General features: G+C 48.5%; 25 protein-coding genes and 1 pseudogene. 3 read left to right on the top strand and 23 right to left on the bottom strand.

Going from position 1 to position 40,816, the window contains the following annotated elements; translation table 11 throughout:
- Positions 1–245 precede the first annotated feature (245 nt).
- The 15 genes from BZG25_RS09130 to tssB all read right to left on the bottom strand — a co-directional run bounded on the left by BZG25_RS09130 (position 246) and on the right by tssB (position 20,750).
- A complete protein-coding gene (locus BZG25_RS09130; RefSeq protein ID WP_077638922.1) occupies positions 246–1,532 on the bottom strand; it encodes a type VI secretion system ImpA family N-terminal domain-containing protein in 1,287 nt (428 codons plus the stop codon).
- A gap of 51 nt (positions 1,533–1,583) precedes the next feature.
- The gene (gene tssM / locus BZG25_RS09125) at positions 1,584–5,084 is read right to left on the bottom strand and encodes a type VI secretion system membrane subunit TssM (RefSeq protein WP_198535216.1); all 3,501 of its coding nucleotides are present in this window, start codon (positions 5,082–5,084) and stop codon (positions 1,584–1,586) included.
- A gap of 61 nt (positions 5,085–5,145) precedes the next feature.
- A complete protein-coding gene (gene tssA, locus BZG25_RS09120) occupies positions 5,146–6,561 on the bottom strand; it encodes a type VI secretion system protein TssA (protein WP_077638920.1) in 1,416 nt (471 codons plus the stop codon).
- A 2-nt stretch (positions 6,562–6,563) separates the two neighbouring features.
- Positions 6,564–7,238: a type VI secretion system-associated protein VasI gene (gene vasI / locus BZG25_RS09115; protein WP_241828152.1), complete on the bottom strand. Its 675-nt coding sequence runs from the start codon at positions 7,236–7,238 to the stop codon at positions 6,564–6,566.
- Complete coding sequence (locus tag BZG25_RS09110; protein WP_077607263.1) at positions 7,235–8,806, bottom strand: sigma-54-dependent Fis family transcriptional regulator; 1,572 nt, start codon at positions 8,804–8,806, stop codon at positions 7,235–7,237. The genes vasI and BZG25_RS09110 overlap by 4 nt, the downstream gene beginning before the upstream one ends.
- Positions 8,807–8,808: 2 nt before the next feature.
- Positions 8,809–11,448: a type VI secretion system ATPase TssH gene (gene tssH / locus BZG25_RS09105; RefSeq protein ID WP_077638919.1), complete on the bottom strand. Its 2,640-nt coding sequence runs from the start codon at positions 11,446–11,448 to the stop codon at positions 8,809–8,811.
- Between the two features lie 38 nt (positions 11,449–11,486).
- Positions 11,487–12,254 (bottom strand): type IVB secretion system protein IcmH/DotU, encoded by a 768-nt coding sequence (gene icmH, locus BZG25_RS09100; RefSeq protein ID WP_077579349.1) that lies wholly within the window; start codon positions 12,252–12,254, stop codon positions 11,487–11,489.
- Between the two features lie 2 nt (positions 12,255–12,256).
- Positions 12,257–13,591, bottom strand: a complete 1,335-nt coding sequence (tssK, locus tag BZG25_RS09095; protein WP_077607262.1) for a type VI secretion system baseplate subunit TssK — start codon at positions 13,589–13,591, stop codon at positions 12,257–12,259.
- 5 nt (positions 13,592–13,596) lie between these two features.
- Positions 13,597–14,073: a type VI secretion system lipoprotein TssJ gene (gene tssJ, locus BZG25_RS09090; RefSeq protein WP_077638918.1), complete on the bottom strand. Its 477-nt coding sequence runs from the start codon at positions 14,071–14,073 to the stop codon at positions 13,597–13,599.
- 2 nt (positions 14,074–14,075) lie between these two features.
- Positions 14,076–15,542, bottom strand: coding sequence for a type VI secretion system-associated FHA domain protein TagH (gene tagH / locus BZG25_RS09085; RefSeq protein WP_077638917.1), 1,467 nt, complete (start codon positions 15,540–15,542; stop codon positions 14,076–14,078).
- A gap of 2 nt (positions 15,543–15,544) precedes the next feature.
- On the bottom strand, positions 15,545–16,546 hold the full coding sequence (tssG, locus tag BZG25_RS09080) for a type VI secretion system baseplate subunit TssG (protein WP_077579345.1): 1,002 nt from the start codon (positions 16,544–16,546) through the stop codon (positions 15,545–15,547).
- Positions 16,510–18,279 carry a type VI secretion system baseplate subunit TssF gene (gene tssF / locus BZG25_RS09075; RefSeq protein ID WP_074214291.1) on the bottom strand — a complete coding sequence of 590 codons (1,770 nt, stop codon included), beginning with the start codon at positions 18,277–18,279 and terminating at the stop codon, positions 16,510–16,512. The genes tssG and tssF overlap by 37 nt, the downstream gene beginning before the upstream one ends.
- A gap of 5 nt (positions 18,280–18,284) precedes the next feature.
- A complete protein-coding gene (tssE, locus tag BZG25_RS09070) occupies positions 18,285–18,722 on the bottom strand; it encodes a type VI secretion system baseplate subunit TssE (protein ID WP_077579343.1) in 438 nt (145 codons plus the stop codon).
- A 2-nt stretch (positions 18,723–18,724) separates the two neighbouring features.
- Positions 18,725–20,197, bottom strand: coding sequence for a type VI secretion system contractile sheath large subunit (gene tssC, locus BZG25_RS09065; protein WP_077457793.1), 1,473 nt, complete (start codon positions 20,195–20,197; stop codon positions 18,725–18,727).
- Between the two features lie 43 nt (positions 20,198–20,240).
- The gene (tssB, locus tag BZG25_RS09060) at positions 20,241–20,750 is read right to left on the bottom strand and encodes a type VI secretion system contractile sheath small subunit (protein WP_077638916.1); all 510 of its coding nucleotides are present in this window, start codon (positions 20,748–20,750) and stop codon (positions 20,241–20,243) included.
- Between the two features lie 804 nt (positions 20,751–21,554).
- Between tssB and BZG25_RS09055 the strand changes: the two genes are divergently transcribed.
- Complete coding sequence (locus BZG25_RS09055; protein WP_077638915.1) at positions 21,555–23,642, top strand: methyl-accepting chemotaxis protein; 2,088 nt, start codon at positions 21,555–21,557, stop codon at positions 23,640–23,642.
- 103 nt (positions 23,643–23,745) lie between these two features.
- Here BZG25_RS09055 and BZG25_RS09050 read toward each other — a convergent pair whose 3' ends face one another.
- Both BZG25_RS09050 and lamB read right to left on the bottom strand, forming a co-directional pair.
- Positions 23,746–24,573, bottom strand: a complete 828-nt coding sequence (locus BZG25_RS09050; RefSeq protein ID WP_077638914.1) for a MalM family protein — start codon at positions 24,571–24,573, stop codon at positions 23,746–23,748.
- Positions 24,574–24,637: 64 nt separating this feature from the next.
- A complete protein-coding gene (lamB, locus tag BZG25_RS09045; RefSeq protein WP_046075897.1) occupies positions 24,638–25,813 on the bottom strand; it encodes a maltoporin LamB in 1,176 nt (391 codons plus the stop codon).
- Positions 25,814–26,225: 412 nt separating this feature from the next.
- Here lamB and BZG25_RS09040 point away from each other — a divergent pair, with 412 nt between their 5' ends.
- Positions 26,226–28,190, top strand: coding sequence for a glycogen-debranching protein (locus tag BZG25_RS09040; protein WP_077638913.1), 1,965 nt, complete (start codon positions 26,226–26,228; stop codon positions 28,188–28,190).
- A gap of 83 nt (positions 28,191–28,273) precedes the next feature.
- On the opposite strand, the gene malG is transcribed toward BZG25_RS09040, so the two are convergent.
- From malG to malE, 3 genes are all read right to left on the bottom strand, one after another.
- Positions 28,274–29,164, bottom strand: coding sequence for a maltose ABC transporter permease MalG (gene malG, locus BZG25_RS09035; protein WP_046075898.1), 891 nt, complete (start codon positions 29,162–29,164; stop codon positions 28,274–28,276).
- A gap of 11 nt (positions 29,165–29,175) precedes the next feature.
- On the bottom strand, positions 29,176–30,723 hold the full coding sequence (gene malF, locus BZG25_RS09030) for a maltose ABC transporter permease MalF (protein ID WP_371326853.1): 1,548 nt from the start codon (positions 30,721–30,723) through the stop codon (positions 29,176–29,178).
- Between the two features lie 90 nt (positions 30,724–30,813).
- A complete protein-coding gene (gene malE / locus BZG25_RS09025; protein WP_077579336.1) occupies positions 30,814–31,995 on the bottom strand; it encodes a maltose/maltodextrin ABC transporter substrate-binding protein MalE in 1,182 nt (393 codons plus the stop codon).
- A 498-nt stretch (positions 31,996–32,493) separates the two neighbouring features.
- Here malE and malK point away from each other — a divergent pair, with 498 nt between their 5' ends.
- On the top strand, positions 32,494–33,633 hold the full coding sequence (gene malK, locus BZG25_RS09020; RefSeq protein ID WP_046075901.1) for a maltose/maltodextrin ABC transporter ATP-binding protein MalK: 1,140 nt from the start codon (positions 32,494–32,496) through the stop codon (positions 33,631–33,633).
- A gap of 129 nt (positions 33,634–33,762) precedes the next feature.
- Here the strand turns inward: malK and glgB are convergent.
- The 3 genes and pseudogenes from glgB to BZG25_RS09005 all read right to left on the bottom strand — a co-directional run.
- Positions 33,763–35,616 (bottom strand): annotated as a pseudogene (gene glgB / locus BZG25_RS09015) (1,4-alpha-glucan branching protein GlgB); the annotation flags it as partial.
- 156 nt (positions 35,617–35,772) lie between these two features.
- Entirely contained in the window at positions 35,773–37,959 is a 2,187-nt protein-coding gene (gene malQ / locus BZG25_RS09010) for a 4-alpha-glucanotransferase (protein WP_077638910.1), read from the bottom strand.
- A gap of 116 nt (positions 37,960–38,075) precedes the next feature.
- Positions 38,076–40,526, bottom strand: a complete 2,451-nt coding sequence (locus BZG25_RS09005) for a glycogen/starch/alpha-glucan phosphorylase (RefSeq protein ID WP_077638909.1) — start codon at positions 40,524–40,526, stop codon at positions 38,076–38,078.
- Positions 40,527–40,816: the final 290 nt, after the last annotated feature.

Below are 40,816 nucleotides of genomic sequence, written 5' to 3'. Positions count from 1 at the left end.
CCGGCAGTAATCAAACCCTGAGTTTCACCTTCAATCGAGATATAACATGGCGTTGGCATAATCGCTCCTTTGTATGTCATGGAAGACACATCGCCACCGCGGCGGTGTGCCTGTTCGCTATCTTATAGTGCGAAATGCATGCCAAGTTTTTTATCGCTATAAATCAGCATCTTAGAATACGGCTGACCAATTTTTTGCACGTGCCAAGCAACTTCTTGCCAAGCCAAGCAAAAAGTTGCTTAGCATTACTGACGCCTTTGCACCGCTTTACTCTGGTTTTCTTTAATCACCTCTTGCAGCTGAGACACTTTCCAGCTCAAGTGATTCAGGCGTTCAGTAAGCACCGACAGCTCTTGGTTCGCTTTGTCTATCTCACCCTGTTCTACCAAAGTTGTGACATAATCCGCGCGACCATAGATAGGAGACAGTCCGATAGCAAAACTCTCCAGTGAACGTGTCTGCTTCTGTAATGCCCACCAGCGATTTTGCTCTGCCAGCAACGCAATGTTCGCCATCTTTGTTCGAACTGCGCGAAACTTATCGATGTATTTTGCTGTGCTTTCCAACGCTTTAGCACGCTCAGCTTGGTAAGTTGCTACTAATGAGGTCGTTTTCTCGTTATCACCGTACAAGGTGGTTAACGCATTGAGGTGTTGTTTGGCAGAGGTTTTCGCCGCTTCAACCGATTGCGCCATCTCCTGCTCGACCGCGCCCGTGTATAAAGAAATAAATTGTGGCTCCCACCGCGATAGGGTTGACGGCGAATGCTGCTCGGAGAACACACTCAGCGCTTGCGTATTGTTAAGGGAAGGCTGTGGCGTCTCCACTTTATACGGGGTTTGAAAATAGGGAATATGTGGGTAGATCTGCCAGGCGGTCACCACTAGGCCGGCACCTGCAATTCCTGCCAATAAACTGCGCAGTCGGCTTTTTTTAACCGTGATCGTCGGGTTAAGGCTCTCATTTTTCTGCTGTTGCTTTATCGCGCTATGAAAACGCGTTTCTATACGGTCAATATGCTCAAACAATACATAGGCCAACCCTTCATAATCGACCGTGTAACTGGGTTGCTGCTGGGCCAAAACATGGTAAAGGGCATCACAAAGCCGTTCGCAACGATACAAATCGCGCAATGCTTGTTGATCTGGCTTTATCTGATTAAGCTCGCCCAATACGCGAGCATTTACCCACTCCAGCGCCTCTTTACGCGCCCGGGCACGTTTTTCAGAGACTGCTTCTTCGTTATTCAAACAAGCAAGAATCAGCTCCAGCCCATTTGCAAATCCTGCCAAACCGCCAACCTTTAACGCCGCGACGGCATAATAACCACTGAGCAGTAAATCAATGCCTTGCTCACTGGCGAGTGCTTGACAGTTATCTTTTACAAATTGCCAGTCGGTCCCCCCAGATAGTGGCGAGTGGCGTTTGTTGATTTGGTCTCTAATTGCTTGATAACGCTCGTCATCACGCAATGGTTGAACATCTTGGATAACACGAAACGGCTGGTTATCAATAGAGAGAATAAAAGACATGGCTTAGCATTCCTGATAAAGCAGGGGCGAGTGCACTCGCCCCATGATCAGTTAGTAGAGGTTGCGGGAGAGCTTGAACGACTTGAACAAGCGTTGCGTAAACGGGTTAGTGGCCGCTTGGGCATTCACTCGATAGATCATCCCACCCCCGTCAACATTGAACTGATAGTCAACGGACGTAGTACTTGCAGAGACAACAGCCCCTCTATCCAGTAAGCGGAACAGCGCCCATGGTCCTCGAATGACCACACTACGCGGCGACAAGTTGGTTTTTGTCGGAACCAGCGTCAGTTTTGATGTTGCTGAGTCGCGTAATGTATTTGGCCAGATTAGCTCAATGCTGTCTCTTGGTCCGTGACTATAGGTAACATACTGCCCATCAACATTCAGGACACTTCGACGTTTGTTACTGCTCAAACGTAACGGCTCAACCGAGAAGCTCACGTCCAAAACCCCTTTACGATTAAAGAAGGCTTCACGGATTTTTTGCGCTTGGCGGATCTGAGCCAACAAATCACGACGGATCAGGGAGCCATCCACGCCTTTGTCTCCCACTGAAATGTTTTCATCAATAAACATTTTCAGTTGCGTGTTGTAGAAGTTATCAAGCGTACCACCCGGCGCGAAGAAGCGCTCAAAGTCCGTCAACGAGGCATCTTTACTCGCCTTAGGATTAAACGGATAGCGATTGGCTAACTTTTGCTGGTATGGACGATAAACATCTTGATACCAACGAACTTCCAAGTGCTTGATCGCAGCTTGTTTGACGACATGCCAGCTCTCGTCTGCCAACTTATCCACCATGCCATCAAGTGGCTCAGGCAAGCCTGTGGCGATACGCTTAAGCGTATAAATGGGGTCTGTATTAACCAGTTTCACGCGAGCTTTGGTGGCATCGAGCGCAGCAGTGCCAACATCCGGTGCATCTTGAATCGATTTCAAGTAACTCTTCAGCTCTTGAACCGACGCGAGAACTTCACTCAAGTAAGCAGGTTTATCATTCACCGCTTTTAACAAGCTATTTAAGTCAGCAAACGGCGCTTGAATTTGTGAAGCCACCTTGTATTTGGGGTTTTCTGCAATGGCATCTTGCGCTTCTTCATCTAGCCCCAAACCAGACGCTAGCTGTGTGTTGGTCTCCAACGTGCGTAACAAACGTTGTAGCGGCCCCACGTGGCCGGTGAAGTTATCCAGTACCGACACTGCATCGTTGATATCACTGAAGAATTTGACATCAATTTCATTAAGAGCCATCCGCCAGCTGTTGGTATAGTCAGCAACATAAAGATCGCGAATTTTATTACGCAATGCCTTCTTATCGGCTTTGCTGAACTCTGCCGTCTCGGCTTCACCCAGTACCCAACTATCAATCAGAGCCAAATCAGAGACAGATTGCAGCTTGGGCACAAAGTAATCTTCGAAGCCTTTTTTAGTGAGCATTTGCGGAATGTACAGGTTGTCACTGTCCACTTCCCTTTCTTCAAACACCACATCAAATACCGGCCCAACAGCATTACGTAAGTTCATTGGCGCGCCCAATACCGTCTCGGCATCCAGCTTCAAGTTACGATACACACGCTGATCGGTCGGCATGGTGCGAAGATCTGCTTGAGCACGGGCAATGGTCATGTCGTAAGGGCGCATCACACGCTCTGCTACCTCATCACCTTGACGGCGCGCTGCGGTCAGGTCTGTGTGTCGCATGGCGTAATCCAGGTGACCCAATAAACGCTCTTGAATGACCTTTTGCCCTGCGAACTCACGCTGCCACTGCTGGCTGAAATAGTCCATTACGTAATCGTGATAGCGACCACTTTTATCAACCATCATGCGATAGACTCGCAAAGCCACCAACTGCTCTTGATCCGTCGTAGCCTGATTCAAATCAACCACGGTATCTGCCATTAATAACGGCAAGAAACGGCTCTTCAGCAAGTTGAGGTAAGTTTGCTCGACTTTAGGGCCAATCACATGTCCCTGATAAAGACCAAAATCAGAAATGTATTTGGGCTTTTCACGGAAAAAGCCAAATTCTAACGTGGCTTGGCGGATCTGATTAAGCGGCTTCAATACCTCACGCTGGGATGCGCCATCGGCATTACTAGGAAACTGTGTTTTATATTGATCAACCTTGGTCAATACCGCATCAGCATGCGCGACGTTGGCCAAGTAAGAACGGTGCCAGGTCCCCACCAGTAGCACAGTGGCAATCGAGCACGCCAATACCGACATCCCCATCAGGCGGCGCTTATGCTTGGCGACACGGAAGTTATCCGATGCGAGCCCCGCCTCCGGGTAGATGATGTTGCTGAACAGTTTTTGGGTAAAATACACCGTCGAATTTTTCGACTTCTGCGCGTGATTGACCGCATGTGACAATCCATAACGACGAGAAGCAGCGTCATCAAACGCGTTGGTCGGCACGCCCTGTTGATACACAGACGTAAAGTATGCGCCCCTAACTAAAGCAGAGGTCGAGAACTGATCACTGGCTAAGGCTTCATTAAAGAAGGTCGCTAGAATGTCTTTCAGCCCTGCCACTTGGCGTGAAAAGCTGTAAATTGCTTTACGATCTTCAAAATCCAGCGGGGCAGCTAATGCGTGAGGAACAATGGCATTAATCCGCTCAATGAAGGCAGAGTAGTCTTCATCAAATTCTTTAAGCCAAGAATCAAGATCATCAACCGAGTTTAGCGAAAAGGTAAAGCCAAGCACTTCGTCGCGTTGCTGCTTTGAATAGTGCTTAAAAAAGGGTTCAAACCCATAGAGCAAATCAAGCTTGGTTAGCGCAATGTAAACAGGCAAGCGCGTCGAGAGGGTCTCCATTAACTCACGCAACCGAGCGCGCAGTAAATTGGCGTATGCTTTACGTTCTGACGCTGTCGCCGTCGCGAGATGCGAAGCATCAAGAGTCAATACAATACCATTTAGCGGACGGCGACTGCGGGTCTGCTCTAACCATTTAACGAAGTGAGACCAAAGACGACGCTCCAGCTCACCATCATTGTTTTCATCTTTGTTGCCTTGTGTGAGCAATTCACCGTCAGGGTCGATAAGGACAGACTCATCCCCTATCCACCAATCAAAGGAAAAAGGGTTTTCGCTTTTTTTCCCGGATGCGCGCATCACCGACGAAAAGACAAAGTTTTGTCCAGAACGATTAATCAGGCTGGTCTTACCCGCATTTTCAAGCCCGAGCACCAAATACCAAGGTAACGCATAAAGGTGATTACGCTTGTTCAGGTTTTGCTTCATGTTGGCAACAACCTGGTTTAGTTCTTTCTCTTGGCGCTCTTCGTAGACTTGAATCGGATCTTCTCGAAGTCGTTCGGTGTGCGCTTGCTCCGCTTGAATACTTTGCAACTTACGCCATTGCCACACCCCCCAAATTGCCAGTGCGCCTAGGGTAATAAAACCACTACATATTGCACGCGCTGTCACCGAGGCCAGTGGCTTTTGTTCACCAATGGTTAACCAAGGGCCAGCCCACCAAATGGCGACATTAACGAGTATAAAAATCGCTGCCAATAAAATAGGAAACGCTGCGACCATGCCAGGCTTGAGCTTTTTCGCTATTTTAAAAATGTTTTTCCACATGAATTTTCGCCCTTAATCACTCTGACGTTGTATTGCGTTCAAGTTGTTCAACCAAGCTGGGTTCCCAGTCGGTGACGCTCATGGTTTTGATTTCTTGGTGTAGCGTTTGATACTGCTCCTGAGCCATGCTGTTCAGTTGGTTCGCTTGCAGCAAATCCGCCGAGATCATCCGCCAATAAAAATGGTCGCGAGGCTCTCTGGCCGCTTGTAATCCATCATTGAGCATGGATAACGCCACGGCTATCCCACCTTCTTTGGCGAGCGATAGCGCTTCCTTTTTCTTCTCTTGCCAGTCACCGCCAACCGCTTTGCCAGCCGCTTGACCGCCAGTTCCACTGGCAAGCCAATCTTTAACTGCATCCGATACAAACGGCTCTCCCCCTTTGAACTGTAAGTCTTTCAGTCCGGGAAGACGCTCGAGAAATTGACTGACCTCCGATTGAATCGCCTCACACCAGTTAGCGTGGCCGAGCTTCTGCGCAATGGTGTAGCTCATCAGGTGACCTTCAAACCAATAAGGTGCCATGGTGAGGCTTTGTTCAACCTGACGCCACAGCGCGAGATCAGGGTGACGCATCTTATCTTGATAATCTTTGACTCGGTCTTGCTGCATACCACGGAGTTGCGTTTCTCCCCCGGTTTTATGATCGGGTAAGGCGGTAATGCTGTACCAGACCGCATAGCGTCGAAGTCGTATCGCCAACGGCACACCGTCTTCTTGCTCAGCCAAAAATGAAGCAATTTTAAGTAACGTTTGCTTGGTTGCCTTATCACTGGAGTGATCAACATCTAAGCCAGCGCTACTGGTGGATGTGGTGGTGGCCGTGCGCGATGAGGACGTTGGTGTTTCTTTAGCTGCCTGGTTCGCGCGCTGACGCTCTTCCGCTTTGCGCAATTCGGCGCGAATACTGTTGACGACGCTGCTTACGACATCATTCGCGAGCGCTTTTCCTTCAATCGCCTTTTCCCATTCTTCCACCGCTTGGTTAAGCGCCTCTCTGTCTTGTGCATCAAACTGACCAAAGTCGGTTTTGTCTACCGCGATAGAAAAACGTTGTGCCATTTGGCTAAAGAACTTACGACGCGGTAGATTGCCGCGTTTGCCAGGGGCAGGGAAGCTGTCTTCCCAATACTGGGTCATGAAGCTGGCCATCACCTCAAACGCGAGAATAAAACGCGCTGGCGAGGCTTGGTTATGCAGGCACTGAAGCAAGTAGGTCAACAACTTAATGTCTTTACTCTTTTCCGCTAACAGTTTTACGACGCTGTGCTCTACCTCATCCCATTGCACATCGGCATGGGACAGCGAGCCAACCTTCATCATTTGATCTTCAACAAAATCAAACAATGGATCGTCTACTAACCGCTCGCCCACGGCGCTGTTCTCGGAGATTGGTTGCGAAATACAGCGTTTATAGTCTTTCAATTCCATGTTTACCAACCACAACGAGAACGAAGCGCACCCAGCGTCTCAGGTAACGGCTGGGTATCAAAAGTTAAACCATCAACGTATTGGGAGTTTGAACGAATGGTTAAGCGATCTTCTCTGGCCAATGCCTTCATTAACCGAATCGCAGGCAACCCCCGCGACGATGAAAGCACGACCCCTAAATCACCGTTACGCCAGTATTGCGTCTGGCCATTTGGGAAAGTCAACTTCATTCGCCCATCCTCAATCGGCTCGGGAAGCATCAGTTCAACACGACTTAAATTATCGATACAGCTAAGCATTAACAGCGGCTGTTCACTGCCTCGGAAACCAGTCGAAAGATTACTTGCCCGCAATGTAATCCACGCGCTGCTGCCTCGGCCCTCGCCCTTCTCGGTCAACGACCAAGACTGGGGAGCGCTTTCTTGTGCGGCTGTCATCGCACGTCGCCATTGCAACGGCTTTTGAGATTGATTGTCTGTTGGTTCGGCCGGCGCCACTTGGGTATTAAATACACGATCAAAGCATGCAAGACGATCGAGTCGTGACGTCACCGCGCGGCATTGTTTAGCTTGCTCAACTTGTTGTTGAGCAGAAATAGGGGCACCTATCACCGTGGACGAGGCCATCACTGACACCAACATGACCCCGGCTAGTAGACAATAGTTTTGCTTATTCATGGGGCTTTTATCCCTAGTTTTCGGCACTTATAAGTTAGGGTTCGATGAGGAATACCCAAACTCTCGGCAGCTTTACTCTTATCGCCATCGAACATGGATAGCCGATCCGAAATAATACATTGTTCAAAATCCAGCAAGGCTTGTTTGAGATCAGCGATAGACGCCGCATCAATGTTTAATACGCTGCTTACATTCGACATCCCATTCTCAAACGCAGCGGACGATATACTCTCGCGTGCTGGAGCAGGGGCTCCCCCCACTCGTCCACTAAACGCCGCTCTATCGATGGATTCACCATCCGGTGTTTGCGCACAGGCGTATTCAACAAGGTGCTTTAGCTCTCTGACATTCCCAGGAAAAGAGTAATGCAGCAGCATATCAAGTGTTTGAGGCTGCAACTCTCCAATGCTCGTGCCATGTTGTTGATTAAATCGCGTAATAAAATGGTGACTCAGTTGGCGCACGTCCTCTTTACGTTTCGCCAATGCAGGCACATGAATGGGGTATTGAAGCAATCGATAGTAAAGATCTTGGCGAAATGTTCCCGCCTTAACTTTGTCGAGTAATTGCACATGCGTCGCTGAGACCAGACGAAAATCTGATTGACGTTCTTGATGCCCACCGACTGGACGAAATGCGCCCAGTTCGAGTACGCGAAGCAACTTAGCTTGTAAACTTAAAGGCATATCGCCGATTTCATCCAGAAATAGCGTGCCGCCGTTCGCTTGTGCAATTAATCCCTCTTTGTCACCCACGGCCCCAGAAAAAGCGCCTTTTTCATAACCAAACAGCTCACTCTCAAGCAGGTGCTCTGGAATGGCTGCGCAGTTTATAGGCACAAAAGGCTGATGCTGACGAGGAGACAAATCATGGACTGCTCGCGCAACTAACTCTTTACCGCTGCCCGTTTCACCTTGCACCAATACCGAAAGTTGCGATGACGCGGCATTAGCAATCTGTTCACGCAGGCGAACCATCAATCCGCTATCACCGATTAGCGTCGAGGCCAGACTGGCCGCTCGCTCTTGTTGACGCGTTTGTTTTTCGATATCCGTCAGCGATGCTTTTAAGGCGCGACGATTGCTCTCTTCTCCTTCCATGTCACTGAGCAATGACCACTGGTGTTGGAAAACATCGACTACCTGTAAAAAGGCCTCATCATGCCAAAGCGCAGACAATGCTTGGCTGTCACCAACCAAGCAAAGTAACAGCTTTACATTTTTGTCATGGCGGATCAGCGGCCGGATGGATACAGCTTCAAAAAAGCCAAGCTCACCAATCGCCTGACGGAAAGCACGATTAGATTGCCAAAAAACAATCTCTTCCGCCTCAAGGTGCTTTGGTGCCGCATTTTGTAAAACGTGAGCAAATGGGGTATCAAAATCTGTAACAGACCAAGATTCCCCGCTGGCATGGCAGACGAGTTGTCTGCCATCGCAACTAGGAACCAGCAACATTCCTTTGCGCAGCTTGAGCTCCTTGACCAACACTTGGATAAAGCGATCCTGTAAATCAGCTGTTCGCCTTTCCCGAGCAAGGTCAGTAACATAAGCTAGCCAGTTACGCATTCTTACTCTACCTCGCCTTTGAATTCGCCTTCTTCGGCAAATAAGCGCACGTGCGTGATCTCTGCTTTGTCTGCCAGCTTGTTCAATAGCTCAAGAGACACAGGCGGCAACAACTGCCCTTCGATAATCGCCTCAAGCATACGGGCGCCATTCTCACTACGCGTGGCCCGTTTTAAGATCTCTTCAATCAGGCTATCGTCAACGTCCACCGTCGCGCCATAGCGTTGCGAAAAGGTGTTTTCCAAGTGCGTGAGCTTCCCACGAACAATTTCTGCCAATACGTCTCGCTCAAGCGGCACATAAGGCACCACTTCCATCCGCGCGAGCAACGCTGGTTTGAAGAATGCAGCAAGCTCTGGATACAAAGCATCATCGATCGTATCCGGTTGATGCGCATGGTCGACGATAGTTTGATAGCCTAGGTTCGACGTTAGGAAGAACACGGTGTTTTGGCAGTCGATCATGCGGCCTTCGCCATCGGCCAGCTCACCTTTATCAAACGCTTGATAGAAGATGTTCAGCACTTCTGGGTGAGCTTTTTCCACTTCATCCAGCAAGACCACTGAATACGGCATTTTGCGAATGGCCTCTGTCAAGACACCACCTTCACCGTATCCGACATACCCTGGGGGCGAACCAATCAGTCTAGAGACGGTGTGTTTTTCTTGGTACTCGGACATATTGATGGTGGTTAAGAATTGTTTACCGCCATACAGCTGTTGAGCCAATTGAACCACTGTCTCTGTCTTGCCCACACCGCTTGGGCCCACGAGTAGAAATGCGCCTTTGGGGCGTCCAGATCGTCTCAAATCAGCACGTGCGGTTAGCAAATGACGATGTACACGCTCTATCGCGATATCTTGCCCTTTAATCGCCTGACCCAGCAGCGTTGTCAGGTTTGTGATTTTGTAGAGCTCATCGCTGTTCATTTGATCGATAGGCACACCCGTCCAATCCGAGATAACTTCTGCCACCTGTTCGGCGTCGACGTGAGGGTGCATCAAGCGCTGATCATGCGGAATAGCGTTCAATGCATCGTATTTGTCTGCCAATGTCTTTGCTAACGCGTCACGGTCTTGCTCTTGTGACACTTCATCACCTTGCCCTTCATTGAGCTCAGCTGACAGTGGCGGGGTTAACAATGTCGCGCGTAGATCAATGATTTCCTCAACCAATAAACGCTGCTCGTCCCAGCGTGCTTGCAGTGCATGCTTCTCGGCTTCGTCCGCTTGCTCTTGAGTTTCTAATTCGTCTAAGCGAACCTGATCGACAGGTTGACCAATAAATTGTGCGCGCTTCAACATCTCGATTTCTTGTTGACGCTGATGGCAAAGTGTCTCCAATAGCGCTAGACGCTTAGGAGGCGTCGTCAAGTTAATCGCGATACGCGCACAAGCGGTGTCGAGCACGTCAATCGCTTTATCAGGTAGCTGACGTCCAGACAAATACCGTGCAGACAGCTCGGCAGCCGCTTTGAGCGCATCATCAGCAATCAACACACCGTGCGCTTTTTCGTACACACTGCCAAGCCCTCGCATGATATCAACGGCCTGATCAACAGATGGCTCCTCAAGCTTCACCAATTGAAAACGGCGAGTCAGCGCTGGATCTTTTTCGAAATATTTTTTGTATTCTTTCCAAGTCGTTGCGGCAATGGTACTTAACTCACCACGCGCTAAGGCTGGCTTGAGCAAGTTGGCGGCATCACTACCACCCTCTTGGTTGCCGGATCCAATAAGTGTATGCGCTTCATCGATAAACAAAATGATAGGGTTGGGAGCACTTTTTATCCCATCAATAACGCCCTTCAAGCGCTTCTCAAATTCGCCCTTAACCGATGCACCGGCTTGCAGCAAACCTAAATCCAGACAGAAAAGCTCAACGTTTTGCAAACGGTCAGGCACATTGCCAGCGGCAATACGAAGAGCCAGTCCTTCAACCATTGCGCTTTTACCTACCCCGGCGTCACCAACCACGATCGGGTTGTTTTTACGGCGGCGACAAAGAATATCAACCATCAGGTTGAGCTCTTCTTCTCGACAAAGCACAGGATCAAGTTCGCCATTTTTAGCTTGCGCGGTAATATTTGAGCAATACTTGTAAAGCGGTGACTCGCTTCCTTCCATCGATGGCGCTTTTGATCCTTTTTTATTGCCACTTTCCACAGCGGTTTCAGCAGAATCCGCGACAATGGCGTCAAAGTGCGTTTTTAGGCTCTCACGATTAATGCTCGCTAATAACTTGGATGCCGAACGCGACAAATAGCGATCGACACGATTCAACACCGCAAAAAAGACGCTTCCCGACCGCAATTCTGATTGGTTTAGTTCTGTGGTTGATAGCAACCACGCTTCTTGAAGGACTTCAACCAATAGCGGCGAAAATGCAGGGTAAGTGTCAAGTGTGGTATCACGCTCATAATTACCCGCCAGCGCTTGCTTTAACTGGTCAGTATCAATATTGGCTTGCTTGGCAATAAGGCGAACGTCAGACAGGGGGTTGTCGAGCAATACTTCAATAAAATGCTCAACCAACACTTCAGGATGATGACGCTCAATACACAGAGAAGCCGCTTGTTCTAGCGCCAGCTTACTTTGCTCATTCAGCTTCGAGATAAGCGTAGATAATTCAATTCGAATCACGGGGACACCTAGTTCTAATCAATGTAATGTTATTCGGCTTACAACAACTGATTCAGTTGGTTGAGCACGTTTTCAGATTTCTCGTGGAGAAAGTATGAGTAACCGGCAAAAATACCGGCCCAAAGGACGATAAACCCCACAAATACAGACCAAAGCGGCATTTGTCGGCTCAGCGTATAACGAGTGCTCACAACATGATCACTCGCCTCACCTAATTGCTTCGGCTGCCTTTCATCACCTAGCAATTGATCGTGCAGTCTTTTAATCACTTTCTCGCGTTGAGCACTTCCACCGTCAATGACGCGGTACTTACCCTCAAAGCCCAAACACAAGCAGTGATAAATAAAAACCAACAGTGGTCGGTACCTATCTGGTTCACTTTCCAAGCGACCTAAAATGGTAAATACTTTCTCACCCCCCCATGTTTCATTGTGAAAACGTGAAAGCATCGAGTGTTCAGCCCAACAAGTGGAAGCACCCCATGCCGTTCCCATCACAGCTTCGTCGAGGAATGTGCACAAGATATAGCGATATGCCATCAATACGGCATGCTCATACCCTTGTTCGGAAAGCTCGATTTCAATCGCTTTTATTTCTTCAATGGTCTGGTGGTAGATTTGTTCAATATTCTCACAGCTTGAAAGTGAACGAACACGCAGAGCAAGGCCAAACAGAGGCGTTGCAGCATCCACTAGCGCATTGGGGTTATGCCCACGTAGCTGAAACCAGTAATCTTGGTCGTGATTAATTTTCTCAACGTCATCAAAAAGAAGATCGTTAAATACACTTTCGTCAGTCGCAGCCATAATCAATCTCTTATTGCCCAGAATTGAATGTCAAGGTCTTCAAACGCCGCCGCGACGTGGAATGCAAAGCCACTGGAGTTTGCCAGCATCGACCAAGCCGCACTTTCTTTGTCCAACTGGTAATAGGTGTAACCCGCGTGATATGGCAGTTGGCGTGGTGCAACAGGCAGCGGGATCAGTGGGATACCAGGGAGTTGTAAAGAGATCAGCTCACGGATTTTCTCAACAGAAGACACCTTGGTTTGCTGAGTAAATAAGCGTCGTAGCTCGTCGAGTGGCATCCGCGCTTTCACCGCCACAATGAACTCCGCAGATTCCATAAGTTGCGGATCTTGAATCGGCGCAACCATAAGCCCGTAATTGCGTTTGTCCAGCTGAATGGAGACTGCACGCGGCTCCAACACCACGCTGAGACTTTGACGCAAGAAGCGAATAACCGGCCAGAACGCGTCACCCGGCATATCATGGTTATAAGCAGGCATGGCAGGCGCTAATCGGCTTTCATCGGTAAAGGTTGCCAATTCTCCACAAATTGACGATAAACACTCATACAGGCGTTCAGGGTGCAAGCTGCCTAACGATGCAAGGTGTTTCATTTGCGGATAAAGGCGGTTTAACGAGTGCAATAACATAAAGTCTGATACATCCGCGACACCGCCTTGAGAAGGGGAGCTAATACGTTGAGCGATGTTTTTGGCGCGTTCCTGCATCAATCCGGCCATTTCGTTGATAAAGCGGTGCAGTGTTGCATTGCCCGCCACATTGAAATGACAAGGAATAAAGTCTTGATCCAGAACCACACTGCCGTCGGGACGCTTTTCAGAAATACGCGCGATAGGGATCGCCGCATAAGCACTGCGATCTTCTTTCTCCAGCATCAACTGTAAGTGCACTGGTGACACATCTAACGTGGTCGTATCGCCCTGAATACTTTGCACATCACGCACATCAATACGACGGCTTTCATAGCGACCTGAACCCTTTTCTTCTGGCCAATTCACTTCCATTATCGATTCACTGCGCAACGGAATCGCGAGGTAAACCAGTTGGTTAGAAAGCGAGCCATCTTCGATTTCAAGTGCATCAGGCATCACATCTTCTTGTGGAATGCGAAAGGTTGTGCCGTCTGGCATCACACCCACGGCGCGTTCTATCGCAATACGGCCAAACGCTAAATACTCTGGATTCAGTGATAGCTCAGAAATACCATATAAGTACTTGCTTACCGAAGTCAGTCGCTCCTCCAATAAGTACTCACTGTACCGCTGATGCTGCTGAAAATGCTGTGGCTTAATAAAGAGCCCTTCGCTCCATATCACCCGATTACGTGCAAACATTAACTTTATTCAACCTTTTCTAACTTCACGTCATAATCTTGGAATAACATGAGCAAGTGATATTCCCGGCCTTTATTCAATACCTTGACGGCTTTTTTCCATTCACCCAGGTTCGGCTCTGAAAAATGCGCCATCACACCGATATAATTAGTATCTTCATCAATCTCGAACGCGTTAACGAATTTAAACTGGCCCGGTGTGAGCACATAGTCGTAGTTATTTATAAAGTTACTACTGAGCGCATCCTCATAATCAGCGCGGAGCTGATCGAACCCAGCCGACATGAACATGGAGTCATCTTCCAATTCGAACACTTGTACCTCGATCGATGCCGGGTCCCCCGCAATATTCGGGTTTACACCTTCGTCACTGACAAGGCTAAATGTAACGGTGGTTGGCTGCTCTTCAGGTTTATATTCATCTGAAGAACTGCATGCGGTTAATAACAAGAACGCACACACAATGCTGAGCTTCTTAAACATAATTAGCCCTCCAGCTGTTTTTCACGAATACGCTTGTCGTATACTTGCTCGAAAATTTCCCAAAACAGCTTGGAGAAACCTTGCTGACGGTTAGACGTTAACTCTTTGTAGTAATTGCAATACATTTCCCACGCCCACGCAGACTCACCTTCCTCATGTGCATCGGTATTACGTCGGCAGTGTTGAAAGCGGCGTAATAGCACGTCCGGTGAAAAAGCGTTCAAGATTTGATCTAGTGCTTCCGCAATCGCATCTTGAGTCGCTTCATTATGATCTCTGACGTTTTTCAGGCTTTCAGCAATCGCTGCCGGTGCAGACAGATGAACGAGGCTTTTATCCGCGTCATACATGGTGCGAACCGTTTCCTCGTATGAAAGCCCTAAGCGTAACGGGTTATCTTCAATCGGTTGCAAGTTGCGGTTCATGGTACCAAAACGCCCTTCTGCCGCTTGCTCGTGCAGTGCAAGTAGTCCTTTTAAGCACGCTTGCAAAGACTGCCCCATCTCCTGAGAGAGGAAGTGCATACGTTGAACGTCTTGTTCATTGGTGACACGCACTCCCAGCCCTTCCAACATGGGCCCGGTCAATAAATGCTGACCATGCCCACCTTCTTCTCTCGAAGAGGGTGCATCACTATTCAAACTTTTCGCCACTTCTTGTTCGAGAAGTCCTAATTCTTTTTCATCCATTGGCTTCGTCTCACTGTCTGTCAATTTCGATGGAGTCTGTGGTGCCGTTTCAACTCGAGGCGCACTCTGTACTGTCTCGTCTGAGTGATAACGACTATCGCGTTGCTTTTTTTGGCCGAACCCAAAAATACGTTTTAACCTCACCGAGGCCGACATCACATCTTCGCTATCCGCTTGCGGTGTAAAAGAAGGTCGTTTTTCGACTAGGTTTTTTTTCGAGACGAGGCTATCTGTCTCTGTGTCTTGCGCTGATGGACCATCATCCAGCAACCAATTTGCTCCCTGAGAGGATGACTTCGCTTCTAGCTCCACGAGGGGATCAATAGGCGCAGAGGCATCTTCTAGCTCGGGTTCTACATCAACGGGTTCATTGGCGTGAGCCAGTAAATCGGTATGATTGCTGTCAAAAAGCGTATCAATATGGCCCGTATCAACGTCACCCTCTTCGCCCGTCAGCACACGCACTTGGTAAGGGCCAATTTGCATTTCATCTTTGTGTGCCAATCGTGCAAGCTGCCCTTTTCCTAACGGCATCTCTGTTCCGTTAACAAACGTTTGTCCACACTCATCACGGACACAAAAAGCGCCATCAACCACCAAGATTTCACAATGCACGTCATAAACACGCGCCATTCGATCTTTCAATCGCCAGCTCGCCATTGCAGACGATCCAATGGTGCCACCCGTCTCAACAAAGCGAATCTGTGCCGACAACCCAGACTCTAGGGTTTGCGCGTTCGCGACCACGAGTGTTATGCCGTTTTGATGTTGAGAGACCATGTTTATTGCCTTACCTGAATGAGTACACGCTTGTCTTGCAAGTCTTTCCCAAGGAAAGACGTCCATCCCAGCGCAACCTGTTTTCCTAATTGAAGCGCGGGCGTTTCTTCGTCTGTCATCGACAGCTCTATGTCGAACGCCATTTGCTCACGTAAAATGAACTCAACTAATTTGCACAGTGGCTGATACTCTTTACCCACAGGCAGAAAGTCGTTAAAGCGCTCTCGGGTCAGGTTTTTGATGCAAATAACAAACTTGCCATTGCAATCAAAGACCGACTCGCCAATCACGGTGTCCTCGCCCAAGCGCCCGTTCATGCACCCAAGAGACATTTGCTGCTCCTTGGCTATTTTCACTTTGCGAGTCACCCATTGGCGGATTTCAACCTGTTCAAGGTCAAAACAATGCGCAATGATGCCGGAAACCACAGTTGGCGATCGACTTCTCCCCGCTAGCGTGCCGGCATAGGCCAACATTTTGCACCAGTTGATTGGGGTCTCACCCCTTAACTGGGGATCTCCTAACCCAACAAGCGCGAAGAGCTGCGCAGAGAACTGATCTTCTGCACCTGGCTGAAACCTCACGTAATAACGATATTTACGCCAGATCCGGTATACCAACGCGATTAGCCGATTATTAAAAAAGTCCAAAAATGGTCTTTTAATACCGCCAGGCTCTTCATGAAGAAGCTGCTCGGTAATAAATGCCGGCAATGGTGATTGCGAACCTGCTAGCCCTAAAAAGTTCGTTAACATCACCGTGTGATCGTTAACCTGATCAAGCGATGATATATCTGACGCAGCAAATCCAAGACTGGGATTAGCGCTAAACACCAGCTGACACTCGCGCTCCCACTCTTCTTCCTCAGGGTTCAACCCTTTATGCTTTTGTAAAAGCTCAACAAGTTGGAAGAAGCTATACACTCGCGCATCTTGAACAAGATCAGCCGCACTAGGTGCCAACTCCTCTAGATGAGTGGTTGCATCCCGACTCTCGTCTGCCATGTATAGGTCTCGTTATTCGTTGTGTTGATAACGGTAAGCTCATGAAAAGAATTAATACTCGCGTATAACGAGAAAAAGTGGCTGAGCACCGTTCCAAATAAATATAAATCGCCTTCCGAGCCAAAGCCGTCTTGATTGAGATAAATCGTGGACTGCAAGCCTCGAACCGGCATGCCACGTAATAACTTATCCATGGGCTTGGATTGAATATCTTCAATCGCGTCTAGGCGTTTCTTACCCACTCGCTCTGCTTGACGATCCACCAACGCACGAAAATCATAAGCGGTTAATACACAGCTCAATGCGTCTTTTGACAGGAGCGACAAGTAATTCAACGATAAATTAGAAATCAACATCCATAGCAAGCTGCCATCCAGCACAGGCCTCAATGCTTGCGTTGGGATTGTAATGTTTTCGAACTCTGCAAATGGCGGTGAACTGTCCGTTGGATAGCAAATATCTCCGACACCTAAGTCCAATGGAAGTTGACGATTTGTGCAGGTCAGCTTAATTGACACCGCCTCATCGACATCGACGGATGCTGACTCATCCCCGCGAATAAACGAGATAAAAGAATCAAAACCATCCCCGCGAATGCTGTTTTTTACCCGTGAGCGGTAATAAAGGGTTTCTCGATTACGCACCCGCTCTACTTCATGTTGAAAGCTCTCAAACGGGGTATAAACCCGCTTTTGACCACGTACCGGTTTACCATCAATGACTTTGTCTTGCCTACCCGTGACACTATCAATACTGAACACTTCATAATGGGCTGGCTTACCGCTTGATGGAATAACTTTGTATTCAGTGCTCTTTCCGGTGAGATCGATCGGGTCTGCGTCATGATCAAACAAGTTAATGACGGGGGTGCAATATAGCTGAAAGCTCTCTGATCTCACTCTGACATCTGACGGCAACGTTTTAGACAAATGTAACTGCACCGTAAACTGGCCGTAGACATTGTTCGGTATTGCCTTATCTAAGCCGCTAATATCAAAGAAATGAAACGCTTCAGGAAATGACAAATATTCCTGTAGGACACGATAACCGTCATACACATTTTGTGGATATGGCAATAGACCATCGCCAGGATTAAATCCAACCGATGAAAACGCATCTCTTGGTAGCGAGAACTCAGTGCCATCGACGTGTACCGTGAGTTTTTCGAGATGATGACTCAGCCACAAATAGATCATTTGTGCGCTATATTTATCACCACCAATGTAAAAACGCAGCGTGTTGATGTTGGCATCTCGTACCGACATATCACCGTCTAAGGTCATTTGCAGCTGAATTGTCGTCGCTTCACGTGTGTGTTCAGCGTGAACGTTAGAACAATACAGCGGGTACAACTCAACCTCTCGGCAAGTTTGAAAGCGACACTGGGTTTCCATAACAGGCTTACTGTCAAGCTCCGTCCCCTTAGCAACAACTTGCTTTTCGCTCAAACTCCCTTCTGGCTTAAATTGCGCGATACACATACTCGGCACTGGGCGTAAATAGTTAGGCCAGAGCATATTGATAATCGAGTGAGTCAGCTCAGGAAAATCATCATCAACTTTTTCGCGCAGCTTGCCGGTTAAAAACGCAAATCCCTCCAACAAACGCTCTACATCTGGGTCTGTATGTCGACCATGTAAAAAGCGTGCGAGCTGGGGGTGCAGTTCAGTAAAGGCTTTACCTTGCTCTTTTAAAAACGCGAGCTCTTCTCGAAAATACTTGTCTTGCGTCATGCGGTTTACAACACTCGATATTGGCGGTTCTGGTCTAAAAGCAAGCTAAGTTGAACTTTCTCGTGGAGCGCTTCGCTATTCACGGTGGCAACAATGTTGAATCGCAGCATAAGTGGCGAGTGCGGATCAAAATCTGATGTCACCAAAATATTGGTTAGCCTAGGCTCATATCTTTCCAAACATCCTTTAATGGCTAACTTGACCCTCAGCGACAGATCTAAGCTTTCGAGTGTCGCGTCGTTGAAATCGATCAGCCCCAAGCCAGGCGAGCTTTGCGCACCACCAATACGCGTATTCAACACATTAGCGATATTACGTTTTATCGATCTCACTACGTCTGGGCTGCTCGGCCCCTGAGTAATTGAAACAGGCTTAGCGTCGGCTTCTAGACGCTCCAAGAAGCCGACACCAAATGCACTGTCTTCTAGCGCAACGTATGACATGATTACTGATCAAGCCTACCAACAAGAGACAGCTCAAAGTTCGCACCCATATACTTAAAGTGAGGACGAACAGCTAGCGACACCTGATACCAACCAGGGTTCCCTTCCACATCGCTTACTTCAATTTTGGCAGCACGAAGTGGTCGACGGCTACGCACGTCTGCTGGTGGGTTCTCTTGGTCAGCAACATATTGCTTCAGCCAGGTGTTTAGCTCGCGCTCAAGGTCTTGGCGCTCTTTCCAAGAGCCAATTTGCTCACGTTGTAGCACCTTGATGTAGTGCGCTAGACGATTAATAATCATCATGTAAGGAAGCTGTGTACCAAGCTTGTAGTTCGTCTCTGCTTCTTTACCTTCTTTGGTATTTGGGAATACCTTAGGCTTCTGAATGGAGTTAGCAGAGAAGAACGCCGCATTGTCACTGCCTTTGCGCATTGTCAGACCAATAAAGCCTTCTTCCGCAAGTTCGAACTCTTTGCGATCGGTGATCAAGACTTCGGTTGGGATCTTGGTCTGTAGGGCACCCATTGATTCATAAACGTGAACAGGCAGATCTTCTACTGCACCGCCGCTCTGTGGACCAATGATGTTCGGACACCAGCGATACTTGGCGAAGCTATCCGTCAGGCGTGTTGCAAATGCAAACGCTGTATTACCCCAAAGATAATGCTCATGATCTTGACTGACGTTTTCGTGGTAAACGAAAGACTTGATCGGGTTCTCCGTTGGATCGTAAGGCACACGTAGTAGGAAACGTGGCGCGGCCAGGCCAAGATAACGTGCATCTTCAGACTCACGTAATGAGCGCCATTTCGTGTATTTAGGGCTCTCAAAGATAGATTTAACATCTTTGATGTTTGGAAGCTCCTCAAACGACTCAATGCCAAAGAACTCTGGCCCGACGCTTGAAATAAATGGCGCATGTGCCATGGCGCCCAGCGCACCCATATATTGCAGCAGCTTCATATCTGGGGTTGATGGCGTAAAGGCATAGTTACCAATAATGGCGCCTGTTGGCTCACCACCAAATTGACCATAACCTGACGAGTATACGTGCTTATACAGGCCTGATTGTGTTGTTTCTGGCGCGAATTCAAAGTCGTCTAGCAACTCTTCTTTGGTAACGTGCAAGATGTCAACTTTGTTGTTCTCGCGGAAGTCAGTACGGTCGACAAACAATTTAAGCCCACGCCACGCTGATTCCATTTCTTGGAAAGACGTGTCGTGCAAAATTTCGTCCATTTGAGCACTGATCTTTTTATCAAGCTCAACGAGCATCTGATCGACAAGAGACTTATTCACAGGCTCTTGTGTTTGATCATTACCCACGAGGTTTTCAATAAAGGCTGCAACGCCTTTTTTGGCGACATCATAGCCCTCTTCGCTAGGCTCAATACGCGTTTGCGCCATGATCTCGTCAAGTAAGCCACCTTCTTTTACTTCAGGAGACTCTACGACTGATTCACTTGTAGACATGTTTCTATTTCCTAAGACTTAATTAACTACTAATTTGAATCAATTACTCTTTCGGAGCATCATCATCGCCACCGACGATATTTAGCTCAGCAAGCAACTTTTCACGAGACTCCTCAGAATTAAGCAGCTCCTGCAAACGATCGCGGAAAGCAGGAATGTTGCCTAGAGGACCTTTCAATGCAACCAAAGCTTCACGAAGCTCAATCAGCTTTTTGAGCTCAGGAACTTGGTCAGCAACTGAGTCAGGTGCAAAATCACTCATGGATTTAAAAGACAGCTCGACAGGCAATTCTGCATCTTCATCGTCGACAAGTTGATTTTTTACCGTGGTGGACAGACGCAAATTGCTCTCGCGCATCACATCTTCAAAATTGTTTTTATCTACAGAAACTGTTGCACGGTCTTCAACGGGCGTCTCTTCTGTATGCACCTTAAAATCACCAACAACCAAGGTTTTTAGCGGGAGCTCCACTTCTGCTTGCTGGTCACCCGTCGCGGGGACGTACTTGATATTAATGCGCTCTTTAGGCGCTACGCTTCCTTCTTTGGACACTTTGAACCCTCGATACCTTCACCAAAATGACAGCACAGCCAGGAGTGACCCTGTCACGCTGAACTGCGTTAACATCTTAAAAACATCAATGACTCGCTGTGCTGCTATCACTGACGGTGCGCCAGCATACATAACGAAAAATTAGACATTAATTAAAATTGCACAAATTTGGAGCAATGCCTCATTTTTATTTTTTATTGGCAAAAAGGTACGGTCTTCTGACATTTTGACAGTTTCATGACATAACTAAATGTAAATAACACGTTAGTGAGCAATAACTCTAAAAAGGTGGTTAAAATACCCTTAATTGTTAACAGGAATATAATTAAACAATCTCTAATGCAATTAAATAATGACTTATTATCTTCAGGTATTTAGCTTCACATAATGAGAATAATGGGAAGGTAGTGGGCTAGCAGATACCTAGCCATCTGACCTCCTCCATATCCGTCCACCTCGACGCTTTAGTGATGAAAATGTGAATAGCACCGTATTTGAACAAGCTTAGAGCGGAAATCGTGTGATCATCGCGACACATTAAACGCGACAACACGCGCAAGATGTGCACTCGACCCACTAACACTTATGTTGTGCGTATACCCTCTCCTCCCTTTGTTCTCCTCCTCTCTTCGCTCGTTGCTTAGGAGGATGTGCCCTTTTCTTAATTAAGTAACACTAGTGTCACTTATCGTCTCTGTCGGCGCGCTACCGGTTGTGCCATCACTCTTCGCACGACGCCATTGTCTCGCCACTCGACGAATCAGAGTATTTCTTTGTGCGGTTTTCTTTGTGCGGATAGTGATTATGAAAAAGTTGCGTACCCTTTCTATAAGTCAACGGATAAGCTTAGCTGCCTCGTCCATCGTACTGATCGGTCTTGGAGCAGTGAGTGCCGTTTCCTTGTCAACGCTGAATAGCAGTCAGTCAGCAATGTCATCCCAGGTCACTGAAAACGTAAAGCGTGATCAGGTGATTAAGATGCAAAATCGCGCGACAGCGATTAGCGAGGAGATCCATGCGTATATTGCCTCTCCCCTCGATACGGTGCGGACTATCGCTCAGATTTATACCTCCGAAGCGGAAAAGAATAAGTCAGCACGGATCCTCGACCGAGATGATATACCTCGGATCATGTATTCGATTTTGAAACGCCAACCTGAATGGCACAACATCTACACCGAGTGGCAAAAAAACGTGTTAGGCGCCGATGCTTTTTACTACGGCGACCCAACAAGCGCTGCTGATGGGCGCTATGTGCCGTCTGTGTCGGTAGATGAGAGAGGGGAAATGCGCCTTACCGCTGCGCAAAATTTCTCTGAAACTAACCCTTGGTATCAATGCCCGGTGAGCACACAAAAAGATTGTATCACCGACCCGAGAACCGCTGAGATTAATGGCAAAACCCAAACGGTGTTTGATGTGACAACCCCCGTTTTCCGTTTCGATAAAACCGTTGCCATGGTGGGGAGTACACTGACTACAGCACAAATCCAGTCCATTCTGGCTAAACGTGCTGACAGTAACGGTAAGCTGTTTGTTGTCAGTCAAAATGGCCGAATCGTTGCTAGCACCGATCAACAAGTCCAGCATGGTGCCGCGGTCTCCAAACTATCCTCTCCCGCGTATCACTCTCTTGCCAAGCTTCAAAAGCAAAGCCATAAAAGCCAATTCAAACAAACCGATTCGCACTTTTATGTGTCGCAACCGATCGAATTTGGCAATATGTCTCAGACGTGGTCAGTGATGATTGTGACCCCCAAGCAGGCCGCGATGGCCCCCGTCACACAGCTGAATCAAATGATGACAGACGCCGAAAGCGATATTCAAAACACCATATATTGGGTGAGTGGCCTCGTCCTTTTGCTGGCCTTTGTGATCATTCAAATCGTTATCAAACGTCAATTAGCACCGTTGAGTAGCGTCGAGCAATCGATTCAAGCGATAGCCCAAGGTGGTGGCGATTTAACGCAGCGCTTATCGGTTAATGGTAAGACAGAGATTGATCGTATTAAACGCTCAGTCAATCACATGTTGGATGCGCTGCAAGCGATGGTGGGACAAATTCAACAAGCAGGTGGACGTTTGTCCGACACATCAACGACAGCCAATAACGCCATCACCGATGCCCACCAAGCCCTGTCTGATAATACCGAGACATTACACCAAGCCGCGACGGCAATGGAGCAACTGACCGCGACCTCAAAAGATGTGGCAACCAACTCTGAAGCCTCAAAAGAGAAAAATACCGCAGTGGTTTCATCGCTGAATCAATGCATGGAGAATGTGGCTAACAATGTGGCACGTAACCAAACCGCCAACACAGATCTGCAAAAAGCCAACAGTTTTGTCAGCGAAGTCAAAGCCAGTGGTAGCGATATTGCCTCTCTGCTCGACGACATTCGCGGCATTTCAGATCAAACCAACTTGCTAGCGCTCAATGCCGCGATTGAGTCGGCACGCGCCGGTGAAGCTGGCCGAGGGTTTGCGGTTGTCGCTGACGAGGTACGTGCCTTGGCCCAGCACTCACAAAAATCTGTTGACCAAATCGTATCGACGCTTGAAACCTTCAACCAACTCCTTACCGATATTGAAACCGTCATCCAACAAGGTGAGCGTGGTGCGGCGGAGGGTTATCAAGCAAGTATTTCCGTGCAGGAGACCTTAACCGAGATTGTTGATTTGGTGCAGCAGCTTGGCGATATCAATTACCAAACCGCAGGCGCGGCGGAAGAGCAAAGTGCCGTCTCTCAGCAGGTGGCTGAAAACATCCAAGCACTGTCACAACGCATAGAACAAACCTTGTCACTCAGTGAGCAAGCGCAAGGCGCAAACCAAACCCTCAACCACGAGGCCAAAACGATTCGCCAACTGGTCGATACGTTTACGGTCTAGTTTCCAGCCTTACCTCTCATACTAAAAAAGGGCAACCAACGTTGCCCTTTTGAGGTTACGTCTTGTTAAAGACGCGATGTAAAACGTAGCTTAGATGGTGAGATTACTTCTTATCTAATTGTGCTTTCATCGCGTCACGAAAGACTTGGTCAGCGTCAGTAATACCCAATTGCTCTGCATCACGCAGCAATCCCATTGCTTTGTCGACATCGTTGTCTGCAATGGCGGCCCGAATAGCCTGGTGATAAAAACTAACGCTTTCTTGTTGCGGGCCTTCAGTGGCGGAGAGCGCTGGCAGGACGATAGGCTGAGCATTGTTATGTGCGCCCAATGCGGTTGCTTCGATGGAAAACGTGCCAGTCAACGCGCGCGGCACTTGAATATCACCTACCTCCGGAAAGTAATTCCCTCTCCCCTCTGCGTCCAATTTCGCTGGGTGGCTAACCGCCACCGTTTCATTAAGTTTATCTTTATCGGTAAAAATAACCAAATAGAGCGAACTGTCGCCAATTTGTGGATGGACTTTAATATTCCCTTGCAAACGGTTTCCATCGGCTAGACGGGGCTTTAGATAGACTAACCCATCATCATCAAGCTCAGCACGAATATCGCCAGACTGGTTAATGACTTTAGCACTTGGGACAAAAACACTGTCGTTGACTTCTGCCTCAATATTGATAGCTAATCCATTTTTTACCATTGGTAAGTCGAAAATGACGCCAGGGCTATCAATGCTATAGATATCGAGGACTTGTGTTTGCGCGGTGACCGCTATTTTTATCTCTTTGTCCATTGTTATCGGCAGTTTTTTCGCTTTTTCAAGCTGCGTCATTGCCTTTCCTGTCGGTGCAACCTTATATTGGTTATCAACGAACGTCGAGCACCCACTAAGTAATAATAGCCCAGAAATAAATAACACTTTCTTATTCATATAAAACACCTAAAAAAATAGCCGACAATTGTCGGCTATGAAAAAAGACAGTTTAAAAAAAGACTTACCACCAAGCTTCCAATTGCACACCAGTTACGAACTCTGAGTCACCTTTGTCACCAAACGTATCTCCTTCTTCATCCGTAATATACGTACCGTAGAAGCGAATCTCAGGACGCGACCAGAAGCTGTCACCCATTGCCCATGCTTGAGCTAAAGTAAACTTGTGGCCTCCTTGGTCTGTTCCTTGATTTTCTCCATCAAAGAAGCCTACCTCACCGATAGTGCGCATCGTGTCGTTCCACTTATAAACAGGACGCACAACAGCAGTGAACATATCAGAGTCGCCCTCACCATCTGTCAAGTCCGAGCCATTATGATAAGAGAGCTGATGTCCGAGTTCCATCGATGACCCAACATTCATCACACCCCAGTTGATAATACGGTAGCCTTTCGCATCGTTTTTATCATCGGAGCCGCGGCTGTACCATGCACCAGAACCAAAGCCAGCAATCTGATCACCGTATCCTGCAGAACCATATTGCAAGATTGTTTGGTTGAAACCATTGTCCATATTTTGATGCACAATACCGGTAAGCATAATACCATCATCAGCCGCTTCGGTTTGGTCATCTTTTTCTGTCGCAAAGTTATAGGCCGTAGCGAGCTCTAAGCTAGCATCTTTCCACAAGCCGATATTGGCTAAGCGCGCATCAAAAATATAGCCTGAGGACTGATCATTTTCTCCATCTTGAACAAACGCTAAAGAAAGCTTTTGATCGCCCAGTGAAATATTTTCAATACCACCACCAGTACCTGATGTATTCAAGAAATAGAAGTCAGTAATGTGGATATCTTTACGTTGATAATAGCGCTTACCCGCCCAAATAACGGCTTCAGGATCGGATGCAATCACACCTTTGGCTTGGACATTAAATTGCGCGACATTGATTTCGCTATCTTCCCAACCATTTTGGCCTTTATCGCTAGAGGCAATCATAGATTCCAGTTTCCATGATTGCTCACCCGTTTGAAGTTCTTCTGAAAAACCGAACTCGTAATAGTTGTCGTCTTCATTACCCAAACGACCAACTTTATTCTTTTCAAAAGCACTATCACCCGCACCATCACCACCGATCGCAGCACCCGCACGAGCATAACCATTAAAATCGACAGCGAACGCTGAGGTGGCAGTGACAGCAGCTGCGACAGCCGCCGCAATTAAACTTACTTTTCTCATACCTTACTCCATAATGCGCCTTTTTTACGTGTCTCTTCACACCGGCAGTGGGTAGTGGAAAAAGACAGTGTGTCCAAGGCTTAGCTTTCTTCGTTATCCTGGAAATATCCTATCCCTGCACACTAAAGTGCGCGTCATCCAGGGATGTGGTTGAAGGGGGAGGAGGAGTAAGGAGGAGCTAAGGCGGATTATCCTAACTTGTCGACATCGATCACTGAACCAAGGCGTAATTGGTAACTGGGTTTCTTGTTTATCCCCTACAAAACGTCGAACAGATCACTATTAATAATTTTATTCATAGAGATATGAAACTTTATTACATGAGGGACAATGATCATAAATGTGACGTCAGATTGAATTATTTATAGGTAACCGCTCTAATAGCGACTCGTCTCATTTAACGGTGTTAGTTATGTCGGTTTGTTTCCCATCTCCTTATGTATTAGGGGCGCAATTACACCCATCAGGCTGTCGGTTTACACTGTATGCGCCAGACCAGGACTGCGTACATTTACTATTGTGGCATCAAGCGCACCAACCTCAGCGGATCGCTATGCACGAATATAAGCGCGGCTACTGGACACAAGATGTTGCTGATGTCGTTGCAGGGCAAGAATATAGCTTTGACGTCTCACATGATGGTCAAATCTGGTGTGTGGCTGACCCTTATGCTCAGGCCATTACCGGTCCTTTAACCTATCAGCCTCCCTATACATTATCGCAAAGCACACAGGTTGCGCGCTGCCAAGTCGTCGATCACGACTTATTTGATTGGCAAGGCGTGTCATCGCCCCAACGCTCAATGTGCGACACCGTTATTTTCGAAACCCATGTTAAAGGGCTAACTCAACAGCACCCAGATGTCTCGCCAACACAGCAAGGACGTTATTTAGGCTTGGTGTCACCAGCGATGTTGGCGTTCTATCAACAACATCAGATTAATTGCCTGCAACTGCTGCCGATTACCTGTTGCTTACCGGAGCCGCATTTACTCAGCCAGCAAAAAACCAACTACTGGGGCTACAACCCATACGTTTGGATGGCACCGGATCCACGCTACGCGGAGAAAAATGCGGTTGACGAGCTGAAAACGGCAATACGCGAACTACACCGCCACGACATCGAAGTCATTTTAGACGTGGTGTTTAATCACACGGCTGAAGGCGGAGAAGGTGGGCCGATTCTTCATTATAAAGCGCTTGATCATGCCATGTACTTACATGATGGCCAACGGCTGTGCAACCATACCGGCTGTGGCAATACCATTGATATACGCCATTCTGCTGCAATGAAGCAGGTGATCGACACCTTACGTATGTGGGTCACCGACTATCACGTGGATGGGTTTCGGTTCGATCTCGCCGCCACCTTAGGGCGAGACGGCGATACCTTTGATCCCCACAATGCCTTTTTCCATGCCATCGCCCAAGATCCGATCCTTTCTAAGGTCAAATTAATTGCGGAACCATGGGATATAGGCCCCGATGGGTATCAGCTAGGACAATTTCCGATTAACTGGGCCGAATGTAACGATAAAATCCGCGACATCACGCGCAGTTTATGGCGAGGAGAGCTAGGTATGCTACAGGATTTCGCCACGCGGTTGATGGGGTCACGCGACTTTTTCAGCGCAGCGTATTGGCCGGATCACCTACCCATCAACTACATCACCTACCATGATGGCTTTACCCTGCAGGATGTGGTCAGTTATGCCAAGCGGCATAATCACGCCAATGGCGAGAACAACCGAGATGGCCATGGCGATAATCGCTCCGCCAACTATGGTGTTGAAGGATCCACAAACAATACTGATATTATTGAGATAAGAACTCGGCAAAAAAGGAATATGATGGCGAGCACCCTCTTCTCGCTGGGGACGCCGCACATTCTAATGGCCGATGTTTTAGGGCACTCGCAACAGGGAAACAACAATGCCTATTGCCAAGACAACCCCATCAGTTGGTTAAACTGGCAAACGCAGGATCATGTTTGGTCAAACTGGCTTTCCACCATGATTGCACGTCGCAATGCTATCATACCGCGCTTTATTGATGCGTTGAGTGGCACACAGCGCCATCGCAATCAGATTGAGTGGCGACATCCGAATGGCGATCCTATTCACGATCATCAATGGCCAAGCCTGCAAGCACTCAGCTGTCAGATCACACTCGGTGCGCATCATTCTGACGCGGGTCAATCGCTGCTCATTGCCATTAACAGCGGCGACACCGCGCACAATCTACGGCTTCCACCAAATCATCAGTGGCGTATTGTCTGTGACAGCGCAACCAATGAAACGACTATCACCACACCCGAACCATCCCTGATATTGGCAGGCAAGCACTTTGTAGTCTGCATTGACGGTGACTGGCTGTAGCCCAATATTACCCACATCAAAAAGGCAGCTAATGTTAGCTGCCTTTACTTTCGTGCTCTTGCTTCGCCTGAGGGCGTAACGCCTTAGCCTTTCACACCACCAGCCGTCAAACCACCCACTAACCAACGTTGGGCGAGTAAGAAAACACCTGTGATCGGTACCGCTGAAAGCACGGCTGCCGCCGCGAAGTCGCCCCACAGATAGTTCTGCGGATACAAGTACTGCTGCATGCCGACCGCCAAGGTATACGAATCAACATCCGACAACAGAATCGAAGCAACTGGCACCTCACCTACCGCCATGATAAACGACAGAATAAAAACCACAGCCAAGATAGGCACGGAGAGCGGAAGCAGCACCAGCCTAAACGCCTGCCATGGGGTGGCGCCATCCAGTGCTGCGGCTTCTTCCAATGAACCATCAATGCTCTCGAAGTAACCTTTAATGGTCCAAACGTGTAATGCAATCCCGCCCAAGTAGGCAAAGATCAAGCCACCGTGCGTGTTGAGCCCCAAGAACGGAATGTACTGCCCCAACTTATCAAACAAGGCGTAGATAGCCACCAATGCCAACACCGCCGGGAACATCTGGAAGATCATCATCGCGTTCAAGATGGTTTGCTTGCCTTTAAATCGCATACGCGCAAAAGCGTACGCCGAGGTGGTTGAGAGCACCACGATAAACAGCGAGGTGATCCCGGCCACTTTTACCGAATTCCACAGCCATAATAGAACGGGAAACGGCGGTGGCGTGACCGAGCCATCCGGATTAGTCACCGGGAAGCCCAATGCTAATTTCCAATGTTCAAGTGATGGATTTTTCGGGATCAAACTCCCGGTAGCGAAATTCCCTTCACGGAATGAAATCGCAATAATCATTAACAGCGGGAATAGGATCAGCGCCAAAAATAAGCACAAGCCAATATGGGTTGCCCAGACGCGATATTTTAAGGATTTACCTTGTACCATTGCCATATTTACGTCCCTCAGTGCTCGTTTTTCTGCGTCATGCGGAGGTTGATTAACGCCAGTGCGCCGACAATCAAGAAAATCAGTGTGGCGATGGCACTTGCCAAGCCAAAGTCTTGACCACCACTGCCTTCAAAGGCGATGCGATAGGTGTAGCTGACCAGCAAGTCGGTATAACCGGCCGGCTCAGTGGTGCCAATGCGGTTTGGCCCACCTTCTGTTAACAGCATAATCATCACAAAGTTATTGAAGTTAAAAGCAAAAGCGGCAATCAGCAACGGTGTTAATGGTTTAATCATCATCGGCAGCGTAATACGGGTGAAGTTCTGAATGAAATTCGCGCCGTCAATCGCGGATGCTTCGTAGAGATCATCGGGGATCGCTTTAAGCAAGCCCATACAGAGGATCATCATATAAGGGAAACCAAGCCAGGTATTGACAGTTAACACCATGCTCCGCGCCAAGAACGGGTCAGAGAACCAATTCGGACTGATGCCAAACAGGGCTTCCAATACCATGTTGATTTCACCAAAGCTTTGGTTAAACAAACCGCGGAAAATCAGAATCGAAATAAAGGCTGGCACCGCATAAGGCAGGATCAATAATAAACGGTAGATCGATTTGCCTTTCAGCTCTTCCCACTGCACCAAACTCGCCAATATCAAACCGATAAAGAGGGTAAACACCACGGTGAGTACAGAAAAAACAATCGTCCAAATAAAGATGCCAATAAAGGGCTCTTTAATCCCCTCATCTGTCCAGACACGCTCAAAGTTATCGGTGCCAATTTGCACCACATAACCGGGCGACACCGTGTCGTCAACAAACTCACCCGAAGCATTAACCGGTTGGTAATACCCTACCTCATCATTGGGTTTGAGTGTCTCACCCGTCTTATTATTGATCAGCGTGCGGCCATCGTCCTGCAAGCTATAAAGCGATTGAATAGCGGCGAACTTGCGTAACCCACTCATACGAATGGTTTGATCATCTGACAATTGTAAATCTAGATTACCGAGCGCCTCTCGATTTTGAATCACATCGCGGAGTGACGCTTTTTGTCCCTCAACACTGTCAATCGGGCTAAGTGACAAGTTTTCATCGGCCAGTGTTGCAAATTCAAATGGCTTGGTGGCAAAACGTGTGTTTTCGCCTTCCACCACAATACGAACTCCTTGATCCGTTTGATATAACGAGAAAGGATAACTGTCGCCACTTTGAAAGGTTCGCTCGAGTAATACGGACTGGGCACGCTCGAAAGAGAGTTGATTTTTGGCGCTATAGTTGGTGAATGACAGCCCAACGGTATAAACCAACGGAAAAATAATGAAGAGGATCATCCCCGCGATACCTGGATAGATATAGCGATGGGCGTATGTTTTTTTACTGCCAAAAATGTACAGCGCTAGTGCGGTTAATACCACAGTTAACAGGGCAAAGGCAGTTTCACCACGCGAATACATCAAGACGGTGGCATAGCCATTGATGATGGCCACAGTAGCCAGTAACGCCCATTTTATGAACGCTTTTGTGCTGCTGGGCAAAGAAGAGCCTGACGTTGTCATAGCTTGGGAACCTTGGACTGACTGCATAAGGAACGCTACTCACATAGTTTTTAAAAAATGCAGGGAGGCAAGCCCCCCTGCAGATAGAGCTTATTTGACCATTTGCGTTTCCGCATCGTCGAGCGCTTCCTCGACGCTTTGACGGCCATCGACCACATTGATGATGGCGTTTTTGGCAGCCGCCCAGAACCCATTCATTTGTGGAATGTTCGGCATCACCTCGCCATGTTTGGCGTTTTCCATGGTCGCAGCAATACGGCTATCTTGAGCCAGCTCTGCTTGATACGCATTCAGCGCCACCGCACCTAGGGGCTTATCAGCATTGACCGTTGAAAGGCCTTCTTTCGTCAGCAGGTAGTTTTCAAGGAACTCAACCGCTAGTGCTTTATTTGGCGATGCGGTGCTAATACCGGCACTAAGCACACCAACAAAAGGCTTGGACGCTTCACCTTGGAAGGTAGGTAAGGTGGTGACACCATAATTGATACCTGACTTTTCGATGTTGCCCCACGACCATGGGCCGTTAATGGTCATCGCTGTGTCACCTTGGTTAAAAGAAGACTCAGAGACCGAGTAGTCCATATCTGATGAAATCACGCCATCTTTGACCATCTGCTTCATGAAATGTAGCGCGTCATGCACACCTTGGTTATTGATACCCGCGTCTTTAACATCATAGCCGTTTGCCGTTTGCTTAAACGCGTAGCCGCCATCAGCCGCCATTAATGGCCATGTAAAGTAGGGTTCTTTTAAGTTCCACATGATGGCTGACTTACCCTGCTCTTTGAGCTTGGCATCCATCTCAACTACGTCTTGCCACGTTTCTGGCGGGTTTGGCACCAAATCTTTGTTGTAGATAAGGGAAAGCGATTCTACTGCCACTGGGTAGCCAACGTATTTGCCTTTGTATTTCACCGCATCCCAAGCAAAGTCGACCATGCCTTCTTTAAGACGGTCTGAAGGGCGAATTTCTGCCAACAGGCCTGACTCTGCGTAGCCGCCAAAACGGTCATGCGCCCAAAAAACAATATCTGGACCATCGCCCGTTGACGCCGTTTGCGGGAACTTGTCCTGCAAACCATCAGGGTGAACAACGGTCACAGGAATCCCCGTGTCTTGCTCAAAGCGGTCACCCACTTCTGCTAGGCCGTTATAGCCTTTATCACCGTTAATCCAAATCGTCAGTTGGCCTTCTTCGATATTGGCGTGTGCGCCAAATGAACCCAGTGCAATGAGGGTACCGAGAGCAACAGCGCTAAGTGATTTTTTCATCTTTCTATCCTTCTTCTACTGAGGTGTAGCACGATTCCATGGAGGATGAGCTGTATTTCACGGTCTATCATGGGTAATTCCCGCGCATTCCTCATCATCCTGGCTTCTACGCCCTACGCCTGTGCGAGCGAATTCGTGATCCATATCGCTCGTCGCTAATGATGCGGCTCACAAAAATAAACGGTACGTGATCAACTTCAACTAATTTGCTAATCATTTTGTGATGTACGCCCTCAAACTAAATTAGGGAGGAGATCATCCTCCTCCCCGCCTACTCCCCCTGCAATAATTTCCCCCGGGAGGATGTACCGCTTGCGCAGATACGCGACACTGCTGTCATCAAAAAAGCATCGGGTGGAACCTATCCAATGTGCTTAATCAATGACCAAACAGCGTTCAACAAAAAAATAACGCTCAAAAATGGCCGATATTGAATAACACAACCACCTATAATGCGTATTGAGCCGAATTAATGAAAAGCGATTGAGGGCGAGCGACATGGCAAGTGTCACGTTTAAAAACGTTTGTAAAGCGTATGACAACGATGTAATGATTTCAAAAAACGTTGACCTAGAGATTAAAGACGGCGAATTTGTTGTTTTTGTCGGTCCATCTGGTTGCGGTAAATCCACTTTATTACGCTGCGTTGCCGGATTAGAAGATATTACATCGGGCGATCTTTATATTGATGAGCAACGCGTCAATGAAATAGAGCCTTCTAAACGCGGCGTGGGAATGGTGTTTCAATCTTACGCGTTGTATCCCCACCTAAATCTTTATGACAACATGTCTTTTGGCCTAAAACTGGCCAAAACGAACAAAGCGGAAGTCGATAAGCGCGTCCATCAAGCGGCGGAGATCTTACAACTCGGCCACTTACTCGACAGACAACCCAAGTCTTTGTCCGGGGGACAACGTCAGCGTGTCGCGATTGGCCGCACCTTGGTGTCTCAACCTCGTGTCTTCCTCCTCGATGAGCCACTTTCCAACCTCGATGCAGGGTTACGCGTGCAGATGCGCGCACAAATTACCAAATTACAACGTCAGCTTGGCTGTACCATGATTTATGTGACCCACGATCAGATCGAAGCCATGACCATGGCAGATAAAATCGTGGTACTAGATGAAGGCCGTGTGGCGCAGGTTGGCAAACCGCTAGAGCTTTATCATTACCCTCAAAACCGCTTTGTCGCGTCGTTTATCGGCTCACCCAAAATGAACTTTATGAGTGTCTTTATTGAGGATGTTGAGCCAAACCGTGTCAAAGTGCAGCTCAGTGAAGGTGCCAGTTTCTGGGTACCTGTCGATGGCAAAACCGTCACGCGCGGCGATCGCATGTCTCTCGGCATTCGTCCTGAGCATTTGGTGGCCGCCAAAGACGGCGATGCGCAAATTGAAGGGGAAGCGACCATTGTCGAGAAGCTAGGCAACGAGACGCAAATTTATCTCAACCTTGAAAGTGCAGACGCAGACGTGATCTATCGCCAACTCGATACCGTTGAGATTGAACCCGGCGAGAAGTACGCCATTGGTATTCCAGCCCATCGCTGCCATTTGTTCCACAGTGACGGTCGAGCGTGTAAACGCCTGCATCGCGAAAATGGCGTCACCTTCGTTGATGAAGAAGACGCAGCCTAATATCACCTTGTAAGAGACTACGACTAGGCCGCATTCGCGGCCTTTTTTATGGTATCGATTCAGACAGAAAAAACGCCAAGGATTAACTTGGCGCAATCTTCACTTTGTCGCCCAAAGGGCTCAGTACCTTCACCCTTGCCAGCAATAAAACACAGTGGCTAATGGGGGGAGATTTAATGTTAGCGATTGAGGCTGGTCGTGCGCCGCGCTTTTATCGGTGCTAAGCGCTGCGTAAACGGGATACCCACTGCCCCAAAACGCCTCATCATCCGAGTTTAATACTAATTGGTAGTCGCCACTCTTCGGCACACCCAGCTGAAAACCATCCCGGGGGACAGGGGTGAAGTTACTCACCACCAGCATCCGCGAGCCGTCATCGCCAAGCCGCTCATGGGCTATCACGCTAATATCTGCAGCGTCTTTTAACCGCCACTCAAATCCTGCCGGATCGCAGTCGAGGCGATGCAGCGCCGGCGTTGAGACATACAGGTGGTTCAGCGCTTTCACCCATGCTTGGATACCTTGATGGCGGCCGTATTGCAGCCAATGCCATTCAAGCTGGCTGTCATGGTTCCACTCTGCAGTCTGACCCATCTCCGTGCCCATAAAATTGAGTTTTTTCCCCGGCTGGCCATACATGTAGCCCAAATAAGCACGTAAGTTCGCCGTTTGCTGCCACTCGTCACCAGGCATTTTTCCCATCAGTGAGCCTTTTCCATACACCACTTCATCATGAGACAAAGGCAGTACATAGTTCTCGCCAAACGCGTAAACCAATGGAAATGTTAGCGTGTCGTGGTGATAGCGTCGATACACCGACTCTTCACGGATATAACGTAAACTGTCATTCATCCAACCCATGTTCCATTTAAACCCGAAACCCAGGCCACCCGCATAAATTGGCGAGGAGACCCCGGGAAACGTGGTCGATTCTTCGGCAATCGTCATCGCATTGGGAAAATAGTGATAAACCGACTCGTTCATCCATTTTAACGTGGCAATGGCGTCGTAGTTCTCATTGCCGCCATCTAGGTTCGGGATCCATTGATCCTGCTCACGCGAGTAATCGAGATAAAGCATCGACGCGACGGCATCGACACGCAAACCATCAATGTGAAACCGGTCAAGCCAATACAAGGCGTTATTCACCAAAAAGCGGCGCACATGCTCTTTACTCATATCGTAGAGATGACAATGCCAGTCGTTGTGCCAGCCACGTCGTGGATCGGGGTCATGATATAAGGGCGTACCATCGAAAGAGGCCAAACCATGATCATCGGTAGGGAAATGTCCCGGCACCCAGTCGAGAATGACGCCAATGCCCGCTTGGTGGCAACAATCCACCAAGTACTTAAAATCATCCGGCGAGCCATAGCGGCTAGTCGGCGCGAAAAGCCCCACTGGCTGATAGCCCCAAGAACCATAAAAAGGATGCTCACTGACTGGCATCAGCTCTACATGGGTATAACCCATTTCCACCAAATAAGGGACTAAACGGTGAGCAAGCTCACGATAGCCCAGACACTGACCCGATGCATCTCGCTGCCACGAACCAAGGTGAAGCTCATAAAAAGAGAGCGCTTGCGTATGTTTTTCAGTCACAGGGCGGTCTTGCCACTGCTGATCGTGCCATTGATAAGCATGTTGATCATAGGTCAGAGAAGCAAATGACGGGTATTGTTCAGCATACGCACCATAAGGATCGGCTTTGTGCGGTAAACATTGCCCATCGGGACCCGTTAACGCATATTTGTAGCGTTGATTAAGGCCAAGATGAGCGACAAACCCCACCCAAAATCCATCTTCGATGGCAATAAGGCTTCCAGCCTCTGCCTGCCATTGGTTCCAATCACCGATCACGCTCACTGATTGTGCATGAGGCGCAAAGAGCACAAACCTTATACCCTCGACCGGTTTGCCCGCGACGGGTAACGTCACCGGATGCGCGCCCATTTGCTGATGTGCAACTCTCGGGTTATATAAAGCAGCCATATCAATTGCAAAATGATCAGGCTGAATAGACTGGGGCAGTATTGAAATGGAAGAATCTGGCATCAGCGACTCCTTATATAAAAAAACGCTCCATCCTATGCGTGTTGGCTGGCACTGAGGATAGAGCGTTAGAGCATGGTATGGTGGTTACGCCGTTTGCCGACTCGCTTGCATGCGCACCCGAGATAAGTCTCTGGCAAGTTGATTCAACTCTTCACGGCTAAAGAGCGTTTCCAAACTGGCCGAAAGCTTACGCCGCCAGTTGGGATATTCGTCTACCGTACCAGGGATATTGACGGGCTTGTCCATCTCCAACCAGTCTTCCAACTGGACGCTTAATAGTGCTGACTTGCCAGCGGCAACATGCAATTGCAACGCGCGGCACAAGTGACCATCCATCGGCACATAACGCGCATCGCCCCCAACCCCATCTGGTAGCATACCATGCCAGCGCACACTGTCTAAAATGCCCTGCTTGGCTTTCAAACGATCATCAAACAATTGTTGAAGTTGCGCTTCATCTGGGTATAGGCCGAGCTCTTGACCCAGTTTTAAATCGTCGCAATGCCAAAAGCCACGAATGGTTGGCATATCATGGGTGGAAAGCGTCGCCATCGCCTGCTCGGTATAGTGCGCCGGAGAAATAAAGCCCCCGTCCTCTTCTGAGGTTTCAAAGAAGAATACCTTGTAGGAATGCACGCCCGCATCGGCAAGTAACGCACCAATTTCATCTGGGACCGTCCCCAAGTCCTCGCCAATCACACTGCATTGATGACGGTGCGACTCAAGCGCTAAAATCGCGAGCATGTCTTTAACGGGATAGTACAAGTAAGCGCCCTCGGTGGCATTTTTCCCCTTAGGGATCCACCATAAGCGCAGCAAGCCCAGTACATGATCGATACGTAAAGCCCCACAATGACGCATGTTGGCCCGCAACAACTCGATGTAGGCATGATAGCCAGTGTGTTTCAGTGCTTGCGGATCAAATGGCGGTAAGCCCCAGTTTTGCCCCCGAGGTCCCAACACATCCGGCGGCGCACCGATACTGGCATCCAGTACTAAGGGCGAGTTGTCCGACCAGGTTTCGCTTCCCGCGTCTGACACCCCAACAGCGAGATCACGGTACAAGCCCAGCGACATCCCCTGCTCTTCAGCAATGGCTTGTACCTCTTCCATTTGACCTTCGGCAATCCACTGTAAATACATGTACAGTTGAATGTCGTCACTGTGCTGCTCGATAAATGCTTGCGTCGCTGCATTTTCATAGCGACGATATTTTTCAGGGAATACGGGCCAGCCCCAAGCATGAGGGTCTTCCGCGCGTAAATGTTGATGCAAGGCATCAAAGGTGGCTTGCTGTTTTAAGCTCTCTCCGCCTTTTTCAATAAAGTCTAAAAACGCACAGCCACGTCGAGTCTGTTGCAGCAGCTCGCGTTGCTTAAACTCTTGAAACAACAAAGGCAATACGGCCATTTTTAGGGCGGCGACTTCGCTATAATCTACCCAGTGAGTGTCGCGCACAGCTTGCAGGCGACGCTGGAACTCGGCGCTGCCCACGAGTTGCTGCGCACGGGCGCTCAAACAAAACTCACGAACGTTGCTCACATCAATGTACAAAAGATTAAGCCAGCGGCGTGATGAGGGACTATAAGGGCTCGCGGCTTCTGGATTAGCAGGGAACAACGCATGAATGGGGTTAAGGCCAACAAAGTCCGCGCCACGCGAGGCGAGCTCACTGACCAATTGTTTCAAGTCACCAAAATCACCAATCCCCCAGTTGTGAGGGGTACGCAGTGTGTAGAGCTGAATACTCGGGCCCCACATTTTTTTGTGTTGATCCAATTCAGGTTGTTTATAGCATTGAGTAGGCGCCATGATGAGCGTCATTTGGTACGGTGATTGACGCCGTTTACGTATCACAGAAAGGCGATGATAGCCCCACGGTAGGGAGCAAGGCAGGCTAAACACTAATGGGCCGCCATTACTGCGCTCATCGCGAACGATTTGTGACTGTAAGTAACCCTCAAAGCACTCGCCCTGTTCGGTTTCCAAGCGCCAACTAAAGTCACTTTCTCTCGCACTGGTCCCTAAATGAAGCGCAATTTCGACTGGCTCATTCTCCTGTACCACTTGCACGGGCGCGAGCACATCCGCTTTATGTTTCTTCGCCGCCGATGCCAATAACGCCTCGTCATTTCGTGTGTCATAGCCAAGTGACGTTAGTAAGTCATGTAAGGTACTGTCCGGCACGGCCGCTTCTGAGCCCCATGCACTGATATAGCGATCAGCGAGGTTGGCCATTTGTGCGACTGTCTTCAATGCAGATTCTTTCATCGCTTTCTCCGAGGGGTCTGCCCCCTTCTTTTATTGGGCAATATTGTTGTCATTATTGTTAGATGGCAAGGCTCATTCCCTGCCATCTATGAGGTTGTTAACCCATTATTTTGCAATTAGCGCTTAATCGCTTCTAACTGCCAAATGTTATTAACGTAATCGCGAATTGAGCGGTCTGAGCTAAACTTACCGACCAGCGCGGTGTTTAGAATGGCTTTACGTGCCCATTGCGACGCGTCACGGTAATCACGGTCAATGTCATTGTGTGCGCGCACGTAATCGGCAAAGTCAGCCAAACACAGGTACGGGTCGCCGCTACCCATGACACTGTCAAAGACAGGACGCAACGCCCCAGGCTGACCTGGCGTAAACGTCTCATCCAACAGACTGTCCAAGGCGGCCTTCAATAGAGGCTGGCTATGATAGACCGCTTCAGGCTGATAGCCTTTTTTGCGCAACGCCGTGACGCCATCGACATCAAGACCAAAGATATAGATGTTGTCGTCACCCACTTCTTCACGGATTTCCACGTTCGCGCCATCCATGGTGCCAATGGTGAGCGCGCCGTTGAGTGCCATTTTCATGTTACCCGTGCCAGACGCTTCTTTACCGGCCATAGAAATCTGCTCAGACACATCGGCAGCAGGAATAATGATTTCCGCCATACTGACACGATAATCAGGAATAAATACCACTTTGAGCTTGTCACCGACTCGTGGATCATTATTAATGGTTTCAGCCACCTTATTAATCGCATAGATGATCGATTTTGCTAATTCATAGCCAGGTGCCGCTTTCGCAGCAAAAAAGACCACACGCGGCGCCATATCGAAATTCGGCTCATTGATGAGGCGCTGGTACAGTGAAATGACGTGTAATAGATTAAGGTGCTGGCGCTTATATTCATGCAGACGCTTAATTTGTACATCAAAAATCGCATCGGTATTTAGGGTGATATCGAGGTGCTCTTTGACCCATCCCGCCAAACGCTGCTTGTTGCGCTTTTTGACATCCATAAATGTCTTTTGAAAAGCAGTGTCATCCGCATATTGTGCAATCTGCTCGAGTTGCTCCAATTGCGCTGGCCACTGCTCACCGATTTTTTCACTGATCAAGTTGGACAAATCAGGATTACAGAACTTCAACCAACGACGCGGTGTGATGCCATTGGTCACATTTTGAATACGCCCTGGGTATAGCGCGTCAAATTCTGGGAATAAATCACGCTTAACCAACTGAGAATGCAAGGCGGCAACGCCATTCACCGCATAAGAGCCAACCACACATAAATTAGCCATGCGCACCATGCGCTCACCTTTGTCGTCAATCACAGACAACACCTGCTTTTTGGCCACATCGCCGGGCCACTTCGCTTCTACCTCTTGCATGAAGCGATGGTTGATCTCAAAAATGATCTCCATATGACGCGGCAGCAAACTGGCAATCAACGCCTCACTCCAGGTTTCCAGCGCTTCGGGCAGTAAGGTGTGGTTGGTGTAAGCAAAGGTACGACTGGCGATGGACCAAGCCTCATCCCAGCCCAGACGATAATCATCCAGCAATACGCGCATCAGCTCAGGAATAGCGATGGTGGGGTGAGTATCGTTCAACTGAATGGTTTCGTAGTCTGGTAATGCGGCCAATGCATGCCCTGCCTCTAGATGACGACGGAGAATGTCTGCTACAGAAGCTGCACTGTGGAAATACTGCTGCATTAAGCGCAATGTTTTACCCGCATCGTGGTTATCGTTGGGGTACAAGACTTTGGTCAAATTCCCTGCAGCGATGGCGGATTGCTGAGCTTGGGTATAGTCACCGTCATTAAAGGCATCAAGAGCAAACGGCGTTAACGCCCGTCCTTCCCATAAGCGAAGCGGATAGACCGTATTGCTTTGATAACCCACAATCGGCAGATCCCAGGGCATGGCCTGAATTTTCATGCCCGGCACCCACTGACGGTACGTGTGCCCTGAGTCCTCAATCACCTCTACATGGCCATAAAAGCCAATGGTTTGCGCTAAGTCAGGACGTACCACTTCCCACGGGTAACCTTCAGGCTCACGCCACGCATCCGGTGCTTCTTGTTGTGCGCCCTCTTTGAATGACTGGCGGAACAAACCATATTCATAGTGCAAGCCATAGCCGACCGCAGGATACTGTTGGGCCGCCAATGAATCCATAAAGCAAGCGGCGAGACGCCCCAAGCCGCCATTGCCCAAAGACGGATCACGCTCTTGTTCAAGTAAATCCGTTAACCCGAGGCCAAGCTCACTCACGGCATCGGCAATCGCATCGTACAAGCCCATGCTAATTAAATTGTTGCCGGTTAACCGACCAATCAAAAACTCGAGGGATAAATAGTTAACACTTTTAGCTTGTTTAATGGCTTGATCGTGTTCAGTGGCTACTAGGTCACTTGTGGTATGTTCGGCTAATGCACGGCCCAATGCGAGGTACCAGTCGCGTAGCTGAGCGGTGTCTGGCGCGTGACCTAACTGGGTTAGGTGTTGAACCATACTGATTTTAAACGCACTTTTATCAAACGCATGTTGCTGTTTTGGTGTCATGTCGTCGCTCTCGATAATGGAATGAAACCTTGATGGTTATTCATCCTGCCCAACCCGAGCACGGCAAACATCCTCCCACGTCATTCTCATCAAAGGAGGAGACCACAGGGCGTAGAGAGCCAGGTCACATAGCAATAGTGAGCCGCCTCTCATCAAATCCATGAGCAGCCCTTTATCGAGTGACCTAAGTCACGCTATGAAACAAAAAAGGCGCTACGCCCACGGTGAAAAACATCGCTTTCCTTTTGTGATTTTTGTGCGCTAACGCAAATTAAGCCCTAATAAACCGA

The sequence above is a fragment of the Salinivibrio sp. ML198 genome, from assembly GCF_001996015.1.
Lineage (GTDB): Bacteria > Pseudomonadota > Gammaproteobacteria > Enterobacterales > Vibrionaceae > Salinivibrio > Salinivibrio siamensis.
The sequence above is the reverse complement of the archived record's forward strand: the minus strand, read 5'-3'. Positions and strand labels throughout refer to the sequence as shown.

Coding starts and splice junctions, on each gene's coding strand:
- tssA (WP_077638920.1), bottom strand. CDS start 6,561: ATGGAATTGAAAGACTATAAACGCTGTATTTCGCAACCAATCTCCGAG.
- tssE (WP_077579343.1), bottom strand. CDS start 18,722: ATGTCATACGTTGCGCTAGAAGACAGTGCATTTGGTGTCGGCTTCTTG.
- tssJ (WP_077638918.1), bottom strand. CDS start 14,073: ATGTTTAAGAAGCTCAGCATTGTGTGTGCGTTCTTGTTATTAACCGCA.
- BZG25_RS09055 (WP_077638915.1), top strand. CDS start 21,555: ATGAAAAAGTTGCGTACCCTTTCTATAAGTCAACGGATAAGCTTAGCT.
- BZG25_RS09050 (WP_077638914.1), bottom strand. CDS start 24,573: ATGAATAAGAAAGTGTTATTTATTTCTGGGCTATTATTACTTAGTGGG.
- malE (WP_077579336.1), bottom strand. CDS start 31,995: ATGAAAAAATCACTTAGCGCTGTTGCTCTCGGTACCCTCATTGCACTG.
- tssG (WP_077579345.1), bottom strand. CDS start 16,546: ATGGCAGACGAGAGTCGGGATGCAACCACTCATCTAGAGGAGTTGGCA.
- vasI (WP_241828152.1), bottom strand. CDS start 7,238: ATGAATAAGCAAAACTATTGTCTACTAGCCGGGGTCATGTTGGTGTCA.
- malF (WP_371326853.1), bottom strand. CDS start 30,723: ATGACAACGTCAGGCTCTTCTTTGCCCAGCAGCACAAAAGCGTTCATA.
- tssM (WP_198535216.1), bottom strand. CDS start 5,084: ATGGTCGCAGCGTTTCCTATTTTATTGGCAGCGATTTTTATACTCGTT.
- tssC (WP_077457793.1), bottom strand. CDS start 20,197: ATGTCTACAAGTGAATCAGTCGTAGAGTCTCCTGAAGTAAAAGAAGGT.
- tagH (WP_077638917.1), bottom strand. CDS start 15,542: ATGGTCTCTCAACATCAAAACGGCATAACACTCGTGGTCGCGAACGCG.
- malK (WP_046075901.1), top strand. CDS start 32,494: ATGGCAAGTGTCACGTTTAAAAACGTTTGTAAAGCGTATGACAACGAT.
- BZG25_RS09040 (WP_077638913.1), top strand. CDS start 26,226: ATGTCGGTTTGTTTCCCATCTCCTTATGTATTAGGGGCGCAATTACAC.
- tssF (WP_074214291.1), bottom strand. CDS start 18,279: ATGACGCAAGACAAGTATTTTCGAGAAGAGCTCGCGTTTTTAAAAGAG.
- BZG25_RS09005 (WP_077638909.1), bottom strand. CDS start 40,526: ATGACACCAAAACAGCAACATGCGTTTGATAAAAGTGCGTTTAAAATC.
- BZG25_RS09110 (WP_077607263.1), bottom strand. CDS start 8,806: ATGCGTAACTGGCTAGCTTATGTTACTGACCTTGCTCGGGAAAGGCGA.
- icmH (WP_077579349.1), bottom strand. CDS start 12,254: ATGGCTGCGACTGACGAAAGTGTATTTAACGATCTTCTTTTTGATGAC.
- BZG25_RS09130 (WP_077638922.1), bottom strand. CDS start 1,532: ATGTCTTTTATTCTCTCTATTGATAACCAGCCGTTTCGTGTTATCCAA.
- lamB (WP_046075897.1), bottom strand. CDS start 25,813: ATGAGAAAAGTAAGTTTAATTGCGGCGGCTGTCGCAGCTGCTGTCACT.
- tssK (WP_077607262.1), bottom strand. CDS start 13,591: ATGTTTGCACGTAATCGGGTGATATGGAGCGAAGGGCTCTTTATTAAG.
- malG (WP_046075898.1), bottom strand. CDS start 29,164: ATGGCAATGGTACAAGGTAAATCCTTAAAATATCGCGTCTGGGCAACC.
- malQ (WP_077638910.1), bottom strand. CDS start 37,959: ATGAAAGAATCTGCATTGAAGACAGTCGCACAAATGGCCAACCTCGCT.